The following is a 57378-nucleotide window of genomic DNA, read 5'->3' as shown; positions in this document are numbered from 1 at the left end:
TGCGCAAAGTGCGGGCAGGTGCGAACCATCACAAAGCCTTTATCCATAAGGCTCGAAGCAGGATTGCGCATTATTTTTATGTATAGAAATGTCGAGGTGAACTGCGCAAAACGAAACCCGAAAACTGCGCACTGCGAACCAAGTGCGAACCTGTCACAAGCCTTGTAACGCAAGGGATTAAAGAGAATCAGACCCGGCAGGATGCGCAAAAAAATGCTAAGATTTGCTAAGGTCTGCGCAGTTAAAAAGCCAAGAATTACCAGGGTACAGAAAAGCACAGATTCGTTTTCGCTGAAGAATGAAAGTAACGGATAGCCTGCCAGAAGAAAGCCCTCAGATGTTCACAAATGTTCACCTTTGAATCTCATAAAGCCTGATACCAAAACGTCAGTAGTTAACTACTCTGCCGTTTTCTTTGTCTGTGTGAAAAATAAACATTGCATAAATTGCATCATTAAGTTGTGTCGTTGCATTATTTGCAATAAGATGAGCTGTATAAATAACCAGTGAAAATAAAATCAGTACAGTGAGGTGAGTATGAAGATAGACAGCAAAGCGATTCTGCTGACACAGACGCAGATGGACGCATTACGGAAGATCCAGCAGGAAGAACACAACCGGTCAGGACTCGGGATTAAACCGACTCTGCATGAAGTGGCCCGGAAGCTGGTTGATAAAGCACTGAAGCAGGTAGAGGGGTAATTATGGGGATGTTCATGTTATCGCATCTGGTGGGGAGCCGGAAGAAAATGAAAAAACAGAAGAACGCAGCCGCACAGAGTTTCGGGCATCTGACCGCCGGAGCTGAAAGCGACACTACAGACAATCAGCAGGAGCAGAACGTCGCCGCCCTGATGGTTTCAGACGACCAACCGGAAGCACCGAAGAAACACAGTCGCGGTCACAATGTGGCAGTATCGGAAGAAGCGGCAGCGAGTCCGGCACTGGCAGTTCACCTGCTGCGTGAGACAGACCTGTCCTCAAAGAAAATTCGCGCCCGTCTGCGTGATGAACCTGAATACCTGTCAAAGTTCACCGTGAAGTACATGGAAGAGAATGATCCGACCTGGGAATTTCTCGACGATGAGGAACGGGTCAGAAAGGCATTTCAGGTATCGGCACAACACGGTGATATCAACGGTTATATGACCGCCCGTCAGCAGGCCGTGCAGGCACTGAAAAAGATGGAAGAGCCGATGACCGAAGATGAAGTGCAGAAAGTGATTGAGCGCACCCGTCAGGCAATGAACGCATCCAATCCGAATACGCCGGATAATACCGAAGCCCGTCAGAAAGCCGATGAGGAATATCAGCGTGATATGGCGAAAGCGACAGAGAAGCTGAGAGCCACCTACAAAGAAACCGGTGTTAATCTGCCGTAACCACAGGGAGAGACGATGAAACCTGATACTTATTCATTTGCTCACCTGTCACCGGACACACTACGCGCTCAGGGTTACGCCGGGCGCAGTCTGATGTACCGTGCCGCCGCTGCCTCAGTCAGTGAAGAATCAGACACCGGACACAGCAGGACGCACTCAGACGCTCACTGTATTGCTGAGAGTCAGGAGGCCAAAAACAACCCTGTCTATGCTCTGGCGCTCATTAAACGCAATGTCCCGTATCAGTCCGCCATTGAACAACTCACCGGTAGTCCCCGCCACCTCAGCAGATACACCACACGGAAGATGGAAGCCCTGCACCCGGGGTGGGAGCTGCTGGACGATGAGGATAAGAACATGACCGCATTCCGCCACAGTACACAGAACAGTGACAGTAACGGCTATACGGCATCACTGCGGGCAGCCGGTGAGAAGCTGGCACAGTACCTTGAGCCGATGACGGAAGCAGAGGTACAGGCATTAATCCGGCGTACCACAGAGCGACACAATGAACTACAGACACCGGAGAGTGTTGCGCAGCGCATGTATGAGGCAGAGCAGGAGAAGCGCAGAGCAGATGAGGAAGGCGAACGGCAGAGAAGGGAGTACCGGCGGCGGTACGGGCCCTGAAAACTTTTTGGGTCCTTACCAGCGATAATTACAACACGGGTCATTGCGCGCCGTGGTCTGCGGCCAGCTAAAAAATTTTGAAATTTGGGTAACAGGTAACAAGGAGTAAGTGATGAATCAGTCAGAATTTGCCAGATTGCACGGTGTCAGCCGTAAGACCGTAACACAGTGGAAGGCCCGTGGCTGGCTGGTTACAGACGGTGACGATATAAATGTTGAAGCATCGAACGCCAATATTTCCCGTTACCGGAAAAGTGTTACCCAGGGTAAAAAAAGCTCCGAAGGTAACAGGCAGGGTAACAAGTCAGGTAACACTCCGGGTAACAAACAAAATACGGACTCAGCAGCGCAGATTGCCGAACGTATTCTCACTGAGCGCGGAGCCACTATGTCATTCGATGAAGCCCGCACAATGAAAGAAAACTATCTGGCTCTGCTGACTGAACATGAGTACAAACTGAAATCCGGAGAGGTTTTACCCTGGCAGGATATGGTCGACAAGGTAGGTGACGAATATCACCGGATGCGCACCCGTCTGATTGCCATAGCCCCTGAACATGGTCCCCGTCTGCGGTCGCTGGCACTGACTTCCTCTGATACAGAGTTTGTGGCAGCGGTGCAGGACATCATCTATGAAGCATTGGAAGAACTGAGTCTGGATAACAGTGAACAGGATAAAGCCTGAACCGTTGAGTGTAGATCAGCCCTGTGTAATTACCGGCGTTATCGTCATTGGTACGCAGTCAGGTACGCACCGGAATAGCCTGTATGATCCCGCGTACCGGACAATTACCGGACAGACCACCAGCTCACACCACGCTACCCGCTGCCGGTATCAGGACAATGACCAGACAGGAGGCTCCGGTATCGGCGGCTCATGCCAGAATGCTAAATCACACTCTGAACAGATATCAGTAAGTTAAGTCATATCACCCAGCGCGGGACAAAGTTACGGCCTCGGGGAACGGCAAGATTACGGCAAGGATCAGAGCTATATAACGGTGAGGGGTAAGAGCGAGATTAGGGCGAGGAAACGGTAAGATTACTGTAAGGTTTTACATGCGGGATTATCCCGTATCATCGTTGATTACTGAATCAATGACCAACGGCAGCAGTGTTTCTGGTTTTGTGACAGAATTAATCTAAATCAATGAGTTATACTATCCGCAGTTTCAGCAGCCAGCAGGTGATTTATGCACACATACCGAAAAATAAAGCCCATCACAGCCACAGTAACCGGCACTGTCACTAAACCACCTCAGCGGGTCAGGACGGCAACCGGAAAAGTAATGGCAACAATGACCATTCAGGCAGAAAGCGAACGCCGTAGCCCCTATCCGCTGAAGCTGGTGGCATTTGATATTAACGCGCTGGAACTGATGGCCTGCCAGAAAGGGTGCCGGATTGTTGCTACTGGTCGGCATGAGTGGTTTAACGGGTATCAACTCACCGGGGCGCAGATAGTTACAAAATAGTCAATTTTGCCGTAACGGTTCATGAAAATTAAAGCACACGGCTACTCAAAGTAACTCTGTGCGTATTACTCCAGTAAATGGTTTAACTCCATAATTTTTATCATGATGCAAATCTGCGGTATGTTATTCCACACAGATAACCCTTTCTCCCCAGTGGGGTAAAAGTGATGATCCAAAGACGGGGCATCTCAACTACAGAGAAAATCTCTATGGTTAAGGTGTGGTCACGTGACCATGCCTTTGAGTGATCGCGGTATCAAATAGCCTCAGTGGTGATTTTGACCATTAAGCTATCAGGAAAACATAACTGTGAAATTATCAATCAGTTATCCCGATGGTTGAGAGGTTGTGATGTATTCCGCTGGAACCCGCCGCTGGCGTTCCCCGAAAATATCAACGGGTTAGCCTGTGGTCGGTACGCCAGATGTACTAACCTACTTTCAGGACGGCTTGAGTTCCAGCCCTCATAAACAGGACTCCTTTATATCAAGGAGGCTAAAAAATTCCTTATAAAACATTAATGTCCAGATCTGGACGATGAACTATCAGGACTCTGACCGCCGCTGTTTGAAACGGAGTCGGCGGGAATGATGGATAATTCAGGTAGGTAGACGACCCCGAACGGGTAGACAATGGGTAAACAGCATAAATGGTACTATCTACCCGCTGAAAGCCTTGTAGCACAAGGGCTGAGAGCAATTAGGTAGACAGGTAGATAACCAAAGCCCATTTTTCTGTAAACGCGCACACGCATCGACACGTCCATGCAACACTGGGCTATTTTTTGGCATTAGCCGTGTCAATTTTGACGTTACGTTGATCAATAGTCTTAGAAACCGTTGACGTTACCCGGATGGGGTAGCCTGACCGTTTGACGTTACCGAAAACCAGCCTTATAGAAAATAATATCTATAAGCGCGAATTGATCATACCCGAATGTGTCTCTAAGCCAGAGACAGCGAGGCGTACAGCCTGATTATTCTGATAACCACACATCAATGAAACGTCAATACTATAAGTGTATTGGCTTCATTGTGTTCTGCCATCCCATAAAATTATCGTGTATTGCAAAGTGTATTGCTTATAGCGTATAAATCATGGCTCATTAATAATAAAAACATTTAAAATCAATATATTAATTCATTCTTGCAATATCTACCGTGACCGCATCGTGTCACGTATGCGTGATCTGGCGCGTAATGACGGCTGGGCATCCGGCTCGATAACCCGCGTCCTAGATAATGCGGTGGGTGCCTGTTACCGGCCGGTATTCAAACCCGATTACCGGATGCTCCGGCAACTGACCGGAAACAAAGCATTTGATGCGGTGTGGGCTGCCGAATACAGCCGGTTTATTACCGCGCACTGGCGTTCATGGGCGAACGACAAAGGCCGGTACTGTGATGTTGAACGTAAACAGACCGTATCGCAGATGCTGCGGCTGGGATTCCGTCACAAACTGCTGGACGGTGACGCACTGGCAGTTCTGCAATACCGTCCTGACCGGCTGGGTTATGGAAAAGCCCGCTACGCGACGACAGTTCAGATTGTTGATCCTGATCGTCTGAGTAACCCGCAGCAGAATTTTGATATGCCGAATATCCGTGGCGGGGTGGAAATTGACAGTGACGGTGCCCCGATCGCCTATCACATCCGTGAAGCCCATATGGGCGACTGGTGGGCGGGTAAAAAAACCATGACCTGGAATCGCATTCAGCGTGAAACCTCATGGGGCCGTCCGGTGGTGGTACATGATTTTGATATGGAGCGCGGTGCACAGCACCGGGGGATCGGCATACTGGCTCCCATCGTTCAGAAGCTGAAGATGCTGATTAAGTACGACGAATCAGAACTGGAGGCAGCGATCCTCAACGCCATTTTCGGGGCATATATCGAATCCCCGTATGATGCACAGATGGTGGCTTCCGCTCTGGGCGATAGCGGTGATTTTACCGGTGATGAACTCAGTGCCTACCAGACACAGCGGACAGAATACTATCAGGACAAGCGTCTCAATCTTCAGAACGGCGCACGTATCCCGCACCTGTTCCCGAATGAAAAAATAGTCACGCTGTCCGCCGCCCGGCCGACCAGTAACTTTGACGGCTTTGAAAGTGCGGTGCTGCGGAATATTTCTGCGGCTACCGGCCTTTCCGCTCAGCAGGTCACGCAGGACTGGTCTGATGTTAACTATTCCTCAGCCCGTGCCGCCATGCTGGAAGCCTGGAAAACCCTGACCCGCCGCCGTGATGACTTCTCAAACGGGTTCGCACAACCGATAGCGGTGGCCTTTGCCGAAGAAATTCACGATGTGGAAGATGTTCCGCTGCCGAATGATGCGCCGGATTTTATGGACGCCTCAGCATCCTACTGCCGTGCGCGGTGGATGGGACCGGGGCGCGGCTGGGTGGATCCGGTCGCGGAGAAAAAGGGCGTCATTCTCAGCCTGGAAGCCGGGCTGTCTACGCTTGAAATGGAAGTGGCTGAAAATATGGGTGAGGACTGGGAAGAGCAGGCAGACCAGCGGGCGTATGAGCTTAAGCGGTTTGAAGAGCTTGGATTGCCGCCGCCGAGTTGGGCGGTGGCAGATACCTTTGCACCGAACCCGGAAAACAAACAGGAGGCGAAGTGAATTTACCCCACCTGGCACAGAAGCTGTTTAACACGCCTCTTGCCATACACCCGCAGAAAGCGGAAGTGATTGTGTCGTCACTGACAGAGCGGCTCGGTATCACGCAGATCCGCAGCGCCATGATGGAAGACGATGATGAATATTTCAGCCGTAAAGCCCGGAAAGACAGCGGGTATGACGTGCTGGAAGGTATCGCGGTTATCCCGGTCTACGGCACGCTGGTTCAGAAACTCGGCACACTGCGGCCGTACAGCGGTATGACCGGCTATGACGGTATCCGCAGGGTATTTCTGACAGCAATTAATGACCCGGAGGTGAAGGGTATCTGTCTGGATATCGATTCTCCGGGCGGTGAAGTAGCCGGTTGTTTTGACCTGGTTGATCTGATTTACGCCGAACGCGGCAAAAAGCCGGTTTACGCCATTCTGTCCGAAAATGCCTTTTCCGCTGCTTATGCCATTGCCAGTGCTGCGGACAAAATTTACGTCCCGCGCACCGGTGGTGTCGGCTCGGTCGGGGTGATCGTCATTCACTGTGACTGGTCACAGCGCATTAAGGATGACGGGCTGAAAGTATCCATTATCACCTACGGGAACCGTAAGGCGGAAAGTAACCCGTATGTGGCGCTGAGTGATGAGGCACAGGCCGCCATTCAGCACGATGTCGATGAAATGGGGCGTCTGTTTGTGAGCACTGTTTCCCGTAACCGCGGACTGTCTGAGACAGTGATCCGCAATACACAGGCCGCCTGTTATCTGGCAGCCGAGGGCGTACAGATGGGGCTGGCTGATGTGGTTGCCAGTCCTGATGTCGCATTTCAGGAACTGATGAAAGAATCCGGAGTAATTTAATTATGGCAGACAATAAGTTTACCTTTGCACACCTTCTCGGTCGCGGGAAAAAAGCTAAAGCCTCGGAAGAGGATGAGGACAAAAAAGTCCGCAAAGCCAAAGGCCGAAAAGCGGAAGATGATGAGCAGGACGAAAGCGCGGAAGACGATGAAGATCATGAAGGCGCAGAAGATCAGGACGACGAAAAACAAGGCCGCAAGGCTAAGAAAGCCAAAAAAGCCGGAGGTGACGACGATGATCCTGACGCCGAAGATGATGAAGACACGGAAGGTGATGACGAAGACGCCGAAGACGACGATGAAAACAAAGATGTGAAAAAAGGCCGCCGCGCTGAACGCAAACGCTGCGCCCGCATTTTTGGCAGCAAGGCTGCCGCCGGTCGTCCGGATATGGCTGCACATCTGGCATTCAATACCCGCATGTCTTCATCCGAAGCGATCGGCACCCTGAAGGCAATGGGGGCGGTACAGCCCGCAACACAGCGCACATCGCTCGACAGCCGCATGCGGGCAGAGCAGCAGGTACGCATCAGTCCGGATGCACAGGCACCGGTTCGCGGATCTGCAGATGCTCTGGTGCAGCAGATGACCAGTCTTTATAACAGCAACAAGGGAGCGAAATAATGGAACAGTTCTCACAGAACCCGTTTCAGCCGGGAGTACGTCAGGCCGTCTTTAATCCGGATCAGCTGATTGCCGGTCCGCTTCAGGTTGTCACCGACACGGGCATTATCGCGAAAGCGGGTATTCTGCGCCGTGGCGCTGTGCTCGGCATGATCACCTCCTCCGGCGAATACGTACTGAGTAAGAAAGACGCAGCAGACGGCAGTGAAAAGCCCTGCGCTATCCTGGTGGATGATGTCGATACCACGGCGGACGCGGTTAGTGGTGGCCTGTACCTGATGGGTGAATTTAACCAGAACCGCATTATTCATGATGACACCTGGACCGCCACAGAACTCAAGGCTGCCCTGCGTCCGTTCTCCGTCTTCCTGCGCGACAGCGTACAAGCCTGATCCTCCCTTTAATACAGACGTCACTGTGTCAGCTATGGCAGGCATTGTGACGTCTTTCAGATGAGAAAAAGTATGAATAATATTTTCGATACCTCCGTATTGATCCAGGTTGTCCCGAACCTGATGACCAGTCAGAACTTCCTGCTCGACAAGTTTTTCCCGAACATCGTGGAATCCGATACTGAAGAAGTCGCCATTGATGTCGATGTCGGTCTGCGCCGCCTGGCACCGTTCGTTTCGCCGCTGGTGGAAGGTAAGCTGGTGGAAGCGCGTAAGTTTCAGACCAACAGCTTTAAACCGGCGTACATCAAAGACAAACGTGCACCGGATCTGCGCAAACCCATCCGCCGTCAGATTGGTGAGCGCATCGGCGGTCAGTATTCTGCCGCTGAACGTGAAATGCTGAACCTGCAGTTCGAGCTGACTGACCAGATTGACATGATCAACCGCCGTCTGGAATGGATGGCGGCCAGCGCACTCCAGACCGGTACGGTGACAGTAACCGGTGAAGGTTATGAGACTCAGGTGGTGGATTTCGGGCGTTCCTCCGATCTGACTATTGCCCTGAGCGGTGCCGATAAATGGCCGGAAGCCGTAGAGGCAGGAAAAACCAACACCAAACCGACTGATAACATCGAAGACTGGGCACAGCGCATGCTGAAGGAGTCCGGTGCGGTGGCGACAGATATCGTGTTCACCACCAAATCGTGGAAAGCTTTCCGTCTGGACTCATCGGTTAAGGATAGCGCCATTACCTTCCCTGCGCTTTCTCCGTTCGGTAACCAGATTAACCCCGGTACGCAAATCAAAACAGGTGCTGTATACAAAGGCCGCTGGGGCAATTATGACCTGTGGGTATACAACGACTGGTTTATTGACCCGCTCGATGGCAAAGAAAAACCGATGATTACAGATGGGTCGGTGATCATGTCCGGCGAAGACCTGATGGGGACCCGCGCATTCGGTGCCATCCTCGATCCGAAATTTAGTTACGGCCCGATGGCGTATGCACCGAAGTCCTGGCTGGTTGAGGACCCGGCACAGCGCTTCATCATGATGCAGTCTGCGCCGCTGGTCATTCCGAGCCGCGTTAACGCATCACTGTGTGCCGTTGTGGTTTAACAGGGGGATTTGATGGCGAATAAAAAAAATACGCCGGAGAAACCACAGGAGCCGGGCGGTCTGCCGCCCGAGCTGATGGTTCCCGGTCAGGTTAATCCGGAATTACAGAAAAGTGATTCCGGCAATAAGCAGGGTGATCAAACCACAGCGAAACAGGATACCGTGACTGATTCCGGTGGCGGGAATACCGGAGATAAGCAAGGTTCAGACCCGGAACAGGGGGCTGACAACGTTTATGTGGTGACTAAAGGCCGCTGTGTGCAGCATGACGGCGAGCTGTACCGTGAAAACCAGCAAATCACACTGGATGATTCGGATGCTGCCCGCCTGATTGACCTGGGTGTGGTGATGACGCTGGAGGCAGTGCGGGAAAAACTGGCGAAAGCCAACCCGCCCGGCACTGTAACCATTAATGGGCGTTGACTGGGATAAGCACCTGCTGGGGCCGCTGCATAACGTCTTTGCAGAAAAGGCGCGCTGGGAACCGGTGAAAAGTGCCAAAGGTACCGAATTTTACGACATTGACGGCATTTTTGACCGGGCTTATTTCCAGAACTACGAAAGTATGGACGGTGAAAGCGGTATCAATACCACCCGTCCGATCCTCGGTGTGCGGGATGTAATTTTCAGGGTTCCGCCGAAGCAGGGGGACCGGGTGTTTATTTACAGTGTCAATACCCTGTTTGTGGTGTCGGAAGTACAGCCAGACAGCCACGGCGGGACGCATCTGATCCTGAATAAGGTGAAATAATGAACGCAGCCAAAGTACGCGAACTGGTTGTGGCGTCACTGAAGGGGAAAACCAACGCAGAGGACCGTGTGTACTCCCCGCGCGACTGGCCCACAACCGGCGCAGAGTATCCGTGCATCATCGTGCAGACCCCGTTTGATGAAAAACACTCACTCGGTCGTAACGTTCCGCAGTTCAACACCGTGACCACAGTTCGTGTCACCGGCCGCCTGGAAGAGTTCGATGAGGAAGACCAGAACGGCGCCATAAAAGCAGAGCTGGCACTGGAAGCCCTGCGTGAACAGATTGAACGGGCAGTGATTAACAGTTATGAGCTGACCCGGCAAATCCAGCAGTTCCTGAATATCCGCTCTCAGATAACCATCAGTGCTGCCGGTGAAGGTCACATGGCGCAACTGCTGATGGATCTGGATATCGAATATTACCAGGGGCCGGAGGAATTCTACCCGGTTGATGCGGATCCGCTAACAGGTATCGACATCAGCGTTCAGATGCCTGACGGCAGCCCGGAACATCACGTTTCCATCGACCTGACCAATCAGGAGTAACCATGTTTGTAAAACCTGTAAAAGGCCGCAGCGTCCGCTGTCCGGTCAAAGGGGAGCTTTTGCCTGAATCCGGGCAGGACGTCCCCGACAATGTTTTCTGGCGCACCCGTCTGAATCAGGGGGATGTCGTGCCGGGTAATCCTCAGAAAGTGAAGGAGCAAAAAGCATGACAGTGCCATTTGCCACTATTCCGCAGAATTTGCGGACCCCGCTGTTTTTCGTTGAGCTTGATAACTCGATGGCCAACACAGCAACCGCCACGCAGCGCACACTGTTAATCGGTCAGATGCTGGACGGTGCGGCAGGTAAAGACAGTATGCCTGAGCGCATCACATCAGGGACGCAGGCAGCGGAACGTTTCGGACGCGGCTCTATGCTTCATACAGAGGCTGATGCATATTTCCGTAATGACACTGCCGGTGAGGTGTGGGCGTTACCGCTGGCGGATGATGAAAAACAAACAGCTGCCGCCGGTAAACTGAAAATTACCAGTGCAGCGAATGATACCGGAGTGATCTCCCTGTATGTCGCGGGTATCCGTGTGCAGATGGCTGTTGTTGCCACGGATTCTGCTGAAGCGATTGCCACAGGGCTGACCACCGTAATTAACCGCAATGCTAACTTACCGGTAACGGCTGAGGCAAAGGAGGATACGATCAGCCTGACCGCCAAAAACAAAGGTGCGCACGGTAACGGGATCGACATCCGTCTGAATTATCGTGGTCAGATGGGGGGAGAGAACACCCCTTCAGGTTTTGAAATGACCATCACGGCCATGTCCGGCGGAAACGGTTCTCCGGATCTGCTAAATGGTCTGGCTAATCTGAAAGACCGGTCCTTTGATTTTATCGTCAACCCGTATACCGATACGGCGTCTCTCGATGTGGTGAAAACCTTTCTGGCAGACCGCTGGGCGTGGGACAAACAGTTGTACGGCCACAGCTACGGGGTGATCACCGGCACTTATGGTCAGCTGGCTGATTTTGGTGAAAAGCGTAACGATCAGCATGCCTCCCTGCTCGGAGTGAATGGTTCACCATCCCCGGATTATCAGTGGAGCGCGGCATATACCGGTGCCATTACCCAGAGTCTGCGTAATGACCCGGGCCGCCCGTTACAGACACTGGTTATCAGCGGGGTGCTGCCGCCGGATGACACCAGTATTCTTGAGCTGACTGAGCGTAACAACCTGCTGCACAGCGGTATCTCGACATTTACCGTGGACGATGACGGCACTGTCCGGGTCGAGAATATCATCACGACCTACCAGAAAAATGCCTATGGCGATAATGATGACAGTTATCTGCAGGTGGAAACCCTGTATTTACTGATGTTTGTCTCCCGTTATCTGCGTACTCAGGTGACCAGTAAATTCGGGCGCATGAAGCTGGCAGAAGATGGTACCCGCTTTGCCCCGGGGGCAGCAATCGTCACACCGAATGTCATTAAAGCTGAACTGATCGCGCAATATGGCTTCCTGGAATTTAACGGACACGTTCAGGACGCGAAAGGCTTTGCCAAAGGTCTGAAAGTCGAGCGCAACAGCCAGAACCCGAACCGTGTTGATGTCCTGTGGACCGGCACCCTCATTAACCAGCTGCGCGTATTTGCGCTGCTTAACCAGTTCCGCCTGATGCCGGGCAATTAAGGAGAAATCATGGGCGATACATCTAACCGTCTGGCGGGAACGGCTCGCGTCTCCGTCAACGGCATGTCAATTATGGTGGCGGCGGACTTTAAATACAGTCCGTCCACGGTCACCCGCGAAACCCTGACCGGTATGGACTTTGTCCACGGTTACAAAGAAAAGCCGGTCGCCGGGTATATCGCAATGCGTGTCCGTGATTCCGGCGGTACCACTGTGGCGGATTTTAACGGCATGACCAATGTGAACGTGGTGGCCGAACTGGCAAACGGCAAAACCATCATCGGTCAGGGGCTCTGGGTTGTTCAGACTCAGGAAGTAAACAGTGAAGACGCCGTGTTTGACGTGCGTTTTGAAGGTCGTTCGGTAACGGAGAACTAATTGTGGAAACAACTAAAACCATCACCCTGAGTAAACCGCTGGAATCCAATGACGGCAAAGTCCGTTATGAGGAAGTTAACCTGCGTGAGCCGTGCCTTATCGAGGTAGAGCAGTTTTACGACGTGCAGAATAAGGCCAGCAATTCGCTTCCCGGTATGCGCCGGCTGATTTCCCTGGTCAGTGAAATTCCGGAAACAGAACTGAAAAAAATGGCGATCACAGACTTCAAACAGTGCCGTGATTTTCTGACCCCTTTTTTGGCATAAATGCTCTCCGGTCATGGCAGCGGCTGGCGGCAAAGGTGACCTATTTTTACCGGTGGGGGCCGCGTGATGCGTGGCTCCTGTCAAAAAGCCGTCTGCACTGGTGGGTTGAGCAGGCCGAAGAGATTAAAAGCGGAGATTAATTATGGCGGGTAATGCCTTTGATTTTGAACTGAATGCGGATGACCGTGCAAGCGGTCAGATTACGGTTCTTGAGGAAAAGATCCGTAGTCTGAATCCGGCACTGGATGAAGCACGGGATAAACTGAAACTCGGCGGTGATGACTCAAAAACCGGTTTACGCGGTATTGGTGACCTGATCCGGGATGTGTCTGATGGTGCTAAAGCCGGGGTCCAGAATATCGGAGACATGATCCCGCCGCTGAAAAACTTCGGTGCGCTTGCTGGTAAGCTGGCCGGTATCGGTGGTATCGGTGCGATCATCACCGGCGGTGGCCAGTTGATTAAGGGTATGTCCGAAGAAGGTAAAAATATCACCACATCAGCCGCCAATACCGGGATGACGGTTGAAGAAAGCACCCGGCTTAGTGGCGCATTGCAGCAGAAAGGCGTCAGTAAGGATGATGCCCGCAGTCAGATGGAGGGGTATTACGAAAAACTCAGTCAGGCTGTTATTGGTCAGGATAATCAGTTGCTGGCATCAATCCGAAGCATCGGTGCCGAAATTGCCCGCAGACCTGATGGCAGCGTTGACATGACAAAAACGTTGTTGAGCCTGGAAAAGGCAATTGAAAAGCTGCCGGAACACCGAAACTGGGAACTGCGCGATAACCTGAAGCTTCCTCCCGACATACTTACCCTGATCCGGGAAAAAAAAGTACAGGAGCGGCTGGACAACTCGGATAAATTCAATCTGACTATGGATGGGGAGTTCGCTGAAAGAATGACTGAGGTAGACACTCAGTTAAATGAAGTTGGTGCGAAATTGACCGGAAAAATGAATCAGATCCAACGGTCGCTTTACGAGTTTATTGATTCACCCAGTATGGTTCCGGATTTTGGTGATCTTGATGGAGCTATGAAAAACATCAAAGAACATCAGATGCGTATAAACGATACGGAAGATAACTTCTACCACGGTGATAAGCGCGAAGACCTTATTCAGCGTGCACTTAAAGATGATGATTATAAAGATACCCTGAGCGGGTTCGAAAAACTTCGCCTGATAGCAAAAGACCCAACTGATGAGATGTACAGCGAGATTTATAAGCGCTACAACGAGCAATGGGAAAAACAAAAAGCGCAGGCCGAAGCCGGAAAAAGCAAACCAACACTGAACAGCAAGGTGCCTGATAACTGGGTTCAGCATGACAAATACAACCCCAACAGCAGAGGGTTTCGCAATAAAAATCCAGGCAACTTACGTGAAGCGGATAATCAGATTGGTTTACAGGGGCCGGAAGGCGACACTATGGCAGTATTTTCGTCATATCGTGATGGATTTGCCGCAATGTCACGTCAGCTAATGCTGGATGCGGAAAGAGGGAAAAACAGAATCGCTGATTATATCGAAAAATACGCACCAGCCAGCGAAAATAAAACGCAGGAATACATAAAAATGGTCTCTGACCAGACTGGCTTTGGGCCATATGAAAACTTGAATATGCATGATCCTCAGGTGCTGGCTAAACTAATGAACGCAATGATCAAGGTTGAGAATGGGGCTCAGCCTTTCAGCTATGAACAGGTAATGGAGGGTGTTATGGACTCTATTACTGATGACCGCTGGAAGGGGCGGCGCAACCCAGACCGAGTTCGTGAACAGCGCGATACTCTCGCCATGCAGCAGGATCAGCAGCAACAAGATACTGCATCAGCAGCGACTGAATTTAAAATAGATAAGGATCCAACTCAGGCGTTACTGGCTTTTACTGAACAGTTATATCAGGTACTTCAGGATAACAAATCAGGCGGTACACTGGAAATAGTCCTGACTAATGTAGAAACCGGCACAAAAAACAGCGTAAACGTAAAACCTAAAGGTAGGGTGACAACTGCGATGAATATGCCGTGACTAAGCCACAGAATGGGCTACCCTGTGCTGAGTTGTGTGGTGTGGGCTGTGGGGTAACAAAGTTTGCAACTATACGGGTATTTTCTGATATTCAAGCGTAGAATATCTTCTGTAAGATGGAACAGATCGGAACGAAACGGAACAGTCCGGAATGACTCACATTGACAATAAAAAACAGTAAAAAACAGTAAAAGATTACACAACTGAGGTTGTCAAAGGAGCACTTTGACCCTATTATGACCCTAGGGAATATTTATCACCCTGCTAAAAATTTGATAAGAATGATTGAGGGTCATTAGCAGATGGCTCCATATTAATTTGATTGTTGGCAAACAGCCACCCATGAGGGTATACATATGAGTCACGCACTGAAAAAGACAAGTCGTCTTTGCATACCGCCTCGTGACAAAAGCAATATTGCATCTCCAAGATCAGCGATTGGTCATGAGTGCTCACATAAAGCTCAGGTAAAAAATGCTGTTGATTTCGGATTTTCTCGGTACGAAGCAGCGATGAAAGAGTTGGCTAAGGTGTAATCAATGGCACTTAGTTCGTTTGGTGAGATTGTTGATGGTGTTAACTATTTATCTGTAGAAGATATAGCATTTATCAATAGGTTTCTGATTGAGAAGCAAACACCAAACGAGCCCGTGGAAATTATTAATCCAAACGGGCTTAGCTCTTCACAGGCGAGACCTAGCTTAACGAAATATTACGAACAGACGGATGACATGTTTAAACTGTCATCCGTTTTGATTGAAAGCCTTATACAAAATCATCCTTTTGCAAATGCTAATAAGCGCACCGCGATGATGTGCGGGTATGTTTTTTTGCTTATGAACGGATACGAACTTACGGCCCCAGGTGATGACATTGTCACAATGGCGTCAGGTATCGCGTGTAAGGAGTATAGTGCAGAAGATGTTGAAAACTGGCTTTGCTATTGGTCGCGACCATATGACGCCAGAGAACTGTGCAGGACGGAAATTGACGTGTTGTCATGTGCAGTCATCACGTTTAAAGATTAAAACTAAACCCGCTCCGGCGGGTTTTTTGTTGCCGCCAACCTCAAATGTTCACACCGTTTTGCTTTCCTTTGCACCACCAGATGATTAACATGAGGGAAACTAATTACTAACGGTATTAACATGAGAAAGTCGTTATTGTTCCTGATGCTGGTATCTTGCTTTGCCATCAGCGCAGAGAGACGTCCTTTTGTACAAACTGTAAATGATCTCACTGAGTCAATTTGCAACTCATCAAGCGATGAAAAGCAGTGCAGAAGTGATATGGAAAGAATAATAGTTTATTCGTTCGTATCCGGCTGGACTGATCTTGATTGCCATTTTCGATCTGCTGAGATAAAAGCATCAGGAGATGCGAAGAAAATTAAAGCATGCGATGACGCTGCAAACTTCATAAGTAGTTTGTGGCGGTACGAAGAGGATTAACACGAGGCCGTCCATGGCCTGCAGGTTTTTTTGCCTGAATGGATCACATAACTACCGTTGATTTAAAAGTATTTTCCTTCAAATAGCCCCCTAAATCATCACTATTTCGGATCCCGCTTAACAGCGGGTTTCGTCGTTGGAGCCCACATGCCAATTATCAAAGACGCCATCTCTGATCTGCTCGGTACTGAGCCGGACTGGAACTGGTCAGAACACCTGCAGCAGGCTTCATTCCGTGGTGTGCCGTTCGGTGTGATCAGCGGTGAAAGTGTTTTCGGTCGCCGCCAGGCTATTCACGAATATGCGTACCGCGATCAGTCCTGGGTCGAGGACATGGGGCGCAGCAACCGGCGGATCACCATAAAGGGATTCCTGATTCAGGACAGCCTGGTGTATGACGCACCGGATGTTATCACCCAGCGTAACAATCTGGTGGCAGCCTGTGAGAGTGGTGAGGCCGGAACACTGGTTCACCCGACACTCGGGGAAATGACCGTCAGCGTGACTGAGAGCGGCCTGCGGGTATCTGAAAACGCAGAAAGCGGCAGGGTGTTTGAATTTGAGCTGGTGGTTATCGAATCCGGCCTGAAAGTGTTTGCCATCACCGACAGTGAAAAAACCGGTGAGCTGACGTTCGGGCAGTGGCTGAAGGAGACGGCACACCTTACCCTGAAAACAATCGCGATAATTAAAGGTGAAGTCCGCTCTGTCACACAGATGATGAAGACTCTGCAACAAACAGCAGATTTCTGGATCAATATGGCCGGCAGTGCAGTGAATGAGGTCACAAACTTCAGTAATTCACTGAACAGCGTGTTCGGCAGTAGTAAATACGGGCGCTATCAGAAAGGCAGTGCGGGGGGCGCTGTTTCCGGGGCGACCGGCAGACGCATACACCGGGATGATGCTGACGACCGTGAAATTATCGATAAAACGCTGAATCAGGCAATTATTGACCGGCAAAAACTGGATAAAACGCTCACAGCAGTCAGTAAATCTGCAACACCGGAAGAGTTTGTTACGCAGATACAACAGGTGTTTGTCATCCTGATCACAATGGATGGTGATACCGGCCAGAAGATGCAGATCCTGAATACACTATCCCGGTTCCGCAGTCTGGAATATCAGCAGACAGAGCAGGATAAAAGAATCGCGGCCCTGACTGAGATGATGCTGGTCGTGCTGGCGGCATCGGCACTTTCGGTTGTTGCCGGACAGTCTGATCCGACAAACAGCACCGAAGCCGCCGGATATCAGCGGGAGGTCTGCGAGTCTCTCGATGATGCTATGACTATTACCGGGGATTTGGCACTGGATGACATCTATCTTTCCCTTCTGAACCTGCGTGAGCAGGTTGTTATTTTCTTCACCGATAAAGGCTCGGAGAGCGGTCGCCTGTCGTCTTATTCCCTGCCGTCAGTGCTGCCGTCTCTCAATGTGGCAAACCGTCTTTATCAGGATGCTGACCGCAGTGATGAACTGGTGATGGAGATTCAGCCCCGGCATCCGGCGTTTATGCCGGTCAGATTTAAGGCACTGAAAAAATGACGGAAGAGACAAAAAAAACCGAAGAACTGTCGCTGGTGATAAACGGAAAGCGTATTTCCGGCTGGGACAGTGTCCGGGTTACCCGGGGTATTGAACGGCTGCCGAACGATTTTGAAATCAGCCTGATGGATTACTACCCGGCGACGGATGAGAAGCAGCTGTTTAAGCCGGGTGATCCCTGTGAGGTGTTTCTCGGTCAGGACCGGGTTATTACCGGTTATATCGACACCTGGAACGGGCAGATTAATAAAAATCAGCACCAGATAAGCGTGTCAGGCCGGGGAAAGTGTCAGGATCTGGTGGACTGCTCCGCCAACTGGCCGAACAACGTGATCAGCCAGTCAAATGCCCTGCAAATCGCACAGAAACTGGCGAAGTGGTACAGCATTGAGGTATCGAGTTCGGTTTCTGATAGCGGGTTGCAGATTATCCCGCAATTCACCCTGAACTGGGGAGAGTCTTCACAGCAGGTGATCGAGCGCTGCTGCCGGTATTCTGCGCTGCTGTATTACGAACAGCCTGACGGAAATCTGCTGCTGACCCGCGTCAGTGACAAGGTGGCAGCCAGCGGCGTGGAGCAGGGTAAAAATATTGAAAGCGCTGATTTTTCGGATTCCATGGCGGATCGCTATTCCGATTATACCGGCGTATCTCTGTCTGTTACGCCATTTTCCGGGGATGTGTCAGCAGTACAAAACGCGGCAGCGCGGGATCCGGAAGCGGGGAAAATGCGGTACCGGAATTACATCACCATTATCGAAAGTACCCTGATCACGGCAAAACGGGAGCAGGAAAGTATCGACTGGGAAATGAACCGCCGTTACGGGCGTTCAAAAATCCTGAGCGTGATGGTCGACAGCTGGCGGGATGCCTCCGGGAAACTGTGGGAGCCGAATACGCTGATCCCGATAAACATCCCTGTTCTTGGTGTGACGGATAAATTCTGGACATTATCTGATGTGACCTATCTGCGGGATGCGGGCGGAACCAGGGCTACATTGCAACTGATGCCGCCGGAAGCCTTCATTGCGGAACCGTACGAATTTTACCAGGTAATAAGGGTGTGACGATGAGCGATCAGGTCCGTGATTTAAAAACCCGTATGGCGATGATGATAGGTGCCGGTAAATCCAGCCTCACCAAAGATGACGGTGCGATTCAGACCATCCAGTACAGCACCGCGCTGGAAGTCAGGGACGGCACTTATCGTATGACAGAATTCGGCTTTTCCTCCTCTCTGCCGCCGGGGTCGGATGTTCTGATTGCCTATCTCGGCGGTAACCGCTCCAGTGCGGTGGTCATCGGCAGCAATCATCCCGGTTCGCGGCATACCGGACTCTCTGCCGGTGAAAGCGTGATGTACAACCTGTGGGGCATGTACATCCACATGACAGAAAACGGCATTGTGATTGAGGCCAAAGATAAAGACGTGACCATCAATAACGCCGATAAGGTGACGGTCAACGCCAAAACAGAAGTGGTGCTGAATACGCCGATCCTGAAAGTGTCCGGTGATGTCATTGATAACTACGAAAGTAACCCGTCCACACTGAAAGCGCTGCGGGACAGTTATAACTCGCATAATCACGATGTGGAAAATGTGGAACCGGGAAGTGCCACCAAAACCAGTAAGTCGATTAAGGAGACAGTCTGATGTCTGATATTTCTTCCTGGTGGAACGCGGATACACTGCGGGCGTACTGGAAAACCGGCAATGGCGACCTGATTTCCGGTGATGACCTGCAGTCGGCGATTATCATCAGCCTGTTCACTGATCGCCGGGCGCACAACGACGATGATTATGAGGATGAGCACAGGCGTGGCTGGTGGGCGGATACCGGAACGGATGGGTTTATCGGTTCCCGCCTCTGGTTACTGAGGCGTCAGAAACTGACCACGAAGGTTGCAAGGAAAGCAGAGGATTACGCCCGTGAGGCGCTGGCATGGATGATAACGGACGGTGTTGTGCCTGATATTCAGATCCGGACACAAATAGTGTGGCCGCAGCGGCTGAACATGGTTATCCGTTATCAACGGCCGGATGCCGGTGCGGAAGATCTGCGTTTTTACTGGGTATGGGAGAAACAATAAATGCCGTTTAAGCGTAAAACGCTGACTGATCTGCGGGAGCAGAACCGGAATTTCCTGCGCAATGAACTGAAAACACCCGGTGCGCTGCTGCGGTATTCCAATATGCGGGTACTGGCGGATATGGATGCCGGTATGGCCCATCTGCATTATGCCTACCTGGATTATATTGCAAAGCAGGCAACCCCGTTTACCGCAACAGATGAACATCTGGCAGGATGGGGGGCAATGAAACGGGTGTACCGCAAACCCCCGAACAAATCCACCTGTGAGAAGGTGCAGTTTGACGGTGTTCCGGGAAGCATCATTCCGGCCGGGACGGTGATGACGCGGGGTGACGGATACCGGTACCAGTCTGTAACTGAAACTCATATCAACGCGGACGGGAAAGGCTTTGCGTCTGTTGAAGCTATTCTGCCCGGCATTGACGATAACATTTATGGCGGCGGTGCTGCGGGCAACTCGCCGGCAGGCACAAAACTGACACTTGAGATCGCCATCTCCGGCGTTTCTTCGGATTGCGTTGCGGTTGAGCCGATCACCGGCGGCAGTGATATTGAGAACGAAGAGCTTTTTCGCCAGCGTGTTCTGCACGCATACCAAAAGCCCCCTCAGGGCGGAAGCGATACTGACTATGAAGGCTGGGCAAAAGAAGTACCCGGAATTACCCGTGCCTGGGTGAAGCGCCGCCTGCTGGGGGCCGGGTCGGTCGGTATTTACATCATGTGTGACGACAACGGCAATGGCGGGTTTCCGCAGGGGACTGACGGACCGGCCACTAAAGAAGACTATGCCGTTCATGCCACCGGTGACCAGTTACGTGTGGCAGATCATATCTGGGATGTGCAGACGGTCACGGCGGTGGTATGGGTATGTTCCCCAATCGCGAAAAAGATAGATTTTGAAATTGAAGGACTGAGCCGTGCAACCTCCGGATTGCATCAGCAGATAGCTAAGGCTATTGATGATGTGTTTTTCCGGGACAGTGATCCGACCGGCGGCGCAAAAATCTACCTTTCCGATCTGCAGTATGCGATTGCTGATATCCCGGGCACTACCGGTTTCGTCCTGAGAAAACCGGCTGAAAATATTATTCTGAGTACCGGTGAGCTGGCGCAGCGCGGGGAGGTGTCTTACACATGAATTACACTGCTGATGATTACACTCAGGCTATGATTGGTCTGGCTCCGCAGGGTATGGCATGGGACTGGCGGCCGGGATCAGATATGCATGCTGTTCTCCGCGCTCTGGCACGTAGTTATGAAGCTTCGGATATTGATGCTGTTCAGCTGCTCGAAGGCGCGTTTCCCGGGACAGCCACAACGTTATTGCCGGAGTGGGAAAAAACACTCGGTCTGCCGGATGATTGTGCGATCGGGGAAATGGATACCATCCCGAAACGACAATCCGCAGTTCTTTCAAAACTGCTGCGCACCGGCGGGATGTCAAAACCCTATTACATCAGCCTGGCTGCCGAGATGGGTTACAGCATCACCATTACCGAATTCCGGCAGGCAAGAGCGGGGCTTTCATCCTGTGGTGACGCACTGAACGGTGATGAATGGCCGTTCGTCTGGCGTATCAACGCCGGAAACACACAGCTGACATATGCGGTTGCCGGGAGCAGTTACTGCGGTGAGCCGCTGCGTTCGTGGGGGGAACATTACCTCGAGTGCCAGTTTAATCAGATTTCACCTTCTCACACGTTCCTTCAGGTCGGTTACGACCAGTAAACCCTGACTATCAACGACTAATTATCACCTTCACTGAGTGAGGCCTTATTATGAAAAAAATTGGTGATGTCACCAGTACAGCCGATAAAAACGGCGAATGGACAAACGGCAATGTGGCCGCCGGCATCGTGCCGACAATTCTTGATGCTGCCTGGCTTAATTCCGTTCAGCGGGAAATTCTGGGTGTGCTGACAAAAGCAGGAGTTCCCCAGGATAAAAATAATGACACCCAGCTTGCGGAGGCGATCGGCCGGATTATCGGCAATGGCGATTACGTCACCCATCCGTATTTAAAGCTGGAGCTGCTTAAAAAAATCGATAAAGCGGATATCGCTCAGCAGCTGGGAAATGATACCGGCAAGGTGGTGTCACAACAGCTTCTGACAACCGAACTCGGTAAAAAAGCTGGGATTACTGATGTCAGCGGCAAACTCGACAAAACCGCAGTCGTTCAGGTGCCGGGCGCATCAACAACGAGCGTGATGAGCCAGAAAGCGGTGACTGACCTGGCAAATACCAAAGCCGATGGTGATCGGTTTTCAACAAGAACGTCAGCGGTACTTATGTCATCACCGAACGGTAATTATGGTGTTGAAATCAGTAATACCGGTATGTTTGCAGTCGCTGACCTGTCCGGTGCCGCACCTGTGCCTATTTTTCGTGTCACACCAACCGGTGAAATTAATGACGGCGCGATAGCGTTAGCGAAGGTGACGGGGGCAGGCACAGCAGCAAAAAGTGATATTTTGCAGACGACCGGCGCATCGACAGCGAATGTCATGAGTCAGAAAGCGGTTACTGATGCGGTTGCCGCGATAAAAGTATTCGGCGCAGGTCAGCGGTGGTCTGATGTAAAAAGTACCCGGAATCTTGGTGTTAATTATACGAATACCAGCGGGCGGACGATTGCCCTGTTTGCAAGTACCGTACCTGCCCTCGCCATGGCGTCATTAGTGATTTATGTCGATGGTGTCACTGTTTCAAATTCAGGCACCGGCGGGTCTGATTCGGGATTTACGCGCATGGCATCGGGGTCTGCCATTATCCCCGCAGGCAGTACATACAGAGTAGAGGCGAACAGCCTGGATAAATGGTCTGAGTTGAGGTAACGATGAAATATTACAAAAATAAAGAAAACGCTGTGTACGCTTATGACGATATATGTTTATCACAGGTTGCGGGGCTGGCTGTGCTGGAATCCCTGCTCTCTGAAAAGGAGCCGGAACTGACTGATGCAGACAGCCGACTCCGGCATGCAGAGCATGAACTGAATGAAGCAAAAACCCGGCTTAACCAGATATTTGAGAGTCCGGAAGACAGTGAGAATACCGATACAGAGGAAACGGCCACCCTGATGCGGGATGTTGAGGAAAAAACCATCATATATGATGAGGCGGCCCGGGAGTTTAACCGTGTAAAAACAGACTATCAGCAGCTTGAGGCAGAGTATGACGCTGTTTTTCCGGTTTTCTTTGAAATTCGTGAGAATTTAAAAAGCATGACGGAAATGTCAGCCAAAGAGACACAGGCGTATTTAAATCCGCCCGTTGCACAGTCACGGCTGATTAATGATGCCGAACACAAAAAGCAGGCGCTGCTTGCAGAAGCCAGCGAAAAAACGGAGCTGTGGCGGACTCAGTTAATGCTCGGCATTATCACGGACGAAGATAAAGCCAGGCTCAAAGAATGGATGCTGTACGTGCAGAAGGTGCAGGCGGTAGATCCATCCCCCGGAGATACAGTGGCGTGGCCCACACCACCAGTCAGATAAGACCGGGTTCAAACAGGCTGCCGCTGGATAAAGGTCATTCACGGCAGCAGCTGGCAATTATTTATGGCGTGGGGGTATCGACGATTTACCGGTATTTTCCGGCCACAACGTAAATAAAACAAAGCCGCGCTGGTGGATGCCCGGCGCGGCTGTCGCTTACTTATCAAAATATTCTACATCATCAGCAGCGTCTGTCGTTTCAGGCACCCAACTGCCATCCTCAAAAATCTCCTGCAGTATCTCCTTTATTTTTTTGTTGTCCTTGTCATTTTTCCCGCCCGTTACTGACATCGTTGCATTGGTTCCCCACGCAATACGAACGTTCATATCCTGATACTGAGCCCGAAACTTTCGATCAATTTCTTTTTCCAGTGCCTCAAATGTACCGGGTGGTATTATCTCTTTTTGGTTGCTGCTGAAAATAACATCAATACGGAGCATGTGATCACCTCTTATTTCACTGTTTAAATATACAGTATTAGTTTGGATGTGCAACCGGCAGATGTCAAGAACAGTCATTAGCAATCATTAGATGTGTGTACATAACGATGCTCATGATCATATTTTACGGTGATATAAATTCACATATTGCATTGATAAATAATGAATTTATTATATGTACTATCATTCTGATGGTGGATAATAATGCGTTGCTGAGGCCCCAGGAGTGCCTCGCTGCTGATAACGGTGATCTTATTTGTTGCTGTATTTTTATATCCGGAACGTCCGGATATCACAGAATTCTGATTATTTTCAGTCATATAATTTTATTTGATATCAATTCTCACTCGCAAATTATTATCAGCAGATGATGGAATCTGTACAAGCGATTTCTTTCCGGAGGGGGGATTTACATGGAAAAAGTGAGCTGTATCTCAACTATATGGTGTGTAAATGATAACTATGAGTGATGAATAAACAGGATGCCGGGCATCCTGTTTCATAATAAGGAAAAAAATCAGCCGAAACGGGCATTCGCCGCGTCAGCCAGAATATCCAGTAAGGTGACGGTATCCGCCCAGCTCAGGCACGGGTCAGTAATTGACTGCCCGTACACAGGCGCTTTGTGATTGACCAGTTTTTGTGTGCCTTCCTGAATAAAGCTTTCCGCCATAACACCGGCGATAGCCCGCGAACCGTCTTTAATCTGTTGTGCGACATCTTTGGCGACATCCAGCTGACGACGGTGGATTTTCTGACAGTTACCGTGGCTGAAATCAATCACCAGATGTTCCGGCAGGTCAAACTGGCGCAGCTGATCACAGGCGTGTGCAATATCACCGGCGGCATAGTTCGGTGTTTTGCCGCCGCGCATAATAATGTGCCCGAACGGATTGCCTTTGGTCTGGTAAATGGTCATCTGACCGTCTTTATCCGGTGACAGGAACATATGACCGGCCTGTGCGGCTCGGATAGCATCAATCGCAATTTTGATATTGCCGTCAGTCCCGTTTTTGAAGCCGACCGGGCAGGAGAGTGCGGAGGCCATTTCGCGGTGGATCTGGCTTTCCGTGGTCCGGGCACCGATTGCCCCCCAGCTGATCAGATCCGCAATATACTGCCCGGTGACCATATCGAGAAACTCGGTGGCTGTCGGGACATTCAGTGCGTTAACGTCGATCAGCAGTTTGCGTGCCAGCCGGATACCTTCATTGACCTGACAGGAGTTGTCCAGACGCGGATCTGAAATCAGGCCTTTCCAGCCGACCACCGTACGCGGTTTTTCAAAATAGGTACGCATCACAATTTCAAGGCGCGCGCTGTATTTTGGCAGAAGCTCGCTCAGGCGTTGTGCGTAATCCAGTGCGGCAATCGGGTCATGCACAGAGCAGGGGCCGACAATCACCAGCAGACGCGGGTCGTCACCGGTTAAAATGCGTTCAATGCGGGTTCGTGATGTGGCGACATTCTTAGTAATTGCTGCTGTGGCCGGAAACTCGCCGGCCAGCGCAGACGGGGTGATCAGTTTGTCTATTGCCCGTGTGCGCAGTTCATCCGTTTTTTCCATAGATTAATGCTGTCTCTGAATTCGGTCAGTTGCTGTGTGAAACCACAGTGATACCGATCACAATAAACGAAAACGTGATGATTACAAGATACAATTGCAGAAAGTGGAGCACAGGGGGAATGTGATCCACTTAACCGTTTCCGCTGTCAGAACATACGGCGGTTTAATCCCAGAGAATCGATGATTTTTGTCGATATCTCTTCCACCGAATAGTTAGTGGTGTTGAGGTAGCTGATTTTGTGTTTGCGGTACAGTGCTTCCACTTCTGCCAGTTCCATCCGGCACTGGCGGATTGAGGCGTAGCGGCTGTTTTCACGGCGCTCTTCCCGGATAGCGGCAAGACGTTCAGGATCAATGGTCAGACCGAATAGTTTTTTATTATACGGTTTCAGGGCAGCAGGCAGCTGCAGATTGTCCATATCATCTGCGGTAAACGGATAGTTGGCGGCCTGGATACCGAACTGCATCGCCAGGTAGAGGCTGGTCGGGGTTTTACCGCAGCGGGAAACGCCGAGCAGAATCACCTGAGCCTGATCCATATTACGCAGGGAAACACCGTCATCATGCGCCAGCGCGAAATCAATGGCGGCGATCCGGGCGTCATACTGGCTCAGATTGCGTTTGGATAAACCATGCGTCCGGTTGAACATCGGCTGAGGTTCCATCTGAATCTCTTTCTGAATCGGTGCCACCAGGGTCTGGACGATGTCCTGGCAGCAGCCCTGACTGCCGGTAATGGCTTCGCGCACGTCCTGACAGATAATGGAGTAGAACACCAGCGGGCGTAACCCGGTGGTTTCAAAAATGGTATCGATTTTTTGTCTGATTTCCAGCGCACGCTCTACGGTTGCCACAAAAGGCAGAGTGTAAGCGATAATATCAATAGGGAACTGAGACAATACAGCATGACCTAATACTTCCGCCGTAATCGCCGTTCCGTCAGAAATAAAGAAGACACTCCGTGTTTCTTTATTTTGTGTATCAGAAGATGAGCCGGTTGTGATAGACATGTTATTTATTTTCCTATGTTTTTTGCTGAATCGATAATCCGGAGCAACGGCACAAATAAATTAAAACATGATTATAAAGGATAAAAAAATATTGTAATCGGGTTGATCGATTCACCTGTCTATATTCTTACAAACATTGTGATAATCTGTTTCTGATGCTCAGCAGAGCCCGTATTTCCGATTTTACCTTCTTTTGAATGTTAAAAGGATTGCTTGCAATGTCCAACAATGGTCAAACCCCGTGTAATGTACTTTGGTATAACCAATTAGGTATGAATGACGTACCCCGTGTCGGTGGTAAAAATGCGTCTTTAGGTGAAATGATAACCAATCTTTCCGGATTAGGCGTGTCTGTTCCCAATGGTTTTGCCACCACGGCACAGGCCTTCAATGACTTTCTTGAGCAAAGTGGCGTCAACCAGCGTATTTATGAGCTGCTGGATAAAACGGATGTTGACGATGTCAACCAGCTGGCGAAAGCCGGTGCACAGATCCGCGGATGGGTAATTGATACCCCGTTCTCCGCGGAATTTGAGCAGGATATCCGTCAGGCGTATGAACAGCTGTCCGAAGGCGAGAAAGGCGCATCTTTTGCTGTGCGTTCTTCCGCAACGGCTGAGGATATGCCGGATGCCTCCTTCGCGGGACAGCAGGAAACCTTCTTAAACGTGCAGGGCATTGATGCGATTATGGTCGCCATCAAGCACGTATTTGCTTCATTATTTAATGACCGCGCGATTTCTTACCGCGTGCATCAGGGCTATGACCACCGTGGTGTTGCGCTGTCTGCCGGTGTTCAGCGCATGGTACGTTCTGACCTCGCGTCTTCCGGCGTGATGTTCACTATCGATACCGAGTCCGGTTTTGACCAGGTGGTCTTTATTACATCCGCTTACGGGCTGGGTGAGATGGTGGTGCAGGGTGCGGTAAACCCTGATGAGTTTTATGTCCACAAACCAACCCTGGCAAAAGGCCGTCCGGCCATTGTCCGCCGTACCATGGGTTCCAAGAAAATCCAGATGGTTTATGCGGATGACACCAGTCACGGCAAACAGGTGCGTATTGAGGATGTGGATGCAGAAAAATGCAAACGTTTCTCACTGACCGACAGTGAAGTGGAAGAGCTGGCAAAACAGGCTGTTACCATTGAAAAACACTACGGTCGTCCGATGGATATCGAGTGGGCGAAAGACGGTAACAACGGCAAACTGTATATCGTGCAGGCACGTCCGGAAACTGTCCGTTCCAATCAGCAGGTGATGGAACGTTATCAGCTGAACGGCCAGAGCAATGTGCTGGTTGAAGGCCGTGCAATCGGTCACCGTATCGGTGCCGGTGTGGTCAAAGTTATCCATGACCTGAGCCAGATGGATCGTATTCAGCCGGGTGATGTGTTAGTCACTGATATGACTGACCCGGACTGGGAACCGATCATGAAGAAAGCCGCGGCGATTGTGACCAACCGTGGCGGCCGTACCTGCCATGCGGCAATCATTGCCCGTGAGCTGGGGATCCCGGCGGTGGTTGGTTGCGGTGATGCCACCGAACTCCTGAAAGAAGGTCAGGAAGTGACGGTTTCCTGTTCTGAAGGGGATACCGGTTACGTCTACGGCGGCAAACTGGATTTTGATATCCACTCTTCTGAAATCGATAAAATGCCGGAAGTGGGCACCAAAATCATGATGAACGTCGGTAACCCTGACCGTGCATTTGACTTTGCCTGCCTGCCGCATGAAGGTGTCGGTCTGGCGCGTCTGGAATTTATCATCAACCGTATGATTGGTGTACACCCGCGCGCACTGCTGGAATTTAATCAGCAGACCCCGGAATTACAGGCGGAAATCCGCAGTATGATGCAGGGCTATGATGATCCGGTGGAATTCTATATCGGTCGCCTGGTTGAAGGGATTGCCACGATTGCCGCGGCGTTCTATCCGAAGAAAGTGATTGTCCGTCTGTCTGACTTTAAATCCAACGAATATGCCAACCTGGTCGGCGGGGATATCTACGAACCGCATGAAGAGAACCCGATGCTGGGCTTCCGTGGTGCCGGTCGTTATGTGCATGATGATTTCCGTGATTGTTTCGCACTGGAATGTGAAGCAGTGAAACGTGTGCGTAATGATATGGATCTGACTAACGTCGAAGTGATGATCCCGTTTGTCCGTACTGTGGCACAGGCAGAAGCCGTGGTGAATGAACTGGCGGCTCATGGTCTGAAACGCGGCGAAAATGGCCTGCGCCTGATTATGATGTGTGAAATCCCGTCAAACGCACTGCTGGCTGACCAGTTCCTCGAGTATTTCGACGGTTTCTCTATCGGCTCCAACGACATGACACAGCTGACGCTGGGTCTGGATCGTGACTCCGGTGTGGTTTCCACGCTGTTTGATGAGCGCAACGATGCGGTGAAAGCGCTGCTGTCGATGGCGATCAACGCGGCGAAAGCACGTAACAAATATGTGGGAATATGTGGTCAGGGACCATCCGATCACCAGGATTTTGCGGCCTGGCTTATGGAGCAGGGAATCGACAGTGTTTCGCTTAATCCGGATACTGTAGTGAAAACCTGGATTTCATTAGCAGAAAATCACTGATTCAGTCATTTAAAATGATTAAAAGCCCGGATTATTTCGGGCTTTTTTTTGGTATTCGATGTTAGAATATCCGTCAGCACTTAAGGCAAATCAAAATAAAACCAAATCAGATATCCTGAATTACAGGCAAAAAAAAAGCCTATCATGGGCTGACAGGCAAAGACTACACACAGCAATATTTGTATTCGGAAGGTATCATTGTAATAAATAACAATACCTTTTAATTCGTTACTTGATGGCGGATATATTAAAATAATTAAGATATGCCTGCATTAAGAATTGTCTCAATATATATATTTACTGATTGTTAGATAAGTGAAATATATTCAGAACCTCTGTCCGTAACGGGAATAAGTCCGGTATATTTTTCTCAATGTATATTAATATTTCAAATTATTAATGCTATTTATGAACCATAATTGAATAATTAATTAAATATATCAGAGGTGCGTTCCGGCACCTCTGATTAAAAACTTATTCTTTTTCCGAGAGTTGTTCTTCCATATAAGCACGAACTTCCGTCAGGTCATCTGATGGCTTTGGCACATCATTCATCCATGCCTTCAGCAGTGTGTAAGAAACGGCCAGCACGACAGGGCCGATAAAGAGTCCGATCATGCCGAGTGATAACATCCCGCCGATAACACCCGTCAGAATCAGAACCATCGGTAAATCTGCCCCCATTTTGATGAGATACGGACGCAGAATGCCATCCATGGTGGCAACTATACCGGCCCAGACAATCATCACCACAGCCCAGGTGGTATCGCCTGTCCAGAACAGATAAATGATGGACGGGATCATAATCAGCAGCGGGCCGAGTTGTGCCACACAGCAGATAAAAATAAGTACAGTCAGAATCGCGGCAAACGGTACGCCGGCCAGCCCCAGACCCAGTCCGCCGATAATCGCCTGGGTTAATGCGGTGACCACAACCCCCAGCGCCACAGCGCGTACAGACATGGCTGCCAGCAACACGGCGGCGTCACCGCGCATCCCGGCGAGACGCAGGGCGAAATGACGGAAGCCGCGCATTGTTTCTTCGCCCTGAAGGTAGAGCAGGGCACTGAACAGCAGCATAATCGCCAGGTGGAACAGGAATTTACCGGCACTCAGTAACTGTGTCAGGAACCAGGCCGCGCCCTGTCCGAGGTAAGGCTGGATTTTTGCCATCATGGCGTTACCGCCGCTGGCGACCAGGGTTGTCCAGCTGGCAAACAGTTTCGGCCCGATAACCGGGATTGAGTCAAGCCAGTACAGCTCCGGCAGTGTCAGCTGCCCCGGAGATTTGACCCAGCGCATCAGCGGTTCACTGTTTTCGACGATACTGTTGATAAGCAAAGCCAGCGGAAAGACAAACAACAGAATAATCAGCATGACCATAATGGATGCGGCTATCCAGCGGCTGTTACGGACACGGCGGCGGATAGCGGTATAAACCGGCCAGGTGGCAATGACTATCATACCTGCCCAGACGAAGCCCGGAAGAAACGGACTTAATACCCAAAAACTAATGACAATGAGAATTGATATCGCTCCGACGGCGAATATTAGTTTAGGTAAATCATAACCCGGTTGCGATTTTTCCACGGATAAGTTTCCCTTTGTAAATAAATTAACTGGTTGTTCCCGATAAAGGAGCGCGAATATTGCGTTATTTTATTGCAGGCGCAAAATGAATACATTGTGTGTTAAGGTGAATATTCTCTCATGAATCATGCATCAGAATGAAGAGTTAACCACATAATTATATTGTCAGATTTGCAATGTGACCATTTATGATAAAAGAGCCGCAGATAATGATCCCACGATTAACGCACTCCCCTCAGGTAAGCCCAGCGGTTGAACGTTATATTCACGCCCTCAATGAAAGCGGATTTACCGGTGATACTACCACCCGCTATGGCGACCGGCTGACACTCGCGACCGATAACAGTATTTATCAGCTTCTGCCGCAGGCAATCGTTTTCCCGCGTTCAACCGCCGATGTGATTCTGGTGATGCGCCTCGCCGCACAGGATGAATTCCGGTCGGTTACTTTTACTCCGCGCGGCGGCGGTACGGGCACTAATGGTCAGTCGCTGAATAACGGGGTGGTGATCGATTTATCCCGCTATATGAATCGTATCCTGGAAATTAACCCGGAGCAGGGCTGGGTGCGGGCGGAAGCGGGCGTGATTAAAGATCAGCTCAATGCATATCTGAAACCGTACGGCTATTTTTTCGCACCGGAGTTATCCACCTCCAACCGTGCCACGCTGGGCGGGATGATTAACACTGACGCTTCCGGGCAGGGCTCACTGGTGTACGGCAAAACGTCTGATCATGTGCTGGGGTTGCGCTCGGTATTGCTTAACGGCGATTTGCTGGATACCGTACCGCTGCCGGTCAGTGAGGCACGACGCTGTGCACAGGAGGAAAGTGTGGCCGGGGAACTTTACCGCACCACACTGGAGAGCTGTGAAACTCACCGGCAAACCATCCTGGACAGCTTTCCGAAACTTAACCGTTTTCTGACCGGTTATGATCTGCGCCATGTTTTCAGTGATGATATGCAGACCTTTGATCTGACCCGTCTCCTGACCGGCTCGGAAGGCACACTGGCGGTGATCACTGAGGCAAAACTCAACATCACGCCAATCCCGAAAGTGCGCCGCCTGGTGAATGTCAAATATGATGCATTTGATTCCGCGCTGCGCAATGCACCGTTTATGGTGGCGGCTCAGGCGCTGTCAGTGGAAACCGTGGATTCAAAAGTGCTGAATCTGGCGCGGGAAGATATCGTCTGGCATTCCGTCAGTGAACTGATCACGGATGTGCCGGATAAAACCCTGCTGGGATTAAATATCGTTGAATTTTGCGGGGATGATGAAGCGCTTATCGACGGACAGGTTGCGTCACTGTGTGAACGTCTGGATTCATTGATGGCAAATAATGAGGCGGGTGTGATTGGCTATCAGGTTTGCCGTGAACTGAGTGGTATTGAGCGTATTTATGCAATGCGCAAAAAAGCGGTGGGCTTGCTCGGTAACAGTAAAGGGGCGGCAAAACCGATCCCGTTTGTCGAAGATACCTGTGTGCCGCCGGAACATCTGGCGGATTACATCACTGAGTTCCGCGCGCTGCTGGACAGCCATCATCTGGAATACGGCATGTTCGGTCATGTGGATGCGGGTGTGCTACACGTGCGTCCGGCGCTGGACATGTGCTCACCGGAACAGGAAATGCTGATGAAGCAGATTTCCGATGATATCGTTGCGCTGACTGCCAAATACGGCGGACTGCTGTGGGGTGAGCACGGTAAAGGATTCCGGGCGCAGTACAGTGAGGCTTTTTTCGGTGACACGCTGTATCGCGAACTGCGCCGTATCAAAGGGGCATTTGACCCGGAAAACCGGCTTAATCCCGGCAAAATCTGTGCGCCGTTAACCCGTGACGCACCAATGATGCAGGTGGATGCTATTAAGCGCGGCACCTATGACAGAACGATCCCCGTTGAGGTCAGAAATACCTTTTCCGGAGCGATGAACTGTAACGGCAACGGCCTGTGTTTTAATTTTGATGTCAAAAGTCCGATGTGCCCGTCAATGAAAGTGACGCAATCGCGCTTTCATTCACCGAAAGGCCGTGCCGGACTGGTGAGAGAGTGGCTGCGGCTGCTGGCAGAGCAGGGCACGGACCCGGCGCTGTTATCACAGGCTGTACCGCAGAGCCGGATTTCTCTGCGCGGACTGATTGAAAAAATCGGCAATACGCGGCGGGCATCCCGCGGGGAATATGATTTCTCCCATGAAGTGAAGGAATCGATGTCCGGTTGTCTGGCCTGCAAAGCCTGCTCCACACAATGCCCGATAAAAATTGATGTTCCGGAATTCCGCGCCCGGTTTCTGGCACTCTATCACGGGCGCTATTTGCGCCCGCTGCGTGACCATCTGGTGGCGAATGTGGAAGCCGGTGCGCCGCTGATGGCGAAAGCGCCAAAGGTGTTTAACTTTTTCCTGAAACAGCCGTGGGTGCAGAAACTCAGTGAAAAAACAGTGGGTATGACGGATTTACCGCTGCTGTCGTCACCGTCACTGAAACAGCAGCTGGCGGGGAGCAACGCGGTTTCCGTCACCCTGGAAATGCTGGAAAGCATGAGTGAGGAACAGCGCCGGGCCGGACGTTATCTCTTTATTGTTCAGGATCCGTTCACCAGCTATTTTGACGCAAAAGTGGTGGCCGATTTTGCCGCGCTGGCGGAAAAGCTTGGTTTTCAGCCGGTGCTGCTGCCGTTCAGCCCGAACGGAAAAGCGCAGCATATTAAAGGTTTTCTTTCCCGGTTTGCCCGCACGGCAAACAAAACAGCGGATTTCCTCAACCGGGTGGCGCGGCTCGGTTGCCCGATGGCGGGTGTCGATCCGGCGCTGGTGCTCTGTTACCGCGATGAATACAAAACCGTTCTGCCACCGGAGAAACAGCAGTTCCGCGTGATGTTAGTCCATGAATTTCTGACGGAATATACGGATTTATTACCGGTGAAAGATGTCAGTGGGGATACTCCCCCTTGGTATCTGTTCAGCCACTGTACCGAGTCCACTGCACTGCCGGACAGTGTAAAAATCTGGCAGAAATTGTTCCGCCGTTTTGGTGCAACACTGCAATCGGTCAGTACCGGTTGTTGCGGTATGGCGGGGACTTACGGTCATGAGATGCCGAACCTGGCGCGTTCGAAAGGAATCTATCAGCTTTCCTGGGCGCAGCCGTACCAGTCGCTGCCATCAGAACGCTGCCTGACTACCGGATACTCCTGCCGCAGCCAGGTAAAGCGGATGGAAGGTAACGTGATGCTGCACCCGTTGCAGGCGCTGCTGACACTGGTATCCTGATAGCGGGATAAAACACGACGCGGAGAGCTTATTAATGATATGGAAACGACCTGCAACACCGGCAGAACTGAATCGCATCTCGGAAGGGAATATGCTCAGCCACCTGGGCATTGTCTTCACGGCAGTGGAGCCGGAGCAGTTGATCGCGACGATGCCGGTCGATGACCGGACCAAACAGCCGCACGGCCTGCTGCACGGCGGGGCATCGGTGGTACTGGCGGAAAGCCTCGGCTCGGTAGCCGGATATCTGTGCAGTGAAGGGGATGAAACCGTGGTCGGTGTTGAGATTAATGCTAACCATGTCCGTGCGGTGCGCAGTGGTGTTGTTACCGGTTATTGTAAGGCGGTACACCTCGGGCGCAATCAGCAGGTCTGGTCTATTGAGATTTTTGATGAACAGCAGCGGTTATGCTGTATTTCCCGTCTGACCACTGCGATTCTGCGTGGGTCAAAAAAATAACATCTGAGCAACATATCAGCCGGTATTACGTGAATTCTGCCCGGAATTTCCGTGTACCGGCACTTCTCTGCAAAAGTCGTATTTATAATGTTCCTTTTGTGCCATTGATACTGTACTGATCGGTACGGTAATGAGCATTTATCATTGATAAATAATCTCTTTTACAAACAATAAATTAATTCACTTTTCGCTCAAAAATGATAACGCTTGTCTGATACACTTGTCTATTATTTAAGCAATAATCGGAATGTCCTTTCAAAGCAAGTGGTTGAAGTGAGAAATATTATCATTAACATGGTGTTTACGGAGAGCTCCCGTCGAATTTTATGAGGTCAATAATGGCAACACACAGCACCAACCCGGTGGAAACCTTTTCACTGAATGACAACGACTGGACAGGGATCACACTGACAGTGGCTGCTGCAAAACAGATTGTGACACTGATGAAAAATACCCCGGACAGTATCGGGCTTTGCCTGAGTGTCAAACAATCCGGTTGTGCCGGGTTTGGTTATGTTTTTGAAATGATTAATCAGGCGGATGCAGAGGATATGTTGTTTGAGCGCGACGGCGCCCGGCTGTATGTTCCGCGCAAAGCCATGCCGTTTATCGATGGCACAGAAGTGGATTTTGTCCGTGAAGGACTGAATCAGATATTTAAATTTAATAATCCGAAAGCTCAGCATGCCTGCGGGTGTGGTGAAAGCTTCGGGGTTTAAGAGCGAAGCCATATTATGTCTCAGAGCAATGCAGAGATTGGTGAAGACGTCCAAACCTGGCTGAATGACGGACGCTATAAAGAGGGCTTCTTCACTAACGTCGCCACCGATGAACTGGCGAAAGGGATCAATGAAAATGTGATCCGCGCCATTTCCGCCAAACGAAATGAACCGGAGTGGATGCTCAATTTCCGGCTGGAGGCTTTTCAGCACTGGCTGGGGATGGAAGAGCCGCACTGGCTGAAGGCGAAGTATCCGCAGCTGGATTATCAGGATTACAGCTATTACTCCGCGCCGTCATGCGGCTCGTGTGATGATACCTGCGGCTCACAGCCGGGGGCGGTGCAAAGTCCGGCAGGCAGTTTCCTGACCAGTGAAGTGGAAGAGGCTTTTGAAAAACTCGGTGTGCCGGTTCGCGAAGGGCAGGCGGTGGCAGTCGATGCGATTTTTGACTCCGTGTCTGTCTCAACCACTTACCGTGATGAGCTGAAGAAACACGGTGTGATTTTCTGCTCGTTCGGGGAGGCGATTCACGACTATCCGGAACTGGTGCAGAAATACCTCGGTACCGTGGTATCCAATCACGATAACTTTTTTGCCGCGCTTAACTCAGCGGTTGCCTCTGACGGCACCTTTGTTTATGTCCCGAAAGGGGTGCGCTGCCCGATGGAGTTATCCACCTATTTCCGCATTAACGCAGCTAAAACCGGTCAGTTTGAACGTACCATTCTGATTGCGGATGAGGGCAGTTACGTCAGCTATATTGAAGGTTGCTCCGCACCGGTGCGTGACACTTATCAGCTGCATGCGGCGGTTGTGGAAGTGATCATCCATAAGGATGCGGAAGTGAAGTATTCCACTGTGCAGAACTGGTTCTCCGGCGGTGACAGTGAAGGCGGGATCCTCAACTTTGTCACCAAACGGGCACTGTGTGAGGGCGAAAATTCCAAAATGTCGTGGACACAGTCTGAAACCGGCTCGGCCATTACCTGGAAATACCCGAGTGTGATCCTCAAAGGGGATAACTCGGTCGGTGAATTCTTCTCTGTTGCCCTGACTAACGGCACACAGCAGGCCGACACCGGTACCAAGATGATCCACATCGGCCGCAATACCAAATCCACCATTATCTCGAAAGGGATTTCCGCCGGGAAAAGCCAGAACAGCTACCGGGGACTGGTGAAGATACTGCCGGGCGCGGAAAACGCCCGTAACTTTACCCAGTGTGACTCCATGCTTATCGGCACAGAGTGCGGCGCACACACATTCCCGTATGTGGAAGTGATGAATAACAGTGCGCAGCTGGAGCATGAGGCTACCACCTCGCGTATCGGCGAAGACCAGCTGTTTTACTGCTTACAGCGCGGGATCAGCGAAGATGATGCCATCTCAATGATTGTTAATGGTTTTTGTAAAGATGTGTTCTCTGAATTGCCGCTGGAATTTGCCGTTGAAGCGCAAAAGCTGCTGGCGATCAGCCTGGAACACAGTGTCGGTTAATACATCAGAATCAGCGCCTGCGGGATAACCGGCAGGACGGAGTAGTACATTATGTTAAGCGTAAACGATTTGCATGTCAGCGTGGAAGGTAACGAAATCCTCAAAGGGTTATCACTGGATGTGAAACCGGGGGAAATCCACGCCATTATGGGGCCGAATGGCTCCGGTAAAAGTACCCTGTCTGCCACATTGGCCGGGCGGGAAGAGTATGAAATTGACAGCGGAACCGTCACTTTTAAAGGTAAAGACCTGCTGGAACTGGCACCGGAAGATCGTGCCGGTGAAGGTATTTTCCTCGCCTTTCAGTACCCGGTGGAAATTCCCGGGGTAAGTAACCAGTTCTTCCTGCAAACTGCAGTCAATGCGGTGCGCGAATATCGTGGTGAAGAAGCACTGGATCGCTTTGATTTTGCGGATTTTATCGAAGATAAAATTGAGCTGCTGAATATGCCGCAGGATCTGCTGACACGTGCGGTGAACGTCGGGTTCTCCGGCGGTGAGAAAAAGCGTAACGATATCCTGCAGATGGCTGCCCTTGAGCCATCGCTCTGTATTCTCGATGAAACGGATTCCGGGCTGGATATTGATGCCCTGAAAACCGTGGCTAACGGCGTGAATCAGCTGCGCAGTCCGGATCGCGCCTTTATTATTGTCACTCACTATCAGCGCATCCTGGATTATGTGAAGCCGGATTTTGTTCATGTGCTGTATCAGGGCAAAATCATCAAATCCGGTGATTTCTCACTGGCGAAAAAACTGGAGGAGCAGGGATATGGCTGGCTTATTGACCAACAGTGAACGCGCGCTGAAACGCCGTGAGGTCAGTGAGCGCAACCTGGCCGCAATGGGCCGGATAGCGCAGCTTATCGCGCAGCATCCGCTCTCCGGACACGCGGCGCAGCACTGGCAGCAGGCACAGAAAACCGGCTTCCCGGCCTTTCATCAGGAAGACTGGCACTATACGTCACTGACGCCATTGCTGGAGGCAGATTATCAGGATAAGACCGGCACATTGGATACCTTGCCGGAGGCTGTGCTGACGTCACTGAATGCCTGCCGCGTGGTACTGGTGGACGGCGTGTTTGCGCCGCAGTGGAGTGATACGGATTTTGGTGTGTTTGAGTTGTCAGTGGCTGACAGTCGCAGTGAATTTCCGGCACCGGTTAACGGCGAAATTTTCCTGCACCTGACTGAAAGCCTGGCGCAAACGCCGTTAATGATCCGCGTGAAAGCAGGCGCAAAGGCGGAAAAACCCCTGTATATCGTCAATATTTCAACGGCACATCATGATGCCCTGAATATGCGTCACAGCCGCTATCACCTCGATATCGGTGCGAATGCGTCAGTATCGGTGATTGAGCACTTTATCAGTCCGGATGAACAATCCGCCCATTTCACCGGTGCGCGGATGACCGCCGCTATTGGTGAAAACAGTGATTTCCGTCATCTGAAACTGGGATTTGAAAATCCGCAGGCGTACCATTTCGCCCATAATGATTTGGTGATTGCCGCCCATGCCCGTGTCGAAAGCACCAGTTTTCTGCTCGGCGGCAAACTGACCCGGCATCACACCAGCACACAGCTTAACGGCGAAGGTATTGTGCTGGCCATGAACAGCCTGGTACTGCCGAAACACGGCGAAATTGCTGATACCCGCACGTACCTGGAACATAACAAAGGGTATTGTGAAAGCCGTCAGCGCCATAAAACCATTGTGATGGATAACAGCCGCGCGGTATTTAACGGCATGATCAAAGTGGCACCGCATGCGCTGAAAACAGACGGGCAGATGACCAACAATAATCTGCTGCTGGGCCGGAAAGCGGAAATCGATACCAAACCACAGCTGGAAATCTATGCCGATGATGTCAAATGCAGCCACGGTGCAACGGTCGGGCGGATTGATGAAGAGCAGCTGTTTTATCTGCGTACACGCGGGATCGCCGAAAAAGCCGCGAAGCAGATGATCATCCTCGCGTTTGCCGCAGAACTGACTGATACGATCAGCGATGACGTTCTGAATAAGGTTGTGATGGCGCGTATTCGTCAGTCGCTGGATCTGGGGGATAAGCAGTCATGAGTTATCCTGTGCAACAATTACGGGCCGATTTCCCGGTACTGGCCGGGGAGGTGAACGGCAAACCACTGGTTTATCTCGACAGTGCCGCCAGCGCCCAGAAACCTCAGCAGGTGATTGATGCGGTGAGTGATTTTACGGCTCACCATTATGCCGCGGTTCACCGCGGCATTCACACCTTAAGTGCAGAGGCCACGGCTGCCACGGAAGCGGTGCGGCAGAAAGCGGCGGCGTTTATCAATGCACCGCTGACGGAAGAAATTATTTTTGTCAAAGGCACCACGGAAGCCATCAATCTGGTGGCGGACAGTTTTGGTCGTGCGTTCTGCAATGATGGTGACAATATCATTATTACGGAGATGGAACATCACGCCAATATTGTGCCCTGGTATATGCTGGCAGAGAATGCGGGGATTGAAATCCGTGTGTTACCGATGGCGGATGACGGCACTCTGGTGCTGAGTAAATTACCGGCACTGATCGACGATCGCACCCGGCTGCTGAGCTTTACCCATCTCTCTAATGTGCTCGGCACTGTGAACCCGGTGAAAGCGATTATTGCGCAGGCACGCGAACTGAGCCGTGCCGCCGGGGGAGAACTGGCGGTGCTGGTGGACGGTGCTCAGGGCGCAATGCATCAGCCGGTGGATGTTCAGGCGCTGGATTGTGATTTCTATGCATTTTCCGGCCATAAAGTGTACGGGCCGACCGGCATTGGCATTTTGTGGGGACGCAAATCTCTGCTGGATAATATGCCGCCCCGCGAAGGCGGCGGTGCCATGATCGCAGAGGTCAGCCTGACAAACGGCATTACCTATGCGGATGTGCCGTGGCGTTTTGAGGCGGGAACGCCTAATATCCAGGGCATTATCGGCCTGGGAGCCGCGCTGGATTATCTGAATAACATCGGAATGGCGGAGATTGCCGCGTATGAGCACACACTCATGCAGTATGCACTGACCCGGCTGGCAGAGGTACCCGGTATTATTTTGTACGGCAATGCACAGCGGGAAGGGGTGATCGCCTTTAACCTCGGGACGCACCATGCTTTTGATACCGGTGCATTTCTGGATCGCTACGGCGTGGCTGTCCGTACCGGACATCACTGCGCACAACCGTTGCTGGCGCATTATGGTGTCAGTGCTATGTGCCGTGCCTCACTGGCGCTCTACACCACGGAAGCTGATATTGATATACTGACGGACGCACTGAAACGTACCGCCAAACTGCTGGGTTAAGGGTCCTGATGAAAATTACGCTGCCGGATCAGGCAAAATTACTGCGCAATTTCTCCCGTTGTCATGACTGGGAGGAGCGTTATCTGTATCTGATTGAGCTGGGGGAAAAATTACCGGCGCTGACAGAGGAACAGCGGCAGCCGCAGTATAAAATATCGGGTTGTCAGAGTCAGGTCTGGATCATCATGCAACAGGATGAGGAAGGGCGGGTCTGGTTTGCCGGTGACAGTGACGCCGCGATTGTCAAAGGTCTGGTGGCACTGGTTATCGCGCTGTATCAGGGGAAAACACCGGCGGAAATCCGTGACCTGGATATCGCAAAGATCTTTTCGGAACTGGCACTTTCTGTCCATCTGACCCCGTCCCGTACTCAGGGGCTGAACGCCATGGTCAGAACAATCATACAAAACACGCAGCAAATGAGATAAAACATCGTTCCCTTTTACTTACTCTGCTAATAATATATTACCTGGCGTGGCCGGAAAGCGGCCACGTATTTTTTTATACCATCAGCTGAGGATCTGGAATGAAACGAATTCTCCCGTTGCTGGGCGGGCTGTTGTTAGCGGTCACTGCGTTAACAGCCCGGGCAACCGAATATCAACTCCCTGCGGACAAGGGCCGGGTCATCGGTGAAAACGTCACCTATATTGTGCCGGATGACGGGCGCTCACTGGAAGCGATTGCAGCAGAGTACGGCATTGGCCTGCTGGCAATGCTGGAAGCTAACCCGGGGACAGATCCGTATCTGCCGAAACCCGGCAGCGAATTGATTATCCCGTCACAACTGATCCTGCCGGACACCCCGCATCAGGGCATTGTCATTAACCTGGCGGAACTGCGTCTGTTTTATTACCCGCAGGGTACCAATACCGTGCGGGTTTACCCGATTGGTATCGGTCAGCTGGGGCGTGATACCCCGGTGATGACCACCTCAGTTTCCCAGTTGATCAAAGATCCGACCTGGACACCAACCGCGAATATCCGCAAAGCCTATGCCGCCCAGGGGATCACCTTACCGGCAGTTATCCCGGCCGGTCCGGAAAACCCGATGGGGCTGTTTGCTCTGCGTCTGGCTCATGGCCGCGGTGAGTACCTGATCCACGGCACCAATGCGGACTTTGGTATCGGTATGCGTGTCAGCTCCGGTTGTATCCGTCTGCGTCCGCATGATATCGAAGCGCTGTTTAACACCATTCCGAAAGGTACGCGGGTTCAGATCGTGAATGAGCCGGTGAAATATGCCATTGAGCCGGATGGTCAGCGTTATGTGGAAGTGCATCAGCCGCTGTCCCGTAATAAGAATGACGACCCGCAGACGATGCCGATTGCCCGTTCCGCCGGACTGACCAGCTTTATTCAGTCTCCGGATACCAACAGCGCCATCGTTGAGCAGGCGATAGCACGCCGCTCCGGTATGCCGGTCAATGTCAGCCGTGATGCGCAATATAAGCAGGAAGCGGTACCGGCAGAGAAAACCAACTTTGCACCGGTGGAAATGGATGAAGAAGCGGAAGTGAAAGCACTGAATCTGCAACCGGCTGATTTCGCTCCGGGTCAGTTAACCCAGCCGGGGCCGATTGTCCGTGAGGAAAACAGCGCAGAGTAATCTTCCTTTTACGCTGTGACAAATGAAAACCGCTTCCGTTGTGAGGCGGTTTTTTTATATCCGGCGTAAATCGCAGGCATAAAAAATGGCGTAACATAATATATGCTACGCCACCCGTTCTTCAGGTCGTGATTACAAATTATTTTTTGTAAGAACGAACCTGGTTGTCTAAGCGCTGGTTAGCGCGTGCTGCTTCGTCTTTAGCCTGCTGAACATCAGCGCGGATTGCGTTAACATCGTTGCTCAGTTGATCAACTTTGGCATTCAGCGTCTTAACGTCGTTGTCCAGTTGGTCAAATTTAGCGTTAGAAGAACAACCTGCTAATAATGCAGAAGCTAAAACTACAGCACCTAATACAATCTTAGAACGACCCATTTTAATACCCTCTAGATTAAAGTTAATCACCAAGTAGCAGTAATGATATTACACATTTCAATAGGGAAAGAGAATAGAAATTCAGCGTTTACAAAGATAATTTTCCTGAAACCGCAAAATAAATCAAAAAAAAACGGCAATTGCGTAATTCTCAACCAAATAATCTGATGCGGAGTTTGATAAGACTGTGAGGTATCACTCCGTATTCAGAAAGCAGCAATTATTCTGCGGCCCGTTGCTTCATTTCCTGTTCCCTTACAGTTTAGAATAAAAAAAGCACTCGCGCAGCGGGTGCTCTCATTAATTCAGATAATGCTGAAAATATTACAGTAATTGTACGGATGAGGTATTGGTGGTACCACTCGGCACTAATGCGCCGGATACCATCACCACGATTTCACCGTTGGTGGCCAGGCCGCTTTCCAGCGCAGCTTCACGGCCGATACGGTAGAAATCATCGGTTGATAAGAATTCGTTCACCAGTTTGGTGGTCACGCCTTTCACCAGCAGTAACTGACGGGCTGTGGTTTCGTTGGTGGTCAGCGCCAGAATCGGGGCTTTAGGGAAGTATTTACGGACAGACTTCGCGGATTTACCGCCTGCGGTTGCCACCACAATCAGCGGGGCATCCAGATTTTCTGACATCTCAACCGCACCACGGCAGACCGCTTCAGTCACACGCAGTTTTTTACCGGCCGGTAAATCGCCGAGACGGCTGTGCATCACGCGATCAGTGCGCTCACAGATGGTCGCCATGATGCTGACAGCTTCAACCGGATATTTCCCTTTCGCACTTTCACCGGACAGCATAACCGCATCGGTACCGTCGAGGATGGCGTTGGCAACGTCACCGGCTTCCGCACGGGTAGGGCGCGGGTTTTTGATCATGGAGTCAAGCATCTGAGTCGCGGTAATGACCACTTTACGGGCGGTATTACATTTTTCGATCATCAGTTTCTGCGCGAAAATCACTTCTTCCACCGGAATTTCCACACCCAGGTCACCACGGGCAACCATGATACCGTCAGAAGCTTCGAGGATTTCGTCGAAGTTGTTCATTCCTTCCTGGTTTTCAATCTTGGAGATGATTTGGATATGTTCGCCACCGTTGGCCTTCAGGTGAGCACGGATTTCATCCACATCGGAACGTTTACGGATAAAGGAAGCGGCAACGAAATCAACATTCTGTTCACAGCCGAAAATCAGATCCTGTTTATCTTTCTCTGCCAGAGCAGGGAGGCCGATAGACACATTCGGCAGGTTAACCCCTTTGTTTTCGCCGAGGTCGCCGTTATTCAGAACTTCACAGATAACCTCTGTTGCGGTGGTCTCTTTGACACGCATGCCGATCAGGCCGTCATCGACCAGAACGATATTGCCCGGTTTCAGATCCTGTGCGAAACCGGCATAAGTGACAGCAACACGCTCATTGTTGCCAATGACAGATTTATCTGTGGTAAAGGTAAAGGTCTGACCCGCCACCAGTGCGACATCATTGCCGCCTTCCAGTTTGATGGTACGGATTTCAGGGCCTTTGGTGTCCAGTAAAATGGCTGCTTTCTTACCGGTACGCGCACAGACAGCACGCAGATTTTTGATGCGCTGACCATGTTCTTCGTAATCGCCGTGGGAGAAGTTCAGACGCATAACATTCATGCCGGCATCTAACAGTGCTTCGAGTTTCTCTTCTGATTCGGTTTTAGGTCCGATAGTACAAACAATTTTCGTCTTTTTCATGACAGCCCATCTACAGTTATTGAGAGTAAATAGTGAACAACCGCCTGTATTCACACCGTATCAGTAAGAACAGGCAATTGTCGTGATCCCCGGTTATTAAAATTAGTCGTTTTTGTAAAAAAACAGATTCAGTATAGCGTGTTTTTCACCACGCCTCTCTGTTTCAGTGCTTATAAATCAGCAAGCTGAATCCATTCAACAACCATGCGGTCATTATAGAGGGTTATTAGTGTGATTTGAATCATAAAATCAGAAATTTTAGCATTTTGGTTTTTTCGGTTGTCTGGTGTTACCTGTGAACCTCTTTAAATCAAAATGGTATCTGAACATTATAACTGTGTATTTTAACAGTGTTTATGGGGCAGAGCAGCCTGCTGCACAGGGTGTATAAATAATTTGGGGAAGGCGCGGATGATTTATGTATAACCCATTCACCCGCGTAATATCATTGGACTTATGCAATCATCTGATATCTTTCATTAAAATCAGATTAATTCTCTAACCCATAAGTACCTGCCATTGGGTCTTCCCATGAATTATCTTTTCGGAAAAAATAAATAGAATCGCCATTATCCGGGATAACCATGCCAAGACCACTGGATTGCAGAACCCATTCACCGGATACACCATTTTCGAACTCAACATTTCCGGTTGATACACATGAAGAGTAATATTCATGCAACCATTTGTTCTCTTTCGAGACTTCAGATGATTTAAAAAACGCTATAAGTTGCTGCTTAGTTGGTTTGAATTTTTTGCAGGCGTTTATCTCACCCTCAGCAGGATCTTTGGTAACTGTAATGCCGGCGTCTTTAATTTCTATGTTTTTCAAAGCTATAGCATTCAGTAAATTAGGCATGATAGCGATTAAAAGTAACAAAATGTATTTCATCTTTACCATGATGCTGTGCTCGCTTCTGTTTCATTTTTTCTGCCTACATCAGGATGTCTGTACACCTCAGATGCTGAAATATCCATAGAATCCAGTAATTCAGACACAAGCCATTTAAGAGAGGCATTTTGTTGCGGATTAACATTTTCATATTCTTCCACAGTTTTTCCTTTAATACCGTATGCTTTACCGACTATTTCAATACCAATGCTATCCATGTTACCAGGATAACGATTCGGAAATGATCTGGTTTTTTCTATATCAGAAATTTCCTTGGTTTTTCCTTTTAACTCAAGGTTGGCCATTTTTGTCAGCTCTGAAGGTTCACATTTTTTCTCAATCAAACAGCGTGATTTCATTTTTCCTACATGCCATGTGACCTTAAACAGAGAGGCAGTCTGATAAATAACACCATCCTTATCGATTAAAAAATGAGCGCCATTACTACCAGCATGACTATAACTATTAAAAACATGAGTCTCAGCGGAGGTATTGGTTTGGTGAACAACGATACCGTTCACCTTATCCATTCTTCCGCGTTCAATATGGCTGAATATCTTAGTTTTTATACGATTTGACTTTACTATTCCATTATCATCAATATACAGCATATGTAACCATCCTTTGATTAATTATCTTACTAGCTTATATCATGCCGTCCGGATAGCAGCTATCGGATGATTACGTAAGCTATGGCGTATGGCGGGAGACATTCTTGCGGTAACGCAAGAAATCAGCCGTATTGATACGCAGAGGTACAATAAGAACAGAAGAGGGTAACGGACTGAAAATCGGATGAACTGAAAAGGGAGGTAAAACGGAACTGCTGAGAAATGGTGCGTCCAAGTGGACTCGAACCACCGACCCCCACCATGTCAAGGTGGTGCTCTAACCAACTGAGCTATGGACGCACTGTGTGATAATTGCTTTGCGACGTAAATGGTGCGTCCAAGTGGACTCGAACCACCGACCCCCACCATGTCAAGGTGGTGCTCTAACCAACTGAGCTATGGACGCATTCTTTAATATCTTCGCTGACAACGGGGACGAATATTAACGATCAGAGCCGGTTCTTGCAAGGGGAAAAACACATTTTCTTGTCCGATTGCTCGTATTTAATGCTATCGGACTGAAAATTGTGCATTTCCCCTGTCAAAAAGCCGTTAACGACCGGCGCGTTGCAGGATAAAACTGTCCGGCTGTTTCTGTAACCACAGGATCCGGCATGCCATACCGATGGCTGCGGCCGTTAATCCGATGATAAAACCGATCCAGAACCCGGCAGGGCCCATCGCCGGTACCACCAGATCTGTTAATCCGAGGAGATAACCGGACGGCAGGCCGAGGATCCAGTAAGCCGTAAAGGTGATATAGAAGATGGCGCGCGTGTCTTTATAACCACGCAGCACACCGGCACCGATCACCTGAACCGAATCCGACAGCTGATAGATACCGGCAAACAGCATCAGGCCGGAGGCCATAATCACCACTTCCGGATTATCGTTATACAGCAGGGCGATAGGCTCACGGAACAGCACAGTAAAGAGGGCGGTGATAGCCGCGATCATCAGCCCGACACCCAGCCCGGTATAGGCGGATACCCGTGCTTTTTCCGTGGAACTTTTTCCGAGGTTAAAGCCGATACGGATAGTGGTGGCGATCCCCAGTGAAATCGGGAACATAAACATCAGTGAGCTGAAGTTCAGGGCAATCTGATGTCCGGCGACGGCGGTGACACCTAATGGCGCAACCAGCAGGGCCACAATGGCAAACAGCGTGACCTCAAAGAACAGCGCCAGGGCAATCGGCAGACCGAGCTGGGTGATCCGCTTTATTACTGCCCAGTCCGGCGGACTGAAGCGGCTTTTCGGCTGTACATCCCGTTGTGAACGGGCATGTTTCACATACCAGCGCATAAACAGGAACATTGCCCAGAACACGGAAGCGGTCGCGACACCACACCCGACACCGCCGAGAGCAGGCGCACCGAATTTCCCGTAAATAAAGATATAGTTGACCGGGATATTCACCAGCAGGCCGAGAAAACCAATCACCATCCCCGGTTTGGTTTTCGATAACCCTTCACACTGGCTGCGCAGCACCTGATAAAACAGATAACCCGGCGCACCCCACATAATAGCGTGGGTGAATCCGACCGCTTTTTCAGCCAGAACCGGGTCAATATGCGGCATATTTTCAATAATGTAGCGGCTGTTATAGAGCACCGCGATGACCAGAACGGACAAAAATGCCGCCAGCCACATACCCTGACGGATCTGGTTGGCAATCATCGGACGGCGGCCGGAGCCGTTGAGCTGCGCGACCACCGGGGTCAGCGCCATCAGCAGACCGTGACCGAACAGGATAGCGGGCAGCCAGATGGAGGTACCGACAGCCACGGCGGACATGTCTGTCGCACTGACTCTGCCGGCCATCACAGTGTCAACCACGCCCATCGCTGTCTGTGTAAACTGCGCGATAATAACGGGAATACCAAGAGCCAGCAAAGTACGCGCTTCTTTCAAATACTTCTGCACGTAATACACCTTATTTATTCTGATAAAAGGAGGAGGAAAGACGTTCCGGGATTCGTAACACATTTACCGGATCAGGCGGAAAAATCATTCTAACGATTAATCAAATACAAGCCAATACAATTAAATGTGCGGGATGTAACGGGAAGGGCTGTTTAATTCTTTGTTTCAGGATAAACTGCATAAATCTATCCGAATACTGACTGGAGATCCGCATGTTTACCGGGATTGTACAAGGCAAAGGCCCCGTTGTCGCCATCGAAGAAAAAGAAAACTTTCGTACCCACACTGTGAAATTCCCGCCGGATATGCTGGCCGGGATAGAAACGGGCGCATCAGTGGCACATAACGGCTGCTGTCTGACAGTCACAAAAATAGACGGGGATTTAATCAGTTTTGATCTGGTTAAGGAAACCTTAAGGCTGACCAATCTCGGCAGCATTAAAACCGGCGATGTGGTCAATCTGGAAAGAGCCGCCAAATACGGTGATGAAATCGGCGGGCATATTATGTCCGGTCATATTGTCACCACGGCGGAAATTGCCAAGATTTTTGTCTCTGAAAATAATTATCAGATCTGGCTGCGTATCGAAGATAAAGCCCTGATGAAATATATCCTGCATAAAGGCTTTGTCGGTATTGACGGTATCAGCCTGACTATCGGGGATGTGGTGAATAACCGTTTCTGCGTGCATCTGATTCCGGAAACCCGTGAGCGCACTACGCTGGGTAAAAAACGGCTGGGCGATAAAGTGAATATTGAGCTGGATCCGCAGACTCAGGCGATTGTTGATACCACCGAGCGGGTGCTGGCGCAGAAAATGCAGCAGTTGCAGGAAAGCCTGACACCACCGGCACCAACAGAAAAACCACAGGACTGATTGTATTCAGATAAAAAAATCCGGTACTGATTTTTGTCAGACCGGATTATTTATTACGGATAGTTTATTGCGGGCAGGATAGTCAGCGCGGAACGCGTAATCCGCCCTCGCAACCCTGCGGGCTCCATAATATCTGCCACAGCTGGATATCACGGGCACGGAATGCACCGGCGCAGGCGTTAAGATAATAGGTGAACATTCGTTTAAAGCGCGGCGTGTAATTATTTTCCAGTGACGGCCAGGCCGCCTGAAAACGGGAATGCCACGCCATCAGTGTCCGGTCATAATCAGCGCCGAAATTATGCCAGTCTTCCATCACTAATTTATTTTCACTGCTGTCGCCGATATTCTGCACAGACGGCAGACAACCGTTCGGGAAAATATATTTGCCGATCCAGGCATCCACATTCACTTTATTGCGGTTTGAACCGATAGTGTGCAGTAAAAATAAGCCGTCCGGTTTCAGGTTGCGTTTAACCACATCAAAATAGGTGGCGTAATTTTTCGGTCCGACGTGCTCAAACATCCCGACAGACACAATCCGGTCATACTGCTCATGCAGATCGCGGTAATCTTCGAGGATAATATTTACGTCAAGATCCGCACAGCGCGCCTGAGCATATTTTTGCTGTTCGGCGGAAATGGTCACACCGGTCACTGACACACCGAAGTGTTTCGCAGCATACGCCGCCAGTCCGCCCCAGCCGCAGCCGATATCCAGCAGCTGCATACCCGGTTTCAGCTGTAATTTTTCACAGATAAGATGCAGCTTCTGCTCCTGCGCCTTCGCCAGATTGGCCGGGTCATCACTGAGATCTTTCCAGTAACCGCAGGAATACTGCATATACGGGTCGAGCATCAGCTCAAACAGGTCATTACCCAGATCATAATGTTCTTCGCCGACAATCCGCGCCCGCTTTTTGGTTTGCAGATTACGCAGGCGGGCCATGGCGATTTTTATAATATCGTTAATATTCTGCGGCAGCTTATTTTCCAGTCCGGCACGTAATACCCGCTGAAAGAAAATATCTAACCGCTCACAGTCCCACCAGCCATCCATATAGCTTTCGCCCAGTCCCATCGAGCCCTGTTGCAGAACCCGTTTAAAGAATTGGCTGTTATGCACCTGAATATCAAAAGGACGGGAACCATTAACCTCAATGCCGGCTTCGTCTAAAAGATCGGAGGCAATCCGCTGCCAGGAATCAGCAGACGTTTTTTGATTTTCGACACAATCAGAACTCATATTATCTCCAATTTTTATCAAAGCGGGATTCTGAGAGCTTTATTCATGACGTTTTGCGCGGGAACAACAGAACCGGTGTGATTGGCCGTCAACGGGTGACAGTCTGCGTATTAACGTGATCGTTAAGACAAAAACAAAGCTCAAAATCCGGATTTAAAACGAATTGTCAGAAAAGTATAGGAGCCTGAAATTAAAATTCAATGACAAAAAAAGCCGTACATGAGTACGGCCCGTAATTAGGAATATTCTTAATACGTGTTGCAGTCTATTGATTTTGTTCCGCAATAGTCACGGAGGTGCGCGAAGAGCGGCGCTGAATAATATAACCGCCGATAGTCAGTACCACGGTTGCCGCCATGACGGCGGTGGTGGAGAGCAGGGGAGCATGCATCAGCGCGGAGACCAGAAAACTGATCGCAGAGCATAAGCCGAGCTGAATGGCATTCTGCAATGCTGCCGCTTTACCGCTGTGCTCCGGATAAACCGCCAGGGCGTTTGATACCGCAATCGGGTAAGACGCACCATTCATTGCCGCCATAAAGCAGAATGGGATCAGGATCGCCACCAGTGACGGGTTGCTGAATTTCGCCATAACATACAACCCGATCATGCTGACGGCATAACCGGCCAGCAGGAACGGCAGCAGGGTTTTACCGTTAATCCGCGACAGCAGGGCACGGCAGCCGTAGCCTCCGACCATAAAGGCGATCGTCTGCGGGATATAGCTCAGGCCGATATCATTCGGGTTATAACCCATATCGCGCAGAATAAACGGCGAACCGGTCAGCCAGGCAAAGAAACCGGCACTGCACGCGGCATAAATCAGCACGTTACCGCTGTAGACCGGGGACTTCAGCAAACGGAAGAAGGAGATCTTCTGTTTTTCTGTTTTGGCTGCATCCGGCGCAATATGGCGCTTTTCTTTCAGCATCAGGGTCGGGATCAGCACCAGCAGGGTGATCCCGCCGAGTACGAGGAAAATCTCATGCCAGCCGCCGTGGTTGAGCAGCCATGCGCCCAGTAACGGCGCCAGTGCCGGGGAAAGTGCCACCAGCGGCATAATCGCGGCAAAGACACGCTGCGCGCGGTGATCATCATAACGGTCGATAACCAGCGCCTGCCAGGTGACCGCTGCGGAGCAGACGCTGACCGCCTGCACAAAGCGCAGTAATAATAGCTGCGCCGGGGTGGAAACCCAGACCATGGCCAGACAGCTCAGGGCAAACAGGCCGAGACCCATCAGCAGAACCGGCTTGCGGCCGATTTTATCGGAGAGTGGTCCCCATAACAGCTGGCCGATGGCAAAACCGACCAGGAAGATACTCAGACTGGCGCTGATAGCGCTGGCAGTGGAGTTCAGAGAGTCCTGCATCATACCGAATGCAGGCAGATACATATCAATCGCGAGGTAACCCAGCATGCTGAGCCCGGCGAGATAAAAGAGAAAGCCGCGGGAAGGCGATTTATTGACAGTCACAGAGAAATACCTGAATGTTAAATAAGTGTAATGCGTGAGTTGTTATTTTAACTATTCGAGTTTTTCTTTGTAAAACGTTATTATTTGCACACTGCTGTGAAATTTTTTGAAAGGAAGAATTGTGTGGTCAGAATATACGCTGGATGTGGTGGATGCTGTGGCACGGACAGGCAGTTTCAGTGCGGCGGCAGAGGAACTGCACCGGGTGCCTTCTGCCATCAGCTACAGCGTCCGTCAGCTGGAAGAGTGGCTGGCGGTTCCGCTGTTTGAACGACGTCACCGGGATGTTGAACTGACACCTGCCGGGGCATTATTTGTTAAAGAAGCGCGTGATGTTATCAAAAAAATGAAATCCACACGCCACCAGTGCCAGATGATTGCCAACGGCTGGCGCGGGCAGTTCAGTATCGCCGTTGACTGTATCGTAAAACCGGAACGGATAACGCGACTTCTGCTGGATTTTTATCATCATTTTCCGGATATCGAGTTGTATATTTATCCGGAGGTGTTTAACGGGGTGTGGGATGCGCTGGTGGACAGACGGGTGGATGTGGCCATCGGCGCGACACGCGCATCCCCGATCGGCGAGCGTTATAATTTCCGTGATATGGGGTTTATGCCGTGGCGTGCGGTGGTCAGCCCGGATCATCCGCTGGCCTCTGCCGGTCATGTCCTGACCAATGAGGAGATGGTGCCGTACCCGAGTTTATGTCTGGAAGACACCTCGCGTTCCCTGCCGAAACGCGACACGTGGGCACTGGATAATCAGCGCCGCCTGGTGGTGCCGGACTGGGATCGCGGGATTGCCTGTGTGGAATCGGGATTATGTGTGGCAATGATGCCGGCGCACCGGGCCGATCCGCTGATTAAAGAGGGGCGGCTGGCAGCGCTGAAGATAGAGCAGCCATTGCCGGACAGCCCGTGCTGTATCACCTGGGTGGATAAAGATACCTCTCCGGCACTGAGCTGGCTGCTCGATTATCTCGGGGACAGCAGTACACTCAATGCCGAATGGCTGCGCTGATCCTCAGCGGCGGTAATCGATAAACGGACCATCTGCCACGGAGCGGCGTTCGACCAGGCGCGGATGCACCTCAATAGTCTGTGCATCTTCGCGTTTGTTGACGATACGGTCGAGCAGCATGGTCAGCGCCATCTGTCCCAGCCGCTCTTTCGGCTGGTGGATGGTGGTCAGGGCAGGGGTAAAGTAGCGGGCGTTACGGATATTGTCATACCCGATCACAGAAATATCCTGCGGGACACGCAGGCCCATTTCATCAGCCGCGCAAATCGCGCCCATCGCCATGGCATCCCCGCCGCAGAATACCGCGGTCGGGCGCTGTTTGCCGGATAAAATCTGTGCCATCGCCTGATAACCGGAATCCGGTTCAAAATCGCCCTGAACAATCCATTCATCACGCACTGTAATGCCGGCTTCTTTCATTGCTTTGCGGAATCCTTCCAGACGGTTGCCGCCGGTGTTTCGCTCAAGCGGCCCCGGAATAACCGCGATATCACGGTGACCGCGTTCAATCAGGTAACGGCCGGCAAGATAACCGCCGTGCAGGGCGTTATCAATAATCGCATCGGTGAAATCCCCGCGCGCTTTGCCCCAGTCCATTACCACCATCGGGATATTGCGGTAGCCTTCCAGCATGGCAATCAGCTGATCCGGATATTCAGAACACATCACCAGCAGACCATCGACCCGCTTTTGTGCCAGCATCGCCAGGTAGGCTTTCTGCTTGTCAGGATTATTGTGAGAGTTGCACAGCACCAGGGTATAGCCTTTGCTGTAGCAGCTGTTTTCCACCGCCTCAATCACTTCCGCAAAATACGGCGCTTCACTGGAGGTGGCCAGCAGCCCGATGGACTTGGTGTTATTGACTTTCAGACTGCGCGCCACGGCGCTCGGTGAATAGTGCAACTCTTTGATAGCAGCCCAGACAGCCGCCTTCGTTTCTTCCGCAACGAAACGGGTATTATTAATGACATGGGAGACGGTTGTGGTAGAGACGCCCGAGCGCTTAGCCACATCTTTAATCGTTGCCATGATGAAAACAACTCCTGACCTGCCGGTCTGTATTTTATTATTCGGTTAATCGATTGCTATTATAGTGCCATTATGCGGTAACAATAGAAAAATTTCTGTAAAAACAGGCATTGTTGTCTGATCCGGGTCAAAAGTAAAAAATATTACCTGTGCTATGGTTATTGATATGGTCAGCTATTCGGATTTTCCGGTCAGACCATCCGTTTTAATTATTTTGATGATTCAGGATGTCAGGTAATCATCATTGGTCATTAAGCAGCTATTTTGGAGATAGGAATGGATACAGATCTGAAATATGGTTTGTCAACCGCAGTTGCGGCACTGGTTATGATCGTATTATTTGCAACAATGCTTTTCTGATACACCCCCATCAATACAAAAGGGCGGAAAATTCCGCCCTTTCTTGGTTAACAGTATTTTTACGGATTACGCCAGGTTTTCTTCCGCAAATTTCCAGTTCACTAATGCCCAGAAGTTTTCCAGGTATTTAGGACGGGCATTACGGTAGTCGATATAATAAGCGTGTTCCCAGACATCGACGGTTAAGATGGGTTTGTCGTTACCGCTGACCGGGGTTGCCGCGTTAGAGGTATTGACGATAGCCAGGCTGCCGTCTGCTTTTTTCACCAGCCATGTCCAGCCGGAACCGAAGTTTTTCACTGCGGCATCGGTAAACTGCTGTTTGAATTCGGCAAATGAACCGAACGCGTTGTTAATCGCATCCGCAATTTTACCGGTTGGCTCGCCACCGGCGTTTGGTGCCAGGCAGTGCCAGTAGAACGTGTGGTTCCAGACCTGGGCGGCGTTATTGAAGATACCGGCATCAGAGGTTTTGATAATCTCTTCCAGTGATTTACCTTCAAACGCGGTGCCTTTGATCAGGTTATTCAGATTAAGCACATAAGTGTTGTGGTGTTTGCCGTAGTGGTATTCCAGTGTTTCTTCAGAAATATAGGGCGCTAATGCATTTTTTGCATAAGGCAGTGCAGGTAATTCAAACGACATTGCATTCTCCTTGTTAAGGTTAAATCAGTAACCTCATCACAGACGGGTTACTGTTATTATTCTGCGAATTATCTTAACAAGTTTTGTCATAAAAAACAGCGTGAAATACTGGGGGTGATGTTATTCACATTGTGAAAGATAAAATTGCCCACAGAATGATATCCGTCACAATAAAGGCGATAAGCAAGGTGTACAGCTTATGGCGGCAGATCCAGTTATAATAGCGTTTCATTCTGTCTTCCCCGTATGACTGCGGAATCTTAACTATAACGGGTTTACCGGCTGAAATCCGCGCAGGTTTAACCATTTTACAAAAAGCGTGACAGCGGCCGCCGTTTGTCAACCGGCAGCAGACCCTTTACAATCTGCGCTATGACAAAAGTACAAGAATGTTCATGATGCTGGCAGACTATATTTCCCGCGCGATACAAAACCATACTGATTGCAATGCGATTTGTGACCATTATCAGAAAGATGAACTCTCCGAAGTGATCCGGCGGGTCCGCAAATGGCAGTTCCGCGACGGTATTGAGCTGATGTGCAGTGAAGAGATAGAAACTGCCGTACAGAGCGGAGACGAACAGTGCCCCGAGCAGTGGATAGTCTGGTCTGTCACCGGGGATAATGCGAAAACGGTTTCTCCGCAGCACAAAGAATTTTTCAGTCTGTGCCAGCAGGGTTACTGGCTGAAAATGCAGCTGGCCTGACGTACCGGATACAATCCTGAAAATTACCGGTATAATTACCGGCAATATTAAACTGATTCAGAAAAGACAATGACAAAACTCACATTACAAGAGCAGATGCTGAAAGCCGGACTGGTGACCAGCAAAAAAATGGACAAAGTCCGCAGAACAGCAAAAAAATCGCGTGTTCAGGCCCGTGAGGCCAGAGAAGCGGTGGAAGAGAATAAAAAAGCGCAGCTTGAGCGTGATAAACAGCTGAGTGAGCAGCAAAAACAGGCTGTTTTATCCCGGGAATATAAAGCTCAGGTGAAACAGCTGATTGAAATGAACCGGATTATTATTTCAAAAGGCAATATTGATTTTAATTTCACCGACAACAACGTGATTAAAAGCATTGCCGTGGACAAAACCACACAGTCTCAGCTGATCAGCGGGCGCCTGGCAATTGCCCGGTTAAGCACGGAAAACAGCAGTGTGAGTGAATATGCCATTATCCCGGCGGTTGTTGCGGATAAAATCACACAGCGTGATGCGGAAAGCATTGTGTTAAATAATGCGCTGGCACAGGACGAAGCAGACGAAGACGACCCGTATGCTGATTTTAAAATCCCGGATGATTTAATGTGGTGATCTGAATCTGCCTGCTTCCCCTGTTCAGAACGGGCAGGGACTGCGGGCATTGATCGGTTCGCCGCTGACCGGATGCACAAAATCCAGCTCCCCGGCATGCAGCATCAGCCGCGGAATATTTTCAGTACCCGGCAATAGTTTCCCGCCATAGAGATCACACCCTAAAATCGGATGGCCCAGATACTGACAATGAATGCGGAGCTGATGCGTGCGACCGGTTTCCGGTGTCAGTGCCACCCGCGTGACCGGCAGAGAGAGTCCGTCTTCCGTTTCATAATAAAAGCGCTCAGTCACCTGATAATGTGAACGGGCCGGTTTTCCCCGGACAGCACATAGCGTCATGCGCGGAAACAGTGCCGGATCTTTGGCAATCGCCGCATCAATTATTCCTTCATTCTCATTCAGATGCCCGCACAACAGGGCACTGTAACCTTTCTGCACTGTACGCTGACTGAACTGACGACAAAGTGCGGCATTGATCACTTTGTTGCAGGCTACCACCAGCAGCCCGGAGGTACCGAAATCCAGCCGGTGTACCAATGTGCAGCCGGGAAACAGTTGCACCAGACGGTAATGCACAGAATCCAGATTCTGCGGATTTTTTCCCGAAAGACTGAGAAGCCCGGCCGGTTTATTAATCAGCAGCAGGTGTTCATCCTGATGCAGAATATCAATCTGCTCAGGGCACGGCGGGGCGATAAAGGTATCGGTAATGTCAGACATCGGGCTATCCGGATAAAAAGCGGAAGGGGATGATAACCAATTTTCAGTACAGTGGCGAATCATGTTGTCCGGATATCCTATTGCGTAATTTTTCGGAATGATCCACGCTCATTATCAGTATTGATACGCAGAGGTTGTGTTATGCGCAGATTGACACAGGTATGTAACGCAGTGCTGTTGATGACCGGACTTTTAGTCGCTCCGGTAGCGTCTTATGCGGACCGGGATCATGATAAAAGACACGGTCACCGGTATGAGCATAATCACGGTCATTATAAGCACAGAGATAATCATTACCATAAGTACAAAAAAGATCTGACTTACGCACAGGCACGCTGGCTGGCGTCAGAAAACGGATTACCCGGATATCACGCGCTGCCGCCGGGAATAGCGAAAAACCTTGCCAGAGGAAAACCACTCCCTCCGGGCATTGCAAAACGCGCAGTACCTGCCCATATGCGTGACCGACTGCCGCATTATCCGGGCTATGAGTGGAAAATAGCCGGTGACGATTTAGTGCTTATTGCACTGAGTACCGCGGTGGTGACCTACATTATTAATGATGTTTTTGAGTAGCGATATAACGCCCCGCAAATAACGGGGCGTATTCCGGTTCAGGCCGGACGGGTAAAGGCCAGCAGGGCACCGACCAGCATAAATAATGATCCGAACACTTTATTCATGGCGCGGGTTTGTGCCGGGCTTTTGATAAATACCGCGATTTGCCGCGCGAGTACGGCATACCCTGTCATCACAATAATATCCGCCGCCACCGTGGTGATCCCCGGAATCAGATACTGCATCAGCTGGGGCTGGTGCGGCATAAAAAACTGCGGAAACAGCGCCGCGAGAAAAACAATGCTTTTGGGATTCGAGATATTCACCAGCACGCTGTTCTGATACAACTTTTTGCGTGACAGCGTTGCTGCCGGTGTATTCAGTTCAATGGTTCCCGCTGCCCGCCACTGGCGGATCCCCAGCCGGATAAGATAGGCCGCGCCGGCCCATTTCAGTATTTCAAAGGCCAGAACCGATTGTGACAGTAATGTCCCCAATCCGACACCAACCAAAATGATCAGCAGTGACAGACCGGTCTGCAACCCGGCAATGGCCGCAATCGCGCCCGCGCCGGGAGACAGACGGACAATCACGGATGTTATCAGATAGGCAAACCACCAATGGCGTTTGAGGATTACGCCCGTTCAGCGGGTTCTGTCTGCCAGTGTCAGGACTGCGGCGGAAAAGGACTGATTTATCGCCGGAAAGGGGTGGTGAAGCATCCGGGTATCACCAATATGGAGGGTACTGTGATTGTTGAGCCGATAGTCCGTACTGAGTGCGCTGGCGAACTGTGTATGACCTGCAATGGGAAGGGCAGTTAACCCACCGGTGCCAGTGCAGAGGCCGGGGAAAAGTTCCGGATGAGGAACAGACATTGTTACAAGGCGTTCCGGTTATCAAGGATTGCCCGCGTTGTTCCGGAAGAGGTTACCGGCGGGTACCATCATCTGTGGCATACAATGCAATTAAGCATCTTGTTCCTGATTTAACCCAATCCAGCTGGTCACGAAACTGGAAGCCATTTTACGAGGCGTTAACAGGGAAGTGTTATATAGAGGAGAATAAAGCAGAGATGTTTTTTAATAAAGCCACTCGCTAATTGTTGAATGAATTGTACCGGTTTATGCACTTAACCGGTATTGATAAAAAAGCCCGGCATAATACGATGCC

Annotated in this window: 60 protein-coding genes, 2 tRNA genes and 2 pseudogenes; 47 read left to right on the top strand and 17 right to left on the bottom strand. The window is 50.5% G+C overall.

The window, feature by feature from the left end:
- The first annotated feature begins 537 nt into the window (after positions 1-537).
- The 30 genes and pseudogenes from N7387_RS13580 to N7387_RS13435 form a co-directional block, all read left to right on the top strand.
- Positions 538-702: a hypothetical protein gene (locus N7387_RS13580; protein ID WP_162894847.1), complete on the top strand. Its 165-nt coding sequence runs from the start codon at positions 538-540 to the stop codon at positions 700-702.
- Positions 703-704: 2 nt separating this feature from the next.
- Positions 705-1382, top strand: a complete 678-nt coding sequence (locus N7387_RS13575) for a hypothetical protein (protein ID WP_279799619.1) — start codon at positions 705-707, stop codon at positions 1380-1382.
- A gap of 15 nt (positions 1383-1397) precedes the next feature.
- The gene (locus N7387_RS13570) at positions 1398-2012 is read left to right on the top strand and encodes a hypothetical protein (protein ID WP_279799618.1); all 615 of its coding nucleotides are present in this window, start codon (positions 1398-1400) and stop codon (positions 2010-2012) included.
- 112 nt (positions 2013-2124) lie between these two features.
- Entirely contained in the window at positions 2125-2697 is a 573-nt protein-coding gene (locus N7387_RS13565; protein ID WP_279799617.1) for an RNA polymerase subunit sigma-70, read from the top strand.
- Between the two features lie 604 nt (positions 2698-3301).
- A complete protein-coding gene (locus N7387_RS13560) occupies positions 3302-3487 on the top strand; it encodes a hypothetical protein (RefSeq protein WP_279799616.1) in 186 nt (61 codons plus the stop codon).
- A gap of 1150 nt (positions 3488-4637) precedes the next feature.
- A pseudogene (locus N7387_RS13555) lies at positions 4638-6119 on the top strand (phage portal protein); the annotation flags it as partial.
- Positions 6116-6970 carry a S49 family peptidase gene (locus N7387_RS13550; protein ID WP_279799615.1) on the top strand — a complete coding sequence of 285 codons (855 nt, stop codon included), beginning with the start codon at positions 6116-6118 and terminating at the stop codon, positions 6968-6970. The pseudogene N7387_RS13555 and the gene N7387_RS13550, both read left to right, overlap by 4 nt.
- A gap of 2 nt (positions 6971-6972) precedes the next feature.
- Entirely contained in the window at positions 6973-7593 is a 621-nt protein-coding gene (locus N7387_RS13545) for a hypothetical protein (RefSeq protein ID WP_279799614.1), read from the top strand.
- Positions 7593-7985 (top strand): head decoration protein, encoded by a 393-nt coding sequence (locus N7387_RS13540; protein WP_279799613.1) that lies wholly within the window; start codon positions 7593-7595, stop codon positions 7983-7985. Before N7387_RS13545 ends, N7387_RS13540 begins: the two co-directional genes overlap by 1 nt.
- A 72-nt stretch (positions 7986-8057) precedes the next feature.
- Positions 8058-9107, top strand: a complete 1050-nt coding sequence (locus N7387_RS13535) for a major capsid protein (protein WP_279799611.1) — start codon at positions 8058-8060, stop codon at positions 9105-9107.
- A 12-nt stretch (positions 9108-9119) separates the two neighbouring features.
- Complete coding sequence (locus N7387_RS13530; protein WP_279799609.1) at positions 9120-9530, top strand: hypothetical protein; 411 nt, start codon at positions 9120-9122, stop codon at positions 9528-9530.
- On the top strand, positions 9520-9858 hold the full coding sequence (locus tag N7387_RS13525; RefSeq protein ID WP_279799607.1) for a hypothetical protein: 339 nt from the start codon (positions 9520-9522) through the stop codon (positions 9856-9858). Before N7387_RS13530 ends, N7387_RS13525 begins: the two co-directional genes overlap by 11 nt.
- Complete coding sequence (locus N7387_RS13520; RefSeq protein ID WP_279799605.1) at positions 9858-10406, top strand: ATP-binding protein; 549 nt, start codon at positions 9858-9860, stop codon at positions 10404-10406. The genes N7387_RS13525 and N7387_RS13520 overlap by 1 nt, the downstream gene beginning before the upstream one ends.
- Before the next feature lie 2 nt (positions 10407-10408).
- Positions 10409-10576, top strand: a complete 168-nt coding sequence (locus N7387_RS13515; protein ID WP_004904824.1) for a DUF2635 domain-containing protein — start codon at positions 10409-10411, stop codon at positions 10574-10576.
- Complete coding sequence (locus tag N7387_RS13510; RefSeq protein ID WP_279799602.1) at positions 10573-12054, top strand: phage tail sheath subtilisin-like domain-containing protein; 1482 nt, start codon at positions 10573-10575, stop codon at positions 12052-12054. The genes N7387_RS13515 and N7387_RS13510 overlap by 4 nt, the downstream gene beginning before the upstream one ends.
- A gap of 9 nt (positions 12055-12063) precedes the next feature.
- The gene (locus N7387_RS13505) at positions 12064-12432 is read left to right on the top strand and encodes a phage tail tube protein (RefSeq protein ID WP_262860943.1); all 369 of its coding nucleotides are present in this window, start codon (positions 12064-12066) and stop codon (positions 12430-12432) included.
- Positions 12432-12698 (top strand): phage tail assembly protein, encoded by a 267-nt coding sequence (locus N7387_RS13500; RefSeq protein WP_105212820.1) that lies wholly within the window; start codon positions 12432-12434, stop codon positions 12696-12698. The genes N7387_RS13505 and N7387_RS13500 overlap by 1 nt, the downstream gene beginning before the upstream one ends.
- Before the next feature lie 142 nt (positions 12699-12840).
- On the top strand, positions 12841-14730 hold the full coding sequence (locus N7387_RS13495) for a hypothetical protein (RefSeq protein WP_279799600.1): 1890 nt from the start codon (positions 12841-12843) through the stop codon (positions 14728-14730).
- 356 nt (positions 14731-15086) lie between these two features.
- Complete coding sequence (locus N7387_RS13490; RefSeq protein WP_143971427.1) at positions 15087-15266, top strand: hypothetical protein; 180 nt, start codon at positions 15087-15089, stop codon at positions 15264-15266.
- Between the two features lie 3 nt (positions 15267-15269).
- Positions 15270-15758, top strand: a complete 489-nt coding sequence (locus N7387_RS13485; RefSeq protein WP_279799594.1) for a type II toxin-antitoxin system death-on-curing family toxin — start codon at positions 15270-15272, stop codon at positions 15756-15758.
- 120 nt (positions 15759-15878) lie between these two features.
- Entirely contained in the window at positions 15879-16181 is a 303-nt protein-coding gene (locus N7387_RS13480; RefSeq protein WP_279799592.1) for a hypothetical protein, read from the top strand.
- Positions 16182-16328: 147 nt separating this feature from the next.
- The gene (locus tag N7387_RS13475) at positions 16329-17729 is read left to right on the top strand and encodes a DNA circularization N-terminal domain-containing protein (protein WP_279799590.1); all 1401 of its coding nucleotides are present in this window, start codon (positions 16329-16331) and stop codon (positions 17727-17729) included.
- On the top strand, positions 17726-18796 hold the full coding sequence (locus tag N7387_RS13470; protein WP_279799587.1) for a phage baseplate assembly protein: 1071 nt from the start codon (positions 17726-17728) through the stop codon (positions 18794-18796). The genes N7387_RS13475 and N7387_RS13470 overlap by 4 nt, the downstream gene beginning before the upstream one ends.
- 2 nt (positions 18797-18798) lie before the next feature.
- Positions 18799-19383: a phage baseplate assembly protein gene (locus N7387_RS13465; RefSeq protein ID WP_274371739.1), complete on the top strand. Its 585-nt coding sequence runs from the start codon at positions 18799-18801 to the stop codon at positions 19381-19383.
- On the top strand, positions 19383-19820 hold the full coding sequence (locus N7387_RS13460; protein WP_262860949.1) for a phage GP46 family protein: 438 nt from the start codon (positions 19383-19385) through the stop codon (positions 19818-19820). The genes N7387_RS13465 and N7387_RS13460 overlap by 1 nt, the downstream gene beginning before the upstream one ends.
- Complete coding sequence (locus N7387_RS13455) at positions 19821-20960, top strand: baseplate J/gp47 family protein (protein WP_279799583.1); 1140 nt, start codon at positions 19821-19823, stop codon at positions 20958-20960. It abuts the gene before it with no gap.
- Positions 20957-21550 (top strand): putative phage tail protein, encoded by a 594-nt coding sequence (locus N7387_RS13450; RefSeq protein ID WP_279799581.1) that lies wholly within the window; start codon positions 20957-20959, stop codon positions 21548-21550. Before N7387_RS13455 ends, N7387_RS13450 begins: the two co-directional genes overlap by 4 nt.
- Positions 21551-21600: 50 nt before the next feature.
- On the top strand, positions 21601-22659 hold the full coding sequence (locus N7387_RS13445; protein ID WP_279799579.1) for a hypothetical protein: 1059 nt from the start codon (positions 21601-21603) through the stop codon (positions 22657-22659).
- Positions 22660-22661: 2 nt separating this feature from the next.
- Positions 22662-23321 (top strand): tail fiber assembly protein, encoded by a 660-nt coding sequence (locus N7387_RS13440; RefSeq protein WP_279799578.1) that lies wholly within the window; start codon positions 22662-22664, stop codon positions 23319-23321.
- Between the two features lie 14 nt (positions 23322-23335).
- Positions 23336-23434: pseudogene (locus N7387_RS13435) on the top strand (helix-turn-helix domain-containing protein); the annotation flags it as partial.
- Positions 23435-23477: 43 nt separating this feature from the next.
- Here the strand turns inward: N7387_RS13435 and N7387_RS13430 are convergent.
- The 3 genes from N7387_RS13430 to N7387_RS13420 all read right to left on the bottom strand — a co-directional run bounded on the left by N7387_RS13430 (position 23478) and on the right by N7387_RS13420 (position 26339).
- Entirely contained in the window at positions 23478-23762 is a 285-nt protein-coding gene (locus N7387_RS13430; protein WP_262861063.1) for a DinI family protein, read from the bottom strand.
- 517 nt (positions 23763-24279) lie between these two features.
- Positions 24280-25329: a 3-deoxy-7-phosphoheptulonate synthase gene (locus N7387_RS13425; RefSeq protein WP_262882315.1), complete on the bottom strand. Its 1050-nt coding sequence runs from the start codon at positions 25327-25329 to the stop codon at positions 24280-24282.
- Between the two features lie 146 nt (positions 25330-25475).
- Complete coding sequence (locus N7387_RS13420; RefSeq protein WP_025153009.1) at positions 25476-26339, bottom strand: pyruvate, water dikinase regulatory protein; 864 nt, start codon at positions 26337-26339, stop codon at positions 25476-25478.
- Between the two features lie 218 nt (positions 26340-26557).
- Here N7387_RS13420 and ppsA point away from each other — a divergent pair, with 218 nt between their 5' ends.
- Positions 26558-28936, top strand: coding sequence for a phosphoenolpyruvate synthase (ppsA, locus tag N7387_RS13415; RefSeq protein WP_279799574.1), 2379 nt, complete (start codon positions 26558-26560; stop codon positions 28934-28936).
- Positions 28937-29410: 474 nt separating this feature from the next.
- Here the strand turns inward: ppsA and ydiK are convergent, their stop codons facing one another.
- Complete coding sequence (gene ydiK, locus N7387_RS13410; RefSeq protein WP_262861060.1) at positions 29411-30526, bottom strand: AI-2E family transporter YdiK; 1116 nt, start codon at positions 30524-30526, stop codon at positions 29411-29413.
- Positions 30527-30735: 209 nt separating this feature from the next.
- On the opposite strand from ydiK, the gene N7387_RS13405 reads away from it, so the two are divergent.
- The 9 genes from N7387_RS13405 to N7387_RS13365 all read left to right on the top strand — a co-directional run bounded on the left by N7387_RS13405 (position 30736) and on the right by N7387_RS13365 (position 41407).
- Positions 30736-33804: an FAD-binding and (Fe-S)-binding domain-containing protein gene (locus N7387_RS13405; protein WP_279799573.1), complete on the top strand. Its 3069-nt coding sequence runs from the start codon at positions 30736-30738 to the stop codon at positions 33802-33804.
- A 34-nt stretch (positions 33805-33838) separates the two neighbouring features.
- Positions 33839-34264: a hotdog fold thioesterase gene (locus N7387_RS13400; protein WP_279799572.1), complete on the top strand. Its 426-nt coding sequence runs from the start codon at positions 33839-33841 to the stop codon at positions 34262-34264.
- 338 nt (positions 34265-34602) lie between these two features.
- On the top strand, positions 34603-34983 hold the full coding sequence (gene sufA / locus N7387_RS13395) for a Fe-S cluster assembly scaffold SufA (RefSeq protein ID WP_279799570.1): 381 nt from the start codon (positions 34603-34605) through the stop codon (positions 34981-34983).
- A 15-nt stretch (positions 34984-34998) separates the two neighbouring features.
- A complete protein-coding gene (gene sufB / locus N7387_RS13390) occupies positions 34999-36483 on the top strand; it encodes a Fe-S cluster assembly protein SufB (protein WP_262883830.1) in 1485 nt (494 codons plus the stop codon).
- Positions 36484-36534: 51 nt separating this feature from the next.
- Positions 36535-37281 carry a Fe-S cluster assembly ATPase SufC gene (gene sufC / locus N7387_RS13385; protein ID WP_262883829.1) on the top strand — a complete coding sequence of 249 codons (747 nt, stop codon included), beginning with the start codon at positions 36535-36537 and terminating at the stop codon, positions 37279-37281.
- Positions 37256-38563, top strand: coding sequence for a Fe-S cluster assembly protein SufD (gene sufD / locus N7387_RS13380; RefSeq protein WP_279799568.1), 1308 nt, complete (start codon positions 37256-37258; stop codon positions 38561-38563). Before sufC ends, sufD begins: the two co-directional genes overlap by 26 nt.
- Positions 38560-39798 (top strand): cysteine desulfurase SufS, encoded by a 1239-nt coding sequence (sufS, locus tag N7387_RS13375; RefSeq protein ID WP_279799566.1) that lies wholly within the window; start codon positions 38560-38562, stop codon positions 39796-39798. Before sufD ends, sufS begins: the two co-directional genes overlap by 4 nt.
- An 8-nt stretch (positions 39799-39806) precedes the next feature.
- Positions 39807-40226, top strand: coding sequence for a cysteine desulfuration protein SufE (gene sufE / locus N7387_RS13370; protein ID WP_279799565.1), 420 nt, complete (start codon positions 39807-39809; stop codon positions 40224-40226).
- Positions 40227-40324: 98 nt separating this feature from the next.
- Positions 40325-41407 carry a L,D-transpeptidase family protein gene (locus N7387_RS13365; protein WP_262862002.1) on the top strand — a complete coding sequence of 361 codons (1083 nt, stop codon included), beginning with the start codon at positions 40325-40327 and terminating at the stop codon, positions 41405-41407.
- Positions 41408-41546: 139 nt separating this feature from the next.
- On the opposite strand, the gene N7387_RS13360 is transcribed toward N7387_RS13365, so the two are convergent.
- The 7 genes from N7387_RS13360 to N7387_RS13330 form a co-directional block, all read right to left on the bottom strand.
- Positions 41547-41783 carry a major outer membrane lipoprotein gene (locus tag N7387_RS13360; RefSeq protein ID WP_004239093.1) on the bottom strand — a complete coding sequence of 79 codons (237 nt, stop codon included), beginning with the start codon at positions 41781-41783 and terminating at the stop codon, positions 41547-41549.
- A gap of 324 nt (positions 41784-42107) precedes the next feature.
- Positions 42108-43520 carry a pyruvate kinase PykF gene (gene pykF / locus N7387_RS13355; protein ID WP_262862001.1) on the bottom strand — a complete coding sequence of 471 codons (1413 nt, stop codon included), beginning with the start codon at positions 43518-43520 and terminating at the stop codon, positions 42108-42110.
- A gap of 490 nt (positions 43521-44010) precedes the next feature.
- Complete coding sequence (locus tag N7387_RS13350; RefSeq protein ID WP_279799562.1) at positions 44011-44421, bottom strand: hypothetical protein; 411 nt, start codon at positions 44419-44421, stop codon at positions 44011-44013.
- A complete protein-coding gene (locus tag N7387_RS13345; RefSeq protein WP_279799561.1) occupies positions 44415-45023 on the bottom strand; it encodes a peptidoglycan recognition family protein in 609 nt (202 codons plus the stop codon). The genes N7387_RS13350 and N7387_RS13345 overlap by 7 nt, the downstream gene beginning before the upstream one ends.
- Positions 45024-45246: 223 nt before the next feature.
- Positions 45247-45323, bottom strand: a tRNA-Val gene (locus tag N7387_RS13340).
- Positions 45324-45352: 29 nt separating this feature from the next.
- Positions 45353-45429: transfer RNA gene (locus N7387_RS13335), tRNA-Val, on the bottom strand.
- Positions 45430-45575: 146 nt separating this feature from the next.
- Positions 45576-46949 carry an MATE family efflux transporter gene (locus N7387_RS13330; protein WP_262861051.1) on the bottom strand — a complete coding sequence of 458 codons (1374 nt, stop codon included), beginning with the start codon at positions 46947-46949 and terminating at the stop codon, positions 45576-45578.
- A 212-nt stretch (positions 46950-47161) separates the two neighbouring features.
- Between N7387_RS13330 and N7387_RS13325 the strand changes: the two genes are divergently transcribed.
- Positions 47162-47827 (top strand): riboflavin synthase subunit alpha, encoded by a 666-nt coding sequence (locus N7387_RS13325; RefSeq protein ID WP_262862000.1) that lies wholly within the window; start codon positions 47162-47164, stop codon positions 47825-47827.
- 82 nt (positions 47828-47909) lie between these two features.
- Here N7387_RS13325 and cfa read toward each other — a convergent pair whose 3' ends face one another.
- Positions 47910-49073, bottom strand: coding sequence for a cyclopropane fatty acyl phospholipid synthase (gene cfa, locus N7387_RS13320; protein ID WP_279799558.1), 1164 nt, complete (start codon positions 49071-49073; stop codon positions 47910-47912).
- Positions 49074-49338: 265 nt separating this feature from the next.
- The gene (gene punC, locus N7387_RS13315; protein WP_279799555.1) at positions 49339-50550 is read right to left on the bottom strand and encodes a purine nucleoside transporter PunC; all 1212 of its coding nucleotides are present in this window, start codon (positions 50548-50550) and stop codon (positions 49339-49341) included.
- Between the two features lie 121 nt (positions 50551-50671).
- Here punC and punR point away from each other — a divergent pair, with 121 nt between their 5' ends.
- Complete coding sequence (gene punR, locus N7387_RS13310; protein ID WP_262861047.1) at positions 50672-51574, top strand: DNA-binding transcriptional activator PunR; 903 nt, start codon at positions 50672-50674, stop codon at positions 51572-51574.
- A gap of 3 nt (positions 51575-51577) precedes the next feature.
- On the opposite strand, the gene purR is transcribed toward punR, so the two are convergent.
- Entirely contained in the window at positions 51578-52603 is a 1026-nt protein-coding gene (purR, locus tag N7387_RS13305) for an HTH-type transcriptional repressor PurR (RefSeq protein WP_025152991.1), read from the bottom strand.
- Between the two features lie 426 nt (positions 52604-53029).
- Positions 53030-53608: a superoxide dismutase [Fe] gene (sodB, locus tag N7387_RS13300; RefSeq protein WP_279799551.1), complete on the bottom strand. Its 579-nt coding sequence runs from the start codon at positions 53606-53608 to the stop codon at positions 53030-53032.
- A 395-nt stretch (positions 53609-54003) separates the two neighbouring features.
- On the opposite strand from sodB, the gene N7387_RS13295 reads away from it, so the two are divergent.
- Both N7387_RS13295 and N7387_RS13290 read left to right on the top strand, forming a co-directional pair.
- Positions 54004-54315: a hypothetical protein gene (locus N7387_RS13295; RefSeq protein ID WP_279799549.1), complete on the top strand. Its 312-nt coding sequence runs from the start codon at positions 54004-54006 to the stop codon at positions 54313-54315.
- Positions 54316-54384: 69 nt separating this feature from the next.
- A complete protein-coding gene (locus N7387_RS13290; RefSeq protein ID WP_025152987.1) occupies positions 54385-54924 on the top strand; it encodes a DUF2058 domain-containing protein in 540 nt (179 codons plus the stop codon).
- A 24-nt stretch (positions 54925-54948) separates the two neighbouring features.
- Here N7387_RS13290 and N7387_RS13285 read toward each other — a convergent pair whose 3' ends face one another.
- On the bottom strand, positions 54949-55647 hold the full coding sequence (locus N7387_RS13285; RefSeq protein ID WP_279799545.1) for an RluA family pseudouridine synthase: 699 nt from the start codon (positions 55645-55647) through the stop codon (positions 54949-54951).
- 180 nt (positions 55648-55827) lie between these two features.
- Here N7387_RS13285 and N7387_RS13280 point away from each other — a divergent pair, with 180 nt between their 5' ends.
- A complete protein-coding gene (locus N7387_RS13280) occupies positions 55828-56223 on the top strand; it encodes an anti-virulence regulator CigR family protein (RefSeq protein ID WP_279799542.1) in 396 nt (131 codons plus the stop codon).
- Positions 56224-56261: 38 nt separating this feature from the next.
- Here N7387_RS13280 and rhtB read toward each other — a convergent pair whose 3' ends face one another.
- The gene (gene rhtB, locus N7387_RS13275) at positions 56262-56840 is read right to left on the bottom strand and encodes a homoserine/homoserine lactone efflux protein (protein WP_279799658.1); all 579 of its coding nucleotides are present in this window, start codon (positions 56838-56840) and stop codon (positions 56262-56264) included.
- Here rhtB and N7387_RS21405 point away from each other — a divergent pair.
- Both N7387_RS21405 and N7387_RS13270 read left to right on the top strand, forming a co-directional pair.
- Positions 56826-57029, top strand: a complete 204-nt coding sequence (locus N7387_RS21405; RefSeq protein WP_347815235.1) for a hypothetical protein — start codon at positions 56826-56828, stop codon at positions 57027-57029. The two genes, rhtB and N7387_RS21405, sit on opposite strands and share 15 nt — an antisense overlap.
- Positions 56984-57307, top strand: a complete 324-nt coding sequence (locus N7387_RS13270; RefSeq protein WP_347815234.1) for an antitermination protein — start codon at positions 56984-56986, stop codon at positions 57305-57307. Before N7387_RS21405 ends, N7387_RS13270 begins: the two co-directional genes overlap by 46 nt.
- Positions 57308-57378 lie beyond the last annotated feature (71 nt).

It is taken from the genome of Morganella sp. GD04133 (genome assembly GCF_029835375.1).
Taxonomy (GTDB): Bacteria; Pseudomonadota; Gammaproteobacteria; order Enterobacterales; family Enterobacteriaceae; genus Morganella; species Morganella morganii_B.
Note: the sequence above shows the minus strand (reverse complement) of the source record. Positions and strands in the feature narration are given on the sequence as shown.

What these genes read in the sequence shown, in the direction of transcription:
- N7387_RS13570 (WP_279799618.1), top strand. Translation starts at nt 1,398, where the DNA reads ATGAAACCTGATACTTATTCATTTGCTCACCTGTCACCGGACACACTA.
- N7387_RS13455 (WP_279799583.1), top strand. Translation starts at nt 19,821, where the DNA reads ATGCCGTTTAAGCGTAAAACGCTGACTGATCTGCGGGAGCAGAACCGG.
- N7387_RS13350 (WP_279799562.1), bottom strand. Translation starts at nt 44,421, where the DNA reads ATGGTAAAGATGAAATACATTTTGTTACTTTTAATCGCTATCATGCCT.
- sufS (WP_279799566.1), top strand. Translation starts at nt 38,560, where the DNA reads ATGAGTTATCCTGTGCAACAATTACGGGCCGATTTCCCGGTACTGGCC.
- N7387_RS13565 (WP_279799617.1), top strand. Translation starts at nt 2,125, where the DNA reads ATGAATCAGTCAGAATTTGCCAGATTGCACGGTGTCAGCCGTAAGACC.
- N7387_RS13495 (WP_279799600.1), top strand. Translation starts at nt 12,841, where the DNA reads ATGGCGGGTAATGCCTTTGATTTTGAACTGAATGCGGATGACCGTGCA.
- N7387_RS13485 (WP_279799594.1), top strand. Translation starts at nt 15,270, where the DNA reads ATGGCACTTAGTTCGTTTGGTGAGATTGTTGATGGTGTTAACTATTTA.
- N7387_RS13470 (WP_279799587.1), top strand. Translation starts at nt 17,726, where the DNA reads ATGACGGAAGAGACAAAAAAAACCGAAGAACTGTCGCTGGTGATAAAC.
- N7387_RS13360 (WP_004239093.1), bottom strand. Translation starts at nt 41,783, where the DNA reads ATGGGTCGTTCTAAGATTGTATTAGGTGCTGTAGTTTTAGCTTCTGCA.
- N7387_RS13530 (WP_279799609.1), top strand. Translation starts at nt 9,120, where the DNA reads ATGGCGAATAAAAAAAATACGCCGGAGAAACCACAGGAGCCGGGCGGT.
- pykF (WP_262862001.1), bottom strand. Translation starts at nt 43,520, where the DNA reads ATGAAAAAGACGAAAATTGTTTGTACTATCGGACCTAAAACCGAATCA.
- N7387_RS13520 (WP_279799605.1), top strand. Translation starts at nt 9,858, where the DNA reads ATGAACGCAGCCAAAGTACGCGAACTGGTTGTGGCGTCACTGAAGGGG.
- N7387_RS13345 (WP_279799561.1), bottom strand. Translation starts at nt 45,023, where the DNA reads ATGCTGTATATTGATGATAATGGAATAGTAAAGTCAAATCGTATAAAA.
- sufD (WP_279799568.1), top strand. Translation starts at nt 37,256, where the DNA reads ATGGCTGGCTTATTGACCAACAGTGAACGCGCGCTGAAACGCCGTGAG.
- sodB (WP_279799551.1), bottom strand. Translation starts at nt 53,608, where the DNA reads ATGTCGTTTGAATTACCTGCACTGCCTTATGCAAAAAATGCATTAGCG.
- N7387_RS13460 (WP_262860949.1), top strand. Translation starts at nt 19,383, where the DNA reads ATGTCTGATATTTCTTCCTGGTGGAACGCGGATACACTGCGGGCGTAC.
- N7387_RS13465 (WP_274371739.1), top strand. Translation starts at nt 18,799, where the DNA reads ATGAGCGATCAGGTCCGTGATTTAAAAACCCGTATGGCGATGATGATA.
- N7387_RS13535 (WP_279799611.1), top strand. Translation starts at nt 8,058, where the DNA reads ATGAATAATATTTTCGATACCTCCGTATTGATCCAGGTTGTCCCGAAC.
- N7387_RS13580 (WP_162894847.1), top strand. Translation starts at nt 538, where the DNA reads ATGAAGATAGACAGCAAAGCGATTCTGCTGACACAGACGCAGATGGAC.
- N7387_RS13405 (WP_279799573.1), top strand. Translation starts at nt 30,736, where the DNA reads ATGATCCCACGATTAACGCACTCCCCTCAGGTAAGCCCAGCGGTTGAA.
- N7387_RS13525 (WP_279799607.1), top strand. Translation starts at nt 9,520, where the DNA reads ATGGGCGTTGACTGGGATAAGCACCTGCTGGGGCCGCTGCATAACGTC.
- N7387_RS13505 (WP_262860943.1), top strand. Translation starts at nt 12,064, where the DNA reads ATGGGCGATACATCTAACCGTCTGGCGGGAACGGCTCGCGTCTCCGTC.
- N7387_RS13325 (WP_262862000.1), top strand. Translation starts at nt 47,162, where the DNA reads ATGTTTACCGGGATTGTACAAGGCAAAGGCCCCGTTGTCGCCATCGAA.
- cfa (WP_279799558.1), bottom strand. Translation starts at nt 49,073, where the DNA reads ATGAGTTCTGATTGTGTCGAAAATCAAAAAACGTCTGCTGATTCCTGG.
- sufC (WP_262883829.1), top strand. Translation starts at nt 36,535, where the DNA reads ATGTTAAGCGTAAACGATTTGCATGTCAGCGTGGAAGGTAACGAAATC.
- N7387_RS13425 (WP_262882315.1), bottom strand. Translation starts at nt 25,329, where the DNA reads ATGGAAAAAACGGATGAACTGCGCACACGGGCAATAGACAAACTGATC.
- N7387_RS13560 (WP_279799616.1), top strand. Translation starts at nt 3,302, where the DNA reads ATGGCAACAATGACCATTCAGGCAGAAAGCGAACGCCGTAGCCCCTAT.
- N7387_RS13510 (WP_279799602.1), top strand. Translation starts at nt 10,573, where the DNA reads ATGACAGTGCCATTTGCCACTATTCCGCAGAATTTGCGGACCCCGCTG.
- N7387_RS13515 (WP_004904824.1), top strand. Translation starts at nt 10,409, where the DNA reads ATGTTTGTAAAACCTGTAAAAGGCCGCAGCGTCCGCTGTCCGGTCAAA.
- N7387_RS13490 (WP_143971427.1), top strand. Translation starts at nt 15,087, where the DNA reads ATGAGTCACGCACTGAAAAAGACAAGTCGTCTTTGCATACCGCCTCGT.
- N7387_RS13400 (WP_279799572.1), top strand. Translation starts at nt 33,839, where the DNA reads ATGATATGGAAACGACCTGCAACACCGGCAGAACTGAATCGCATCTCG.
- purR (WP_025152991.1), bottom strand. Translation starts at nt 52,603, where the DNA reads ATGGCAACGATTAAAGATGTGGCTAAGCGCTCGGGCGTCTCTACCACA.
- N7387_RS13285 (WP_279799545.1), bottom strand. Translation starts at nt 55,647, where the DNA reads ATGTCTGACATTACCGATACCTTTATCGCCCCGCCGTGCCCTGAGCAG.
- sufB (WP_262883830.1), top strand. Translation starts at nt 34,999, where the DNA reads ATGTCTCAGAGCAATGCAGAGATTGGTGAAGACGTCCAAACCTGGCTG.
- N7387_RS13440 (WP_279799578.1), top strand. Translation starts at nt 22,662, where the DNA reads ATGAAATATTACAAAAATAAAGAAAACGCTGTGTACGCTTATGACGAT.
- N7387_RS13545 (WP_279799614.1), top strand. Translation starts at nt 6,973, where the DNA reads ATGGCAGACAATAAGTTTACCTTTGCACACCTTCTCGGTCGCGGGAAA.
- sufE (WP_279799565.1), top strand. Translation starts at nt 39,807, where the DNA reads ATGAAAATTACGCTGCCGGATCAGGCAAAATTACTGCGCAATTTCTCC.
- N7387_RS13420 (WP_025153009.1), bottom strand. Translation starts at nt 26,339, where the DNA reads ATGTCTATCACAACCGGCTCATCTTCTGATACACAAAATAAAGAAACA.
- N7387_RS13295 (WP_279799549.1), top strand. Translation starts at nt 54,004, where the DNA reads ATGATGCTGGCAGACTATATTTCCCGCGCGATACAAAACCATACTGAT.
- N7387_RS13365 (WP_262862002.1), top strand. Translation starts at nt 40,325, where the DNA reads ATGAAACGAATTCTCCCGTTGCTGGGCGGGCTGTTGTTAGCGGTCACT.
- sufA (WP_279799570.1), top strand. Translation starts at nt 34,603, where the DNA reads ATGGCAACACACAGCACCAACCCGGTGGAAACCTTTTCACTGAATGAC.
- N7387_RS13430 (WP_262861063.1), bottom strand. Translation starts at nt 23,762, where the DNA reads ATGCTCCGTATTGATGTTATTTTCAGCAGCAACCAAAAAGAGATAATA.
- ppsA (WP_279799574.1), top strand. Translation starts at nt 26,558, where the DNA reads ATGTCCAACAATGGTCAAACCCCGTGTAATGTACTTTGGTATAACCAA.
- N7387_RS13480 (WP_279799592.1), top strand. Translation starts at nt 15,879, where the DNA reads ATGAGAAAGTCGTTATTGTTCCTGATGCTGGTATCTTGCTTTGCCATC.
- N7387_RS13445 (WP_279799579.1), top strand. Translation starts at nt 21,601, where the DNA reads ATGAAAAAAATTGGTGATGTCACCAGTACAGCCGATAAAAACGGCGAA.
- N7387_RS13575 (WP_279799619.1), top strand. Translation starts at nt 705, where the DNA reads ATGGGGATGTTCATGTTATCGCATCTGGTGGGGAGCCGGAAGAAAATG.
- N7387_RS13475 (WP_279799590.1), top strand. Translation starts at nt 16,329, where the DNA reads ATGCCAATTATCAAAGACGCCATCTCTGATCTGCTCGGTACTGAGCCG.
- N7387_RS21405 (WP_347815235.1), top strand. Translation starts at nt 56,826, where the DNA reads ATGGCGTTTGAGGATTACGCCCGTTCAGCGGGTTCTGTCTGCCAGTGT.
- N7387_RS13450 (WP_279799581.1), top strand. Translation starts at nt 20,957, where the DNA reads ATGAATTACACTGCTGATGATTACACTCAGGCTATGATTGGTCTGGCT.
- N7387_RS13290 (WP_025152987.1), top strand. Translation starts at nt 54,385, where the DNA reads ATGACAAAACTCACATTACAAGAGCAGATGCTGAAAGCCGGACTGGTG.
- N7387_RS13280 (WP_279799542.1), top strand. Translation starts at nt 55,828, where the DNA reads ATGACCGGACTTTTAGTCGCTCCGGTAGCGTCTTATGCGGACCGGGAT.
- N7387_RS13540 (WP_279799613.1), top strand. Translation starts at nt 7,593, where the DNA reads ATGGAACAGTTCTCACAGAACCCGTTTCAGCCGGGAGTACGTCAGGCC.